Raw genomic sequence first — 55341 nt, 5'->3', positions numbered from 1 at the left:
CCAAGGCAAAGACGCTGCAGGCGAAGGACAAGGAAAAAGACGACAAGGCAGCGGACGCGCCGGAGAAGGACTCCCAGGACGCGCCCTCGCCGTTGCTCGATCTGTCCGACGCGGCCGTGAAGAAGATGATCAAGCAGGCCAAGAAGCGCGGCTTCGTGACCTTCGATCAGCTCAACGAAGTTTTGCCGTCCGACCAGACCTCGCCCGAGCAGATCGAGGACATCATGTCCATGCTCTCGGACATGGGCATCAACGTCACCGAAGCCGACGATAGCGAAGGCGAGGAAGACAAGGACGAGAGCGGCGAGGACGAGACCGACAACGAGCTGGTCGAAGTCACCCAGAAGGCCGTCACCGAGGTCAAGAAGAGCGAGCCGGGCGAGCGCACCGACGATCCCGTGCGCATGTATCTGCGCGAGATGGGCACCGTCGAGCTGCTGTCGCGCGAAGGCGAAATCGCGATTGCGAAGCGCATCGAGGCCGGCCGCGAGGCGATGATCGCAGGGCTGTGCGAGAGCCCGCTGACCTTCCAGGCCATCATCATCTGGCGCGACGAGCTCAACGAAGGAAAGATCTTCCTTCGTGACATCATCGATCTCGAAGCCACCTATGCCGGGCCCGACGCCAAGGCCGGCATGAACAATGCGATGATCGCGGGTCCCAACGGTGAGACCGGTGAAGCGCCGGCCGAAGGCGGCCAGGTCACCGGCGCCGCGCCCGCGCATGTCGCGCCGCCCGCCGCACCGCCGTCGCCGACCCCGTTCCGCGCCGCGCCTGTGCCCGGCAATGCCGGCGAAGCCGCGAAGGATCCGGCGGAGTCCGCCGCCGAAGCCGACATGGACGAGGACGACGAGTTCGAGAACCAGATGTCGCTTGCGGCGATCGAGGCCGAGCTCAAACCGAAGGTCGTCGAGATCTTCGACAAGATCGCCGACAGCTACAAGAAGCTGCGCAAGCTGCAAGAGCAGGACATCCAGAACCAGCTCGAGAGCACCTCGCACGGCCCCTCGCTGTCGCCGCACCAGGAGCGCAAGTACCGCAAGCTCAAGGACGAGATCATCGTCGAGGTGAAGTCGCTGCGCCTCAACCAGGCGCGTATCGACTCACTGGTCGAGCAGCTCTACGACATCAACAAGCGCCTCGTCTCGCATGAGGGCCGCCTGATGCGCCTCGCCGACAGCCACGGCGTCGCGCGCGAGGACTTCCTGCGCAACTACACCGGCTCGGAGCTCGATCCGCGGTGGCTCAACCGTGTCTCGAAGCTGTCGGCCAAGGGCTGGAAGAACTTCGTCCATCACGAGAAGGACCGCATCAAGGACCTTCGCCACGAGGTGCATCAGCTCGCGGCCCTGACCGGCTTGGAGATCATCGAGTTCCGCAAGATCGTGCACTCGGTGCAGAAGGGCGAGCGCGAAGCCCGCCAGGCCAAGAAGGAGATGGTGGAAGCCAACCTCCGTCTCGTGATCTCGATCGCCAAGAAATACACCAACCGCGGCCTGCAGTTCCTCGACCTGATCCAGGAAGGCAACATCGGCCTGATGAAGGCGGTCGACAAGTTCGAGTACCGCCGCGGCTACAAGTTCTCGACCTACGCCACGTGGTGGATCCGGCAGGCGATCACCCGATCGATCGCCGACCAGGCGCGCACCATCCGCATTCCCGTGCACATGATCGAGACGATCAACAAGATCGTGCGCACCTCGCGCCAGATGCTCAACGAGATCGGCCGCGAGCCGACTCCTGAGGAATTGGCCGAAAAGCTCGGCATGCCGCTGGAGAAAGTGCGAAAAGTCCTCAAGATCGCCAAGGAGCCGTTGTCGCTGGAGACGCCCGTCGGTGACGAGGAGGATTCACACCTCGGCGATTTCATCGAGGACAAAAACGCGATCCTGCCGATCGACGCCGCGATCCAGTCGAACCTGCGCGAGACCACCACGCGCGTGCTGGCCTCGCTCACCCCCCGCGAAGAGCGCGTGCTGCGCATGCGCTTCGGCATCGGCATGAACACCGACCACACGCTGGAAGAAGTCGGCCAGCAGTTCAGCGTGACCCGCGAGCGTATTCGTCAGATCGAGGCGAAGGCGCTGCGGAAGTTGAAGCATCCGTCGCGGTCGCGGAAGCTGCGGAGCTTCTTGGATAACTAGTTCAAGCGCCGCGACTTGGCGGTTGTTGAGACAATAACGGCGGGCGAAAGCCCGCCGTTTTCGTTCGCGCCTACTTCGACCGCGTTCAGCCAAAGAGCCTCATCAGCTTTCTATCGGATTATACTTCCGATGAGAAAGGTGCATCGATCTTGCAATGCCGAATGGATGGCTCCTGCCTCGACGTGGCGCAGATCGACATTTATGCTTCGATGATGCCGGCTCACCTCACCGTCTGGTACAACACCCGCTGCCCTGTCTGCGATGCCGGCATCGACTGGCAGCGCAACAAGCTGCTCGCGTTGGTGCGCGCGGGCACGATCGAATTCAGGGATATCAACGAGCAGCCCGATGCGCTGGCGCACTTTGGCGCCACGCTCGACGATATCAGGCGCCGCCTGCATGCGACCGATGAGGCCGGCCGACTTATCGTCGGCGCGGATGTCGCGATTGCGCTGTGGAGGCTGACGCCGGGAGAGGGGTGGCTTGCGGGGTTGTTCGGCAATCGCGTGGCGCTGCCGTTCACCCGGTTCTTCTATGACCGGTTTGCCGATCTGCTGTTTGCCTGGAACAGGCGGGCCGGGCGCTGGTGAGCGCCTGCCTGGATCGGCCTATTTCTTCTTCGCGCCGACCCGCTCGAGGTTCTTGATCTCCAGCGCCGGGCGGCCGGATTTTTCGGCGATCTCGCGGTCCTGCTCCATGATGAAGGCGCGGGCCGGCTCGTCGCCGTCGAGGCCGCCGAGCAATTCGGCGGGCACGCGCCGGTTGGAGCGTTGGGAGCCGTCTTCATAGAAGACGTTGAAAAAGGCGAATTCGCCCTTGGGATTGGTTCCGGGTTTTTTGGCCATGGCCGGCTTTTCGTCGATCAGGGGGCCATAGTCAAATGACTTTGGCAGGTTTCCGGAGGCCGGCTGCGGACGCTGCTGCGGCAGAACTGGCTGGGCGATCGATCGACGAACCCGTTTGCGCGGCGCTTGGATGTCGGGTGGAAGCGTCCAGCGCTTCGTAAAACCCGATGCGCTCCTTCGAGGAGACCCTTACCTTCAGCCTTGCCTCACCCTTGCCGCAACAAACGGCGGGCCGCGAAGCCCGCCGTTTATTTTGGTCTTCAGCGTCGCCCGGGGCTGGCAGGGCGACAACCTAGAATAGAATGTTATAACCGGCGCCATGCCATGGCAAGGCAAATCGTTGGCGCTGCGATGTCGCAGCGAGCGCATGAGATATGCAGTGGTCGCGACATCGCGTTTCGATCAGCATCAAAGCAATTGCTTGGACGGCTAAAGCACTTTGTTCATATTTCCTGCTCTCGCAACGCAACGCAACGCAGCGAGCGCTGCGCGCCTTGTCAGAACGCGCGTTTGCCTGCACGTATTCCCGCGTGCGTGCAGAAGTCGCGCTGACAAACATATGTTAATCCGTTTTCGCCCTTCACGCTGTTCCCATCACGTTACGAGTGCCGCATGCACCGTTCTCACGGCGCCACCAGCTCCACGCGCCGGTTGAGCGCACGGCCTGCGTCCGTTGCATTCGGGCCGACCGGCGCCAGCAATCCAACACCGGCAGTGCGCAACCGCGCCTGCGCGATGCGAAAGTTCTTCACCAGCTCGGCTGCGATGGCTTCGGCGCGGCGCTTCGACAGGTCGAGATTGTATTCATAGGCGCCCTGGCTGTCGGTGTGGCCGACGATGAAGACGTTGAGCTGCGGCTGGCTCGTCAGCAGCTTTGCGATCTGCTCCAGCGTCGGGCGGCTTTCCGGTTTGAGCACGGCCTTGTCGGTGTCGAAATAGATGCCATAGAGCGCGATGTGGCCGGTCTCGCCAAGCCCCTTCGCCATCGCGGCGGCGTCCACCATCTTGTTCGCGATGGCGCCGAGCTCGGCGACGGTGACCTGCGCGGTGATGTCCTGGTTGTTCTGGCTGACGAGGACGCTGGCGAAGGTCTCGCGCCCGCCCTCGGTCTTGCGGCCGGCGTAGTAACGGTAGTTGAAACCATCGACCCACATCTGCGGGACCGGCAACGTGTCGATGGCTTCGGTAAAGGGAATGGCGCCGCAGGCATCGGTGTCGCAGGTGAGCAGGGTCTCGAAACCGGCTTTGGTCAACTGCGTCTCGAAATTGCGCGACACTTCCAGGATCGAGGGGCCGGGATTGGTGCGATAGGCGATGCGAAAGACGCGGCCCTCGAGCCGCCGCGCATCGGCGGGCTGACCGTCCCTGAAGGGAGCCGCTTGCATCCGCGCCGCGTCAAAATCCTTCATCACATAGCCGGTGATGACGCTGCCGGCGAACCGGCCGATGCCGGGATAGTCGCGGCCACCGGCCACATCGCGCGTCTGCGCGGAAGCGGCCGTCAGGGTGAGGGAGAGCGATGCGAGGACGCCGAGCATGCGGCGCGACATGGACATAGACATGGTCATCTCGATCGGTTGGGGAGGGGGCGAGCGCATTTGATTTGTCGCAGACAGGATGCGATCGGTTCTGGCGGGGATTTGCCGCTTTGACGCGAATCCGGTTCCCGGGCATGATCGCGCGCTGCCTTCCCCGCCCATTCCCTGTAGGATTCATCCGAATGTCGAAATACGCCTTGGCCATCGCCTTCATCGCCTGTCTGGCCGGCGGATCGGCGCAGGCCGCGCGCTGCGGCGGCGACTTCAACAGCTTTGTCGCCAGCATGACCTCGGAAGCGCAAGCCGCCGGCGTCTCGGCGAGCGTGACCAGCGCGGCGCTCAGCGGTGTGCAGCAGGACGGCGCGGTGCTCGCCTTCGACCGGCGCCAGCGCTACACCTTCAACAAGAGCTTCGAGCAGTATGTCTCGACCCGTGTCGGCCCTGGCCGCATCAATGGCGGCAAGGCACTGCTGCAGCGCCACGCCGCACTGCTGTCGCGCATCGAACAGCAGTTCGGCGTGCCCCGTTATATCCTAGTTGCGATCTGGGGGCTGGAGAGCGATTTCGGCAAGGGCGACATCGGCAAGCTGCCGGTGATCCGCACCCTGGCGACGCTCGCGCATGACTGCCGCCGCACCGAGCTGTTCCAGGGCGAGCTGCTTGCGGCGTTGAAGATCGTGCAGCGCGGCGACCTGCCGCTGCGCGACCTGATCGGCGCCTATGCCGGCGAGATCGGCCAGACCCAGTTCCTGCCGTCGTCGTACGTCAAGTACGGCGTCGATTTCGACGGCGACGGCCATGTCGATCTCCGCCACAGCGTCCCCGACGTGCTCGCCTCGACCGCGAACCTGCTCCACACCAGCGGCTTCAAGATGGGCCAGCCTTACGGCGAAGGCACCGCCAATTTCGAAGCCATGCGCGAATGGAACAGGGCGGTGATCTATCGCAGGACGATCGGGTATTTTGCCGATCGGCTGGCGGGGCAGTGAGGGCGTGACGTCTCTCCGCCGTCGTCCTGGCGAAAGCCAGGACCCATTACCCCAGGCGGGACTCGTTACAACGACTGGCAGTCACGTACCTGGTAACTGGCAGTCTTCGCCAAACTGAATTCGGTGGCTATGGGTCCTGGCTTTCGCCAGGACGACGGCCGCGGGTGAATGATGCCATTCGCCTCATGCCTCACTTCGTCCCCTTCGCCATTCTCTCCAGCTTGCGCTGTAACGGCGCCCAGTACGTTCCCGGGCGGAAGCGCTGCAGGAGATCCATGAAGCGCGCGTCGTTACCGATCAGGATGCGTGGCTCGTTTCTTTCGATGCCCCTGATGATGCGCAGCGCGGCGTCTTGCGGCGTGGTCTTGGCTGCGTTCTCGAACCGCTCGATCGATTGCGACCGGCGCGCATTGTCGGTGACGCCGACCCCGGTGTGCGAATTGCGGGCGATAGCGGTGGCGACGCCGCCGGGATGCACCACCGACAGCCTCACGGCGCTGCCCGCCATCGCAAGCTCGTGCCGCACGCTCTCGGAAAAGCCGCGCACCGCGAATTTCGCCGCGGCATAGGCCGACTGTCCCGGTGGGGCGATGATGCCGAAGATCGAGGACAGGTTGACGATGTGCGCCTCGCCCATCGTCTTCAGATGCGGCAGGAAGGCGCGCGTGCCGTGCACCACGCCCCAGAAATTGATGTCGAACAGCCAGTCCATCTGCGCCTGGTCGATCTCCTCGAACGAGCCCATCAGCGCCACGCCGGCATTGTTGACGACGATGCCGAGCGCGGGATGCGCGACGGTCGCCTCACGCGCGAACTGCGCGATGTCGTCGGGTTCGCTGACGTCGAGGCGATGCAGGCTGACCTTGCATGCAGCTCCGATCTCGGCCGCGAGCGTCTTCAGCCCGGCCTCCTCGCGATCGGCGAGCGCGAGATCGCAGCCGCGCCGCGCAAGCTCGATCGCCAGCGCGCGGCCGATGCCGCTTGCCGCTCCGGTGACGGCGGCGGCGCCGCGGATCGCAGTCATGATGATCCCCCGTCGAGCCTCTCGAGCGGAACTATGATTTACATTTTTTCATATTGGAACCGAACCGCATCGCGGTTCCCACCTTAACCTACGTTACTTGATGAAGACAGGCAGCATTGGGAGCCGCCGATGGGACAAGCACAGCCATTTCGCGCCACCGCACTGATCGTGGAAGACGACCTCATGCAGAGGGAGATGCTCAGTCTTCTTCTCGAAGAAAGCGGCTACGACGTCATTCAGTGCGAGAGCGCCGAGGCGGCCGAGCTGGTGCTCGACAAAAGCGCGGGCGTGCTCTGCCTGATGATGACCGACGTCCAGCTTGCCGGCCGCATGAACGGGGTCGAGCTCGCGCACGTCGCCAAGGACCGCAACCCCAGGCTCGACATCGTCGTCACTTCCGGCCGCCCCTTGATGCAGGCCTTGCCCGACGGCGCAAAGTTCTGGGCCAAGCCCTGGGCGCCGCTCGACGTGCTCCGAGAGGCCGAGATCGCACAGCTGTCCTGACGGTCGGTCCGGCTGGCCGGCTTTCGTGGTCCCGGGCGCGGTGATAAGGTCGGTCCATGACCTTGTCCTTCCTGCTCACTTCGCTGATCGTCGTCGCCTCGCCCGGCACCGGCGTGCTCTACACGCTGGCCGCCGCGCTGACCCGCGGCTCGCGCGCGAGCATCGCGGCCGCCTTTGGCTGCACCCTTGGAATCGTGCCGCACATGACGGCCGCGATGCTGGGGCTCGCCGCCGTGCTCCACACCAGCGCGCTCGCCTTCGCCGCACTGAAGTGGTGCGGCGTCGCCTATCTGCTCTACATGTCCTGGCAGGCGCTGCGCGAGACCGGGGCGCTGGCAGTCGACGGCGAGATCCGCGAGCGTTCGGTCGGCCGGGTGATCGTGACTGGCTTCCTGATCAACATCCTCAATCCAAAGCTGTCGATCTTCTTTTTGGCCTTCCTGCCGCAGTTCATCGCCGCGGACGAAGCCCATGTGTTGGCGCGGATGCTGGAATTGAGCGGCGCCTTCATGGCGATGACATTTGCGGTGTTCGTGGTCTACGGCCTCTGTGCGGCCTCGGTGCGCGAGCGCGTCATCTCCCGCCCGCGCGTCATGGCCTGGCTGCGCCGGAGTTTTGCTGCCGGCTTCGCCGCGCTCGGCGCCAAGCTGGCGTTCGCGGAGCGGTAGTTTCTCCAGCCAATAAAAAAGCGGGCCTTGCGCCCGCCACCTTCGATCTCTCGACCTACCCGAAGCCCGGGCGGAGCGAACTCCACCCGGGCAAAAGAATAAGAAGCCTCGTTACTTCTTCTTCGCTGCCTTCTTGGCCTTCTTCTTCGTCGCCTTCTTCGCCTTCTTCGCTTTCTTAGCCATAGGATCCTCTTAAGGGTTAATGGTGAAACGCGACACGAGGGATGCTCGGCGGAGGGCCAGCCTCGCAACATCCTCGATGACAAGCTCAGCAGATTCGCGCGCTTCTGCCCCGCGCTGTCACATCCGTGTCATCGCGTTATCCACAGCTCAGATGCGTTTTCTGGCGATTTTGGCCCGCGAATCCGCATCGCCGGCCATGCCTAACGATCCGACAATGCGCCAGCCGTTCATGAATCCAAAACCAAAGGCACGTTTTCGCGGATCGCAGTGAGACTCCGTTAAGCGCGACGGCCGCATTGTCCTCCGCAAGAAAACGGGGACGGGTCATGAACGGACAGCTGGCAGGGACAGAGGGCGCGACGCTGCGCGTGTGGCGCGCGCCATGCTGAACGTGCCGACGCTCTGGACCGTGTTCGTCGTCAACTTCCTGGCGCTCGGCCTGATCTGGGCCTACGTGACGCGCTCCTATCCGAAATTCGCGGCCGCGCGGTTCTGGATGGCATCGTGCTTCGTCGGCGCGACCGGCACGATGGCGGCCCTGATCCGCCTTTTCGTCGTTTCGCCTGTCCCGCTTCTGCTCGGAGCCGCCGGTGTCATCGCGGCGAGCTGCCTTGCCGCCATGGGCATTCAGCGCTTCTACGGTCGGCCGGTGTCCTGGCGCCTCATGACCGCGACGGGAATTCTCAGCCTCGGCGGCGTCGTGTTCTTCATGGTCGCATACGATCACATGCAGCTGCGTATGCTCAGCTACTCGCTCGGCCAGGCGCTGCCGCTGGCGCTGTCGCTGCGTTTGCTGCTTTCGCCGTCGGAAGGCCGTGCCAGCCCGGGAGCCCGGCTCTCCGGCATCGTGATCATCACCATCATCGCGATCTTCGCGGCTCGTGCGATCGGCAATCTGCTCGGCGGCGATTTCTCGTCGGTCTCCGGGGGGCAGTCTCATGCCGTGATGGTGCTGGGCCTCCTGTTCCTGTCGATGACGCTCAATTTCGGCTTCCTGCTGATGGCGATGGACCGCCTGCGCAACGAAGTTGCCGACCTCGCGCTGCTCGACGATCTCACCGGTGTCGCCAACCGGCGGCACCTGTTGCAGCGGCTGGGTGAAGAATGCGCCCGCTCGGAGCGCAGCAGCGAGCCGTTCTCGCTGCTGGTGATCGATCTCGACGGCTTCAAGGCCGTCAACGACACCCATGGCCATGCCGCGGGCGATGCCTGCCTGCAGCACTTCACCCTGATGGCGCAGACGCGCTTGAGGCCCGGCGACATGCTTGCCCGCACCGGCGGCGACGAATTCTGCGTCGTGCTGCCGTCGTCGACCTTGCGCGAGGCGGCTGTGATCGCCCGCCGCGTGCTCGAGGTCTGCCGCCAGGATGCCGTCAACTGCACCGGCATCGACATCCCGATCGCGATCTCGATCGGGGTGGCGCAGTGGGACCGCGGCGTCGGCCAGTTTCCGGACCGCCTGATCGCGCATGCCGACCACGCCCTCTATGCCGCCAAGAAGAACGGCAAGAACGACTTTGCGGTCCACGATCCGGCGCCGCCGCTCATGCCTGACCCGATCGGTCCAGGCGAGGCCTTGCGCAAATTCGCGTAAGGGCGTGCTAATCTCTGGTCCGCATTGGACCCGCATGATGATCTCTCGCCTGCTCGCGGCCGTTCTCGCCGCTCTCATTCTGATCACACCCGCCGCCGCGACCGACGCCGAGCTCGCAAAGCTCGCGCGCGCCTCCGGCACGCCCGACATTCCCGGCCTGAAGATGGTGTGGCTGGCGCCATGGGGCGATGTCGGCAACGCAAAACCCTGGCGCAACATCATCGTGCACCAGACCGAGGGACCGGCAGGCTCGGCGCGCGGCGGCGCGCAGGTGCAGGCTAAGAATCCCACGCGTCGCGGCGTCACATTGTGGGTCGAGACCGACGGCACCGTCTATTGGGCGGTCGCGGAAAACCTGGTGCCGACCCACGGCGACGGTGCCAACCGCAACGACAATAAGTACATCGACAACAAGCCGACCTATCGCCAGGTGGTGCGCGACAATTCGATCGGCGTCGAGTTCGCCGGCAATTATCCCGACGTCACCACGGGCCCGACCGCGGCGCAGGTCGCGGCGTGGAAGATCCTCGTCCAAATCCTGCGCGCGCGCTACGGCATCCCGCTCGACCACGTCTATGCGCACAACTGGATCGACTACAAGGACGCCCGCTATTGCGAAGGCTGCTGGCTCGCGACGCTGGCGCGGGTTTGGGGGGAGTAGGTTAGGGAGGCGCTGGTGGTGCGCTCTTCCCTTCTCCCCTTGCCGGAGAACGTGGCGCAAAGCGCCGGATGAGGGGTATCTCTCCGCGAATGACCATGTGAGAGGCGTGCTCGCGGAGGCAACCCCTCACCCGTCTCGCTCCGCGAGCCACCCTCTCCCGCAAGGGGAGAGGGGAAAAGCAGCTACACCGGCTCCGACATCCAGCCGAACAACCGCCGGATCAATCCCGGCCGCCGCGGCACTTCCGGCGGGCCGTCCGCTGCCAGCACGCGTTTGAAGAAGTAGTCCAGGAACACCATGTCGTTCGGCTCGGTGACGGTGAATGTCTCGTCGCCGAAATAGACGCTGTAATTGAAGAAGAACGGACCCATCAGCGGGATCGTCGCGGTCGAGGCATAGTCCTTCGAGATCACGAACTCCGAGGGCTCGAGCCCGTGCTCGCGCATCGCCTGCTCGACCAGCGGCAGCTTGCGCATGAACTGGGCGGAGAAGCCGCCGACGGTGGATTGCAGGATGATCGACACGGTGCGTGTCCGTTCTCTTGATGCTGTCGGCCCGATGCTTTTGGTCGGTCGACCGGCAGCGCGGGTTCAAGATGCCTGGTCCGCGTCCTCGCGAACATGCCGCGCCTCACACGCAAACAAAAAAGCCGGCGTTGCCGCCGGCTTTCTGTCTCTTGTCGATCCGCCAATCTCTGGCGCTAGAAACTCGCGCTTAGAGCGCGGCTTCCAGCGCGGCCTGTTCGGCCTTTGCAATCGTGCCCTTGACCGCGGACTGCACCTTCTCGAAGGCGCGGACCTCGATCTGGCGGACGCGCTCGCGCGACACACCGAACTCGGCGGCAAGGTCTTCCAGCGTCATCGGCTCATCGGCGAGGCGACGGGCCTCGAAGATGCGGCGTTCGCGCGGGTTGAGCACACCCATGGCGCCGTTCAAGGCGTCGCGGCGGTGATCATACTCTTCGTGCTCGGCCAGCATGGCTTCCTGGTTGGGCGAATTGTCGACCAGCCAGTCCTGCCATTCGCCGGCTTCGCCGTCGTCGCGGATCGGAGCGTTGAGCGACGCGTCGCCACCGAGGCGGCGGTTCATGTCGACCACGTCCTGGGCCGTGACGCCGAGACGCTTGGCAATGATGGCCACCTGGTCGGGGCGGAGATCGCCTTCGTCCAGCGCGGAAATCTTGCTCTTCGCCTTGCGCAGGTTGAAGAACAGCTTCTTCTGGTTCGCGGTGGTGCCCATCTTCACGAGCGACCACGAACGCAGGATGTACTCTTGAATCGACGCCTTGATCCACCACATCGCGTAGGTAGCGAGACGGAAGCCCTTCTCGGGCTCGAACCGCTTCACCGCCTGCATCAGGCCGACATTGCCTTCCGAGACGACCTCGGAGATCGGCAGGCCGTAGCCGCGATAGCCCATGGCGATCTTGGCCACGAGACGGAGATGGCTGGTGACGAGTTGGTGCGCGGCGTCACGATCATCGTGCTCGCGCCAACGCTTGGCGAGCATGTATTCCTGCTGGGGTTCCAGCATCGGAAACTTGCGGATTTCGCCGAGGTAACGGGAAAGGCCGGATTCGCCATTAAGGACCGGCAAGGTAGCTGTACGGGCCATAGTGCGCCCTCCAAACAGGTTCAGGCCCCCGATAGCGGCGGGCCAGGCAGACGACCGCTTGGTTAAAGCCGATCGGTGCTGCGATGTTCCGCGTTGGTCTTCAACGCAAGCGCAATATACTCCATCGCGAGGCAAAAAGGGAAGGATTGCTGACGTCACGTCCCCGTGTGGCAGCTATAACTTTTTGTAATGTAAAGCATTTCTGAAGCGGCCTGCGTCATAGCGCCGCTTTCAGGGCCCCCTGGAGGAGAAGCAAATCCTCCGGCAGAGGCGCTTCCCAGTGGAGTAATTCTCCAGTCCTCGGGTGCTCCAATACCAGCAGGTAAGCGTGCAGGGCCTGCCGCCCCAACGCGGCCAGGACGGCCTGCGACTCCGGGCCCAGCTGGTTTGCCTTGGTCTTGAAATGCGGGCCGTAGACGGCATCCCCCATCAGGGGGTGGCCGATATGGGCGAGGTGGACGCGGATCTGGTGGGTGCGCCCGGTCTCGAGCTCGCAGGCAAGCAGCGCCGCGATCGGCTTGCCGTCGCGCCCGTTAAAACTCTCCAGAAGCTCCCAATGCGTCACAGCCTCGCGGCCGCCCTGGCGCACCGCCATCTTCTCGCGCGCATGCGGGTGGCGGTCGATCGGCGCGTCCACGGTGCCGCGATGGCGGCCCGGCAGCCCCCAGGCGAAGGCCATGTAGCCGCGCCGCATCGGCCCGGTGCGGCCGTGGTCGGCGAACTGCGCGGTGAGCGAGGCATGCGCGAGGTCGTTCTTGGCGACCACCATCAGCCCGGTGGTGTCCTTGTCCAGCCGGTGCACGATGCCGGGCCGGCGCACCCCGCCGATGCCCGACAGCGATGAGCCGCAATGGGCGATCAGCGCATTGACCAGCGTGCCGGTCTCGTGGCCGGCCGCGGGATGCACCACCAGCCCTTTCGGCTTGTTGAGGACGACGATGTCGTCGTCCTCGAACACGATATCGAGGGCGATATCCTCGCCTTTCGGCTCCGGCGCGGCCGCTTCCGGCACGTCGATTGTGATCGTATCGCCGGAGGCGACGTGATAAGCGGGGTCCCGGATCGCGGCGTCCCTGAGGCTCACCGCGCCCGCCAGAATCAGGGCTTTCAGCCTCGATCGCGACAGTTCGGCAAGGTGCACAGCCAGCACGCGGTCGAGCCGGGTCGAGCCCTCGGAGCCCTCGACGACAATCTCCAACCTTTGCGCAGAGCCAGAATTTTCCATGACGACGTCTGATACCGTTGTTCCCGAACCGAGCCCCGAGCAGGCCGCGCTGTTCGCCCGGGTGCGGCGGATGATGCTGATCGCGGGGTTGACCACGGCGCTGGCAATCTGCGCCGTGCTGATCGCGGTGGGCTACCGCCTTTTCAAGTCCGAGGGAAGGGCGCCCGAGCCAGCAGGCGACGTGACCGCCACCCTGCCCAAGGGCGCCAGAATCGTCTCGACCGGTGTGGCCGGCGACCGGCTCGTGATCACGCTTGATGTCGGCGGCGTCACCGAAATCCGCACCTTCGACGCCCATACCTTGAGGCCGGCCGGAAAGCTGAAATTCGCGAACGAGCCGTGAGTCTGGCCCCGGAACTCGCCGCCATCGTCGCGCTTGCGTGAACGAGAACGTCGTTCCGCTTTGCCTTAACCATCCGCATCCGGGCTGATGCGGTTCGGCTTTCGTCGGGACGACGCCAAGCAGACGTCCAAAACCCCTCGATCCCCGCTTGCCGCCGGCAAAATTCGAGGCTATGTCCTCTCCCTCACGCTCCCTTCGTCTAGCGGTTAGGACGCGGCCCTCTCAAGGCTGAAACAGGGGTTCGATTCCCCTAGGGAGCGCCATTTCTCCTGCCAGACCGGGCACTTCGAAAACCGGCCATTTCCGCTTGTAGCCCCCACCGGCGTGCGCAGTTCGCACGGCTCGGCGCGGGCGCTCTCCTAAGCGATCGTGCCGTCGATCGAGCGGCGGATCACCCGCTGTACTTCTGCATTCGACAGAAACAGATCGTGGTTGATGATGCCCCAGCCCTCCTGCGAAGCATCGACCACGCGCACACCGAGCTGCGCGATGACGGCTTTCTCGGCGGCGCCGACCCTGGTCATTCCACCTGCAATCTGTCCCGACAGCGCCAGGGCGCGATCGTTCGTGGAGGCGATCACGGTGATCTTGCCGGCAAGCGGACCGATGCGGTGGATCGCAGACGAGAACACGTCCATGTCGATATCGGGCGCGGCAAACACCACCGCGCCGATCTTGCTCGTCACTGTGTCGCCGTATCGCGCATAGAGCTGACGCAGGCTTTCGAGCGACAGCATGGTTCCCATGCTGTGCGCAACGATGTTCACGCGGCCGGTGCCTGGCGCCGACACGAGTGCGGAGAGCACGCGCTCAAACTCGTCGCGGGACCACATCGCACTGTCGCGGTCATAGGCATAGTCGAACAGTCCTGCCTTGGAAGGCCAGGAGAACACCATGGTCCGGCCGCGGAACTTGATCCCGTCGGAGAGATGGGCGCCATCGAGCACCGCCGTCTCGAACGTCTGCTTGAAGCCGTGCACATAGATCAGCACGTCTCCTCCGCCGGCCTGCGCGACGAGATCGCCGGCGTCGGCCGACACCGGTTCGACCCGGTCAAGGCGCCAATCGCCAATTCCAACCGAGGCGAGAGAAAGACGGCTCTCATCCGGCGCCCCCAGCTTCGCCCGCGCGACTGTCATGGTCGTCGCGCGCTCCGGGCCGAACCAGGGCTTCGTGCGACCGCCGTTCACCGGCTTGCGCGTGGTGGTGACGAGCAATGTGGGGTCAAGGGATAGCGATGACGCGTCGAAACGCGCGCCGGTCGCACCCAAGCCGGCGCATCCGCCGAGCGCGAGGGCGGTCCCTGCCGACATAAATCCGCCGAGGAGAGCGCGGCGCGAAATAGAATGACAGGGGTCGCGTTGCAGAAGAGGCCGAGCGATCACACGAAACCTTTGGGAACTTTTGTCCACCGTAGCGCCCCGCTACATCCCTGAATGACAATGGGGGCGAGAAGACGGCGGAGCTGCTTCGCGGTCCATTGCTTGGTCTTGGGTCAATCACCTCCGCGGGGCGGGCTAGAGTTAAGGTGACGGTGCACAGAACTCGTGCCGCCTTGTAAGCCGCGATCTTCTTGATCTGTGCTGCCTGTCGGGCAACACAGCCGAAGTCCGTCAACCCCTCCTCACAAAAATATTCCACTTTACCGAAATTCGGAAATATCGTATGTGTCGGCCATCCCAGCCCACAAAAGGGGCGGTCGTACGTCGTCACGAACGCGGGTTGGGAGTTGCGGTGGACGCGGGCGGCGTTAAAGGCGGGTGAGTGGCGTGCAGGGCGAGATGAACCTCGTGAGCATGTCACGAACCGCATCGACGGACGGCGCCGAAGCCCTGCGAAGCCTCTTGGCGAAGCAGGGTCAGCTCGCGTACGGCGAAACCGTGTGGTCCTGGCCGTCGTTGCTACGGTCAAGCCTTTGCGAAGGCGTCAGCGCGTCAACCGGCGCGGTGCCGTGCATTTCGCGGAGGTGACGGAGGCAAGAAGGAACTCGTCTCCGGGGAGAGCGCGGCATAGGCCGTCAAACCATCGCGCAGGGAAGGCCTGGTCTCGGCTGCCCTGTGTCTCCCCTGTGCATTGCGTGTGCAATCAGTTCGCATGGGGGTTTTTATGGGTGCCAGCCGGCGCCCGGTCTTCCCTGCGCCCTTTCTTGGAGGGCGTGAAGCGAGAAGCATAGCTCGGGCAAACCTGCCGCGAGACTGCGAGCGCGTGTCCGCGCCCCGCATGCAAATTGCACCCCCCCCTTTCGAGCCTTCCTTGCGAGCATGATGCGTCGGCATCGGTGGAGGTGGTCGTCCCTCCCGGAATCTGCCTTGATGCGAAATCAGCGTGAGGGAGCGACAATATGAGCGGCTTGGTGATCTCTGGCGGTCGGGTGGTGGATCCCGCCAGCGGAATGGACGCGGTTGGCGATGTGGCGGTGGTGGACGGCAGGATCGCCGCGGTCGGCGCCTCGCTCGGCAGCGCGGAGCGGGTGATCGACGCGACCGGCCTCGTGGTCGCGCCCGGCTTCATCGACCTTCATGCGCATGGCCAGTCGCTCCCCGCCGATCGCATGCAGGCATTCGACGGCGTCACGACGACGCTCGATCTCGAAGCGGGTGTGCTGCCGGTCGGCTCCTGGTATGAGCGCCAGGCGCGGAAGGGGCGCGTGCTGAACTACGGCGCCGCCACCAACTGGGCTTTTGCGCGCATCGGTGCAATGACGGGCTCCAATGCGGAGAGCTCGCTGGAGGCGTTCGGCAACGCCATGCGCGATCGCCGCTGGATGGACAACGTCGCGAGCGATGCGGAGGTATCGGGCATTCTGGAGCGCCTTTCGCGCGGTCTGAACGAGGGCGGCATCGGCATCGGCATCTTGAACGCGTATGCGCCGGGCGCCGGCGTGCAGGAGCTGACCGCGGTCTGCCAGCTCGCGGCCGCGCAGGACGTGCCGACCTTCACCCATGTCGCCTACATGTCGCGCGTTGATCCCGAGAGCGCGGCGGAAGCCTATATCCGCCTGATCGGTTATGCCGGCGCCACCGGTGCGCACATGCACATCTGCCATTTCAACTCGTCGAGCAAGACCGACGTCGAGCGCTGCCGCGTGCTGATCGCGAAAGCGCAGGCGCAGGGCCTGCCCATCACCGTCGAGGCCTATCCCTACGGCACCGGCTCGACCGTGCTGGCCGCTGCCTTCTTCAGCGACCCCGAATTCGTCGAGCGCAACGGCACCGGCTACGATTCCGTGCAGCGGGTCACCGACGGCCATCGCTTCAGCGATCGCGAGGAGCTCTTGAAGGCGCAGGCCGAAGAGCCATCGTCGCTGGTGCTGTGGCACATCCTCGACACCGAGAACAATGCGCATCACCGCGACCTGCTCGACATGTCGGTGCTCTATCCCGGCGGCGCGATCGCCTCCGACGCGATGCCGTGGACGACGTCGGACGGCAAGACATACACCGGCGATGCCTGGCCGCTGCCGGATGACGCCACCTCGCATCCGCGCTCGGCCGGCTGCTTCACGAAATTCATCCGCGAATGGGTACGCGAGCGCAAGACCGTGTCGTTGCTCGAAGGCGTGCGCAAATGCGCGCTGATCCCGGCGGAAATCCTGTCGCAGAGCACGCCCGCGATGCGCGCCAAGGGAAGGCTCGCGAAGGACGCCGATGCCGACATCGTCGTGTTCGACTACGAGAAGCTCTCGGACCGCGCGACCTTCACGGCGATGAACCGCCCGTCCGAAGGCGTGCGGCACCTCGTGGTCAGCGGCCAACCACTGATCACAGATGGTGTGCTGGATGTGGCGGCGCGGCCCGGCCGTCCGGTGCGCCGCCCTGTCGTCGGGGGCTGAGACATGCCGGTTCCCATTCTCCTGGTGACGGGCTTTCTGGGGGCCGGCAAGACCACTGTCGTCAACCATCTGCTGGCGCATGCGGAGGGGCGGCGAATCGCCGCTGTGGTCAACGATTTCGGCGCGATCAACATCGATGCCGAGCTGATCGCGGGCGCGAGCGACGGCGTGGTCAGCCTCGCCAATGGCTGCATCTGCTGCTCGCTCGAAGGCGACCTGCTGCACACGCTCGCGACGCTGCTGCGGCGTGATCCGAAGCCGGAATACATCGTCATCGAGACCAGCGGCGTCGCCGATCCCGCCGACATCGTCCGTAACCTGATGGATCCCGTGATCGTGCGCGAGGCGCCGCTGGAAACGGTGCTCTGCGTGATGGACGCGGCGACACCGCCGGCTGCCCTGGACGATGCGCTGCACCGTTCGCAATTGCGCGTCGCCGATATCGTGGCTCTGAGCAAGCTGGATCTGGCCGACGAGGGCGCGGGCTCCCGCATGCGCGAGGCCATCCGCGCGCAACGCGTTCCTGCCGTGGTGGTCGATGCGCCGCACGGCGAGATTCCTTCCGCGCTGCTGTTTCCCGCAACTGTCGATCGCGCGCCGCCGCTACGCGAGCCCGGACCGAAACGTCCCGCAGAGCAACGCTTCGAAACCCTGAGCTGGACCTCGGACCGCCCGATCTCGCTGCCCCGCCTGCAGCAGGCGATCGGCCGGCTTGCGCCAAAACTCGCGCGGGCAAAAGGCCTGTTCGAGACCGTCGAGCAGCCCGGGCGCCAGATGGTGTTTCAATTCGCCGCCGGCCGCGCCACGCTCGCCCCTGGCGAAGTGCCGATGTCGGGCGCGCCGCGTGCGCGGATCGTCTTCATCGCCGAGCTCGGCGTGCTCTCAAAGGCGGAGCTCGACGGGATCATGGAGACCTGTGTTGCCGATCGGTGAAGCTATCACCTCAAGCGAATTGCGCGAGGCGAGCACGGTGATCTGGCAGGACCGCTAAGGTGTCAGCAGAACGCGAGCGCGTTGACGGCCCTCGTCGTCGCAATCCCGTTCTCGTTGCCGACGAACTGGCAGACGGCGGATTCGAGCTCACCCGGCTGGTTGCCTCGTGCCACCGCCAGCAGTCGCATCAATTCCGTTTCGTCCTGCGACAGGCGCCGGCACGACGGCGGCATGAAGCACAATTGGCAGGGCCGGCCGCTGCGCAGAATTCTGACCAGCGCGGCAACGCGTGCGACCAGCAGCGGGCTGTCGGCGATGCCAGGCGCCTCGTCGGCAAAGCGATAGGCCGCCTCCCAGCAATCGGACGCGCCGGTCGCATAGGCGGCAGCGATGAACCGCAACAGCGAAAGCGTGACGCGGCCAAAATCATCGTAGCTCTCGACATTAGGCCGCGTCGCAAGCGCGGCCTGGAGCGGACAGAGCCGCGCCTGGCCGGCTTCCGTGACGGGCACAAAGCCGCAACTATCATGCATCATGCGCGATCCCGGTCAGTGCAAGGTGGGGCTTCCGACCAGCCAGCTCTTCATCGCCATCGTCCGGTCATGGTCGAAAGACGGAACGTGCCGGTCGGGCAGGATGAGACCCGCCATGCGGAAGATCGTTGCAAGCCCCCGCACCGGCGCGAGAGCCCAATCGGCGCCGACCGGCGGCAGCCAGCATTCGAACTGCTCGCGCGCGATATCGTCGCGCTCTTTCTGCGCGGCGGCGATCGCCCGCAACATGCCGTGCTCGCTGTCGGACATGCGCGGGCAGGTCGGGCAGTGCACCGCGATGGCCGTATGCGCCGTGCAGGCAAAGATCTCGATGATGCATTCCAGCGAAGGCACGGCGTCGCCCACGCGAAAGTGGTCGTAGACTTGGTGGATATCGGCCGCGGTCGGAACAGCGCTTCCGCTGCGCGCCTTGGCCCGAAACCCCCAGATGAAGAGCCGCTCCGCCGCGCTCAGCGCCGGAAGCTCGAGGGACCCTGTCGATGTCGATTGATGCATTGAACCTCTGGCCTCTGGCTGCGCCTACGCCCCGACCGGCGCTGATGATCTGCACCGATCGTTCCGTCAGAGCCCCCTGCAAGTCAACGCTCGGAGGGGCGATGTCGAGGTCTTCTAGTTTTGAAGAGTTCGCATCTCGGATGCAGCCAGCCTCGCGAGCTTGCGAGGCCGTCCGCAGCATGCCGGTAGGATCCTACGGAGTTTTGCGGGTGGTGGGGAACCCGAATGCTTAAAGCTTTGCTAAGGGGCGCGGGATAAACTGGCATATCAGCCCTTCCAATTCTTGCGAGCTCCGATGTTTTTCTCCCGCATCAGTTTCAAGCTGGTCCTGATTGTCGGCATCAGCCTCCTTGGCATGATCGCGCTGGCGCCGATCGCGCTATCGACCCTGCGCGCGCAGATGATCGCGGACCGTGAGGCCAAGACGCAGCACATGGTCGACGTCGGCTACGGCATCCTGGCGCACTACCAGAAGCTCGAGAGCGAAGGAAAACTCCCACGCGAGCAGGCCCAGGCCGGCGCGATCGCGGAGATCAAGAGCCTGCGCTACGACAAGGTCGAGTATTTCTGGCTCAATGACATGACCCCCAAGATGGTCATGCACCCGATCAAGCCCGAGCTCGACGGCAAGGATCTCTCCGGGATGAAGGATCCATCCGGCAACGCGCTGTTCGTCGGCTTCGTTGACGTCGTCAAAAAGCAGGGCGCGGGCTTCTACAGCTACCTCTGGCCGAAGCCCGGCTTCGACCAGCCGGTCGGGAAAATCTCCTATGTGAAGGGCTTCGCGCCCTGGGGCTGGATCATCGGCACCGGTATCTATCTCGACGACGTCGACGCCGTCTTCCGCCAGAATGCGATGACCTTCGCCCTGGTGTGCCTGGCCGTGTTCGTGCTCGTGCTCGGCGCCTCCTTCGTGATCGGCCGCAGCGTGACCCGGCCGCTGGCGAAGATCACCGCGCTCACCGAGCGCCTCGCCTCCGGCGACAGCGCGTTCGACGTGCCCCATACCGACCGTCGCGACGAGATCGGCGGGCTCGCCAAGGCGCTCGCCGTGTTCAAGGACAATGCGTCGGCGGTCGGCCGGATGCACGCCGAACAGCAGGAGACGAAGCAGAAGGCCGACGAGGAGAAGCGCAAGACGATGACCGACCTCGCCGGTAAGTTCGAGGCGAACGTTCAGGCCGTCGTCCGCGACGTCTTCAACGAGGCGCGCGCGATGCAGCAGGCCGCGCAGGGTATGTCCGAGATCGCCGACAAGGCGACCGACCGTGCTAGCTTCGTCGCCACCGCCTGTCAGCAGGCTTCGAGCAACGTGCAGACGGTGGCCTCCGCCGCTGCGCAGCTGTCGTCCTCGATCACCGAGATCAGCCAGCGCGTCGCGCAGGCTGCAAGCGTGGCCGACAAGGCCGCCGCCGACGGCCAGCGCACCAACGACACCGTGCAGGGACTGGCCGCCGCCGCGCACAAGATCGGTGAGGTCATCGACCTCATCAACCAGATCGCCTCGCAGACCAATTTGCTCGCGCTTAACGCCACCATCGAGGCAGCGCGCGCCGGCGAGGCCGGCAAGGGGTTTGCGGTGGTGGCAAGCGAAGTGAAGTCGCTGGCGAGCCAGACCGCGAAGGCGACCGACGAGATCGGCGCGCAGATCACCGCGATCCAGGCCGAGACCAACCAGGTCGTCGGCAACATCGACAGCATCCGCAAGACCATCTTGGAGGTCAACGAGATTTCCTCGTCGATCGCCGCAGCCGTCGAGGAGCAGGGCGCCGCGACCGCGGCGATCGCCCACAGCGTACGCGAGGCTGCCTCCGGCACCGACCAGGTTTCGCAGAACATCTCGGGTGTGACCGACGCGACGGCGGAGACCGGCCAGGCCGCCGGCCTCGTGCTGCAATCGAGTGGCCGGCTGTCGCAGAAGCTGCAATCGCTGGAAGACGAGGTCAGTGCTTTCGTTGCGGGGGTGCGGGCGGCCTAGTATAGCAGGGGATGAATCAGAGTTCTGATCGGCGCGCGCGCATTCTCCTGATCAATCCGAACAGTTCCGTGGCGACCACTGAGATGATGGTCGCCATCGCGAGGTCGACCGTCGTCGACGGCTTCGACATCGACGGCGCGACCGCAACGCGCGCGCCGCAAATGATCGTGACGCCGGATGCGCTGGATGCAGCTTCCGCCGAAGTTCTGGAGATATCGCAGTCGAACCGGCATGCATGCGACGGTATCATCGTCGCGGCGTTCGGCGATCCCGGATTGGCCGGCATCAAGGCCGCGATGAAACTGCCCGCGGTCGGCATCGGTGAGTCCTCGATGGTGGCAGCCGCCGAGAACGGCCGCCGCTTCGGCGTGGCGACCACGACGCCGCTGTTGGAAGCGAAGATCGACGCTCGGCCGGAAGCGCTGGGTCTGCGATCGTATTACACCGGCGTCCGCTTCGCGGAGGGCGATCCGCAGGAGCTGATGCGCGATCCGGCGCGGCTGCGAACAGCGCTCGCGGGCGCGGTCGAGGCCTGCATCGCGCAGGATGGCGCGGAGGCGGTCATCATCGGCGGCGGGCCGCTGGGCGAAGTCGCGCGCGAGCTTCAGCCGATCTTCACCGTGCCGGTCATCGCGCCGATCCCGTCTGCCGTGGCGCGGATTATTCGCCTCATCACGGCACGCGCGACCGACTGAAATTCCGGCCGGCGGGAACGGTCGTCGGGACCGGCGTTCTTGCCCTTGACGGCCTCGGTTAAAGTGACGAAGCAGAACAATCGGACCGGCCGACCCGCGCTTGGGCACGCGGGCATGGAGACGCTGCATGTCGTTCAAGAAGCTCCTGATCGCCAATCGCGGCGAGATCGCCATCCGCATCGCGCGCGCCGCAGCCGATTCCGGCCTCGCGACGGTCGCGATCCATCCCGCGGACGATGCGCTGTCGCTGCATGTGCGCCTTGCCGATGAGGCGGTCGAAATCCCCGGCCGCGGCGCGCGGGCCTATCTCGACATTGAGGCCGTGGTGAAGGCGGCGAGGAGCGCAGGCTGCGACGCCGTGCACCCCGGCTACGGCTTCCTCAGCGAGAACGCTGCGTTCGCGAAGGCCTGCGTCGATGCAGGCATCGCCTTCGTCGGGCCGAAGCCGGCGGCGCTCGAACTGTTCGGCGACAAGGTTGCGGCACGGCAACTGGCAAAGCGCTGCGGCGTGCCAATCATCGCCGGCACCAGCGGGCCCTCCTCGCTGGAGGACATCACGGCGTTCTTCACCTCGCTCGGCAGCAAGCCGGCGATCGTGATCAAGGCGATGGCCGGCGGCGGCGGGCGCGGCATGCGCGTGGTCGAGCGCGCTGCCGATCTCGCGGAGGCCTATGCGCGTTGCCAGTCCGAGGCCAAGGCCGCGTTCGGCTTCGACGGCGTCTATGCCGAGCGGTTGATCCGGCAGGCGCGCCATATCGAGGTGCAGATCATCGGCGATCGCCACGGCGCGATCTCCCACCTCTGGGAACGCGAATGCACCATTCAGCGCCGGCACCAGAAGCTGATCGAGGTGGCGCCGAGCCCGTCGCTCAGCGACGGCTTGCGTGGCCGTATCAGCGAGGCGGCGAAGCAACTCGCCGTGGCCGCGTCTTACGACAATCTCGGCACGTTCGAGTTCTTGGTCGACGGCACTGCCGACGACAGTTTTGCCTTCATCGAGGCCAACCCGCGGCTCCAGGTCGAGCACACCGTAACGGAAGAGGTGCTCGGCCTCGATCTCGTCCGCGCCCAGCTCGCGGTCGCCGCCGGTGCCTCGCTTGCGTCGCTCGGCCTGGCGCAAGGCTCGATCCCGAAACCGCGCGGCTATGCCATGCAGTTGCGTGTCAACATGGAGACGCTGGACGAGCTGGGGGCGACGCACCCGACCGGCGGCGTGCTTGCCGTGTTCGAGCCGCCGTCGGGCCCCGGCGTCCGCGTCGATAGTTTCGGTTACGCCGGCTACAAGACCAGTGCCGCCTTCGACTCGCTGCTGGCAAAGGTCATCGTTCATACGCCGGGTGAAGCCTGGCACGACGTTGTCTCCAAAGCCGCGCGCGCCTTGCGCGAGTTTCGAATTGACGGCGTCGTCACCAACATCGCTTTCCTCCAGGCCGTGCTGGCGCATCCCGATTTCAGGGCTAACCGCATCGCGACAGACTTCATCGATCGCAACATCGGCAAGCTCGTCGAAGCCGCCGATGGCGCGGCCAAACCACTCTATTTTGCGGCGACGGAGCGAAGCGGCGGTCCCGGCATCGAGGCGCATACCGCACAGATCGTGCCCGAAGGCACGGTGATGGTCGCAGCACCCTTGCAGGGAACCATCGTCACCATCCAGGTGAAGGAAGGCGAGATCGTGCGTCCGGGCCAGCAGCTCGCCGTGATCGAATCCATGAAAATGGAACATCTGGTCATGGCCGAGCAGGGCGGCCGTGTCATGAAGCTACTCGCCGGCGACGGTGTCACGTTGATGCATGGCGAGCCGATCATGTATCTGCAGCCGCTCGAGGTTGCGGCTGATGCGTCTGCAACGGAAACCGATATCGATCTCGACCACATCCGTCCCGATCTCGCCGAACTGATCGCGCGCCAGGCCAACACGCTCGACGAAAATCGCCCTGCTTCGGTCGAGCGCCGCCGCAACACCAATCAGCGCACCGCGCGCGAGAATGTCGCGCAGCTCGTCGACGACGGCTCGTTCATGGAGTATGGCAGCCTTGCGATCGCGGCGCAGCGGCGCCGGCGCAAGCTCGACGATCTCGTCAAGAACACGCCGGCCGACGGCCTCGTCATGGGCGTCGCGACCGTCAACGCCGAGAAGTTCGGGCCCGAGGGCGGGCGCTGCATCGTCGTGGCCTACGACTACACCGTGCTCGCGGGCACGCAGGGCCACATGAACCACAAGAAGATCGACCGCATGCTGACGCTCGCGGAAGACTGGCGCGTGCCCCTGGTGTTCTATGCCGAAGGCGGCGGCGGCCGGCCTGGCGATACCGACCGGCTCGGCATGACCGGGCTCGATGGTCCGTCCTTCGTGCAGTTCGCCAGACTCTCGGGTCTTGTGCCGGTCATCGGCGTGGTCTCCGGCTATTGCTTCGCCGGCAATGCCGCGATGCTCGGCTGCTGCGATGTCATCATCGCCGCCAAAAATGCCTCGATCGGCATGGGTGGCCCCGCGATGATCGAGGGCGGCGGGCTCGGCGTCTATCACCCGGCCGAGGTCGGTCCTGTTACGTTCCAGTCGCCGAACGGCGTCATCGACATCCTCGTCGAGGACGAAGAGGAGGCGACATCCGTTGCGCAAAAATACCTGTCCTATTTCCAGGGCGAGGTGACGGACTGGCAGGCCGCCGACCAGCGGCTGCTGCGCCGCGCGATCCCCGAGAACCGCCTGCGCGTCTACGACATCCGCAGCGTGATCGACCTCGTCGCGGACAAGGACAGCGTGCTGGAGCTGCGCCGCGACTACGGCGTCGGCATGATCACCGCGTTGATCCGCATCGAGGGGAAGCCGTTCGGCCTGATCGCCAACAATCCGCGCCATCTCGGCGGTGCGATCGACGCCGATGCCGGCGACAAGGCCGCGCGCTTCCTCCAGCTCTGCGACGCCTTCGATCTGCCGATCGTCTCGCTGTGCGACACGCCCGGCTTCATGGTCGGCCCGGAAGCCGAGAAGACGGCGATCGTGCGCCACGTCTCGCGCATGTTCGTGACAGGCGCGAGCCTGACAGTGCCGCTGTTCGGCATCGTCCTGCGCAAGGGCTATGGGCTCGGGGCGCAGTCGATGATCGGCGGCGGCTTCCACGCCTCGTTCTTCACCGCGGCCTGGCCGACCGGCGAGTTCGGTGGCATGGGCCTGGAGGGATACGTCCGCCTCGGCTTCCGCAAGGAAATGGAGGCGATCGCCGACCCCGTCGAGCGTGAGACCTATTATCGCAACAAGGTCGCCGAGCTCTACGCCAACGGCAAGGCGGTCTCGATCGCCTCCGTGTTCGAGATCGACAACGTCATCGATCCCGCCGAGACGCGGCGGTGGATCATGGCAGGCCTGCGGTCGGTGCCGAAGCCGCCGACGCGGACGGCGAAGAAGCGACCCTGCATCGATACGTGGTGAGGGCGGTGCAGCAATTATGATTGCGCTTCGCCGCGTTCCCGGTTCCCGATTGACATCCCCGCCTGCGCTGCCAGACTTTGCACAATAATACAGGGTGGAGACGTCCGCGATGGCCAGCCTTTCGGCCTCGAACCATGTCGCCCGTGTCTTGTCCGTCGCCAATCAGGTTGCAGACCGCTTGGCCGACGTCGATGCCTCTTCGCGCATTGCCAATTCCTGGCGGCGCTGCCTGGTCAGCCACAAGCTCGATCCCGCCCGCCAAGGCCCGCCGCAGACGCTGACCGAAGCCGAGATCCGGCATGTCGCCGAGCCGATGGAAGAGACGATCCGGCTTGCAACACCGGAGCTCGACGATCTCGCCCGGGTACTCCGCGATGCCGGTTATTGCGTCAACCTGGCGGACGTGAACGCAACCATGCTGTTCAGCCGCCTGCCCGGCGAGGCCGACGCAAGACTGTTCATGGACTGGAAGATCTACACCGGCTCGAATTTTTCCGAGGCCTTTGAAGGCACCAATGGGCTCGGCACCGCGCTTGCCGAGCAAAAGCCGATCCTGGTGCATCGCGACGAGCACTTTCGCGCGCAGTGGCACATGTTTTCCTGCGCCGTGACGCCGCTGTTCGACCAGGCCGGACGGCTCGCAGGCGCCGTGAACATCACCTCCTGCCGCGAGGACCTCGAACGCACCGCGCATCAGCTCGCGCTGGCGGTGACGATGGAGGCAACGCGGCGCATGGAGGGCGCGATCTTCCGCGGTCATTTCCGCAACGCCTGGATCGCGACCGTGCCGGGCGATGGCGGCAGCGGCCTGCTCGCCTATGACGACGATCGCCGCATCGTCGGCGCCTGCCGTTCGGCGCGCGCACTGCTGGGTCTCACCGACGGCTTGATCGCCTCCGGCATCGATCTGTCGCGCTATGTCAAATTCGACCATCCCGCCGCGCGCGACGCGGACGATCTCGTCGAGCTGCGCCGGGGCGATGGCAGTCCGTTGGGGCATGGCCATGTCGCGCCGCCGCTGCGGCCACGGGCGTCCACGCAGCGTCGTGACGTTCCTGTGGACCCCTTCGATGCGCTGCAGCGCCTCGCTGGCCGCGATCCAGGACTGATCAAGAGTGTAAAGCGGCTCAGACGCATCGGCGATCACAATCTGCCGGTGCTGCTGCATGGCGAGACCGGCGTCGGCAAGGATGTGTTCGCCCGTGCCATCCACGCGGCCGGCAATCGCGCGCGCCACAACTATGTCGCGCTGAACTGCGCTGCGATGCCGGACAGCCTGATCGATGCCGAGCTGTTCGGTTACGAGGCCGGCGCCTTCACCGGCGCGCGCCGCGACGGCTCGAAAGGCCTGATCGTGCAGGCCGACGGCGGCACGCTGTTCCTCGACGAGATCGGCGACATGCCGATTGCGCTGCAGACGCGGCTGCTACGGGTGCTGGAGAACCGCGAAGTCTGGCCGCTCGGCGCGCTGAAGCCCGTGCCGGTCGACATTCGCCTGATCAGCGCCACGCATCGCGATCTCGGCCGCATGGCCGAGGAGGGCGCCTTCCGCACCGACCTCTATTTTCGTCTCCGCGGCATGGAGGTGCGGCTGCCGGCCTTGCGCGAGCGCGCCGACCGCGACGACGTCATCCGCCAGATTGCGCGCGAGGAAGCGCCGAACTGTTCCCTCTCGGACGAGGCCTGGGCGCAGCTCTCGGCCTATCCCTATCCCGGCAACATGCGCCAGCTCCGGCACGTGCTGCGGCTCGCCGGCTGCACGGCGGAAGACGGTGTCATCACCGATGCCGACCTCGATTTGCCGCCGTTTGGTGGAAGGGCGGAGCCGGATCTCGCGGCGGCGGAGCGCGCCACGATCGTGGAGGCGTTGCGCGAGCATGGTGGTCGTGTGATCGAAGCGGCGCGCGCGCTGAAGCTCAGCCGCGCGACGCTCTATCGCAAGATCAAGCAGTTGAAGATAGAGACAGCGCAGTAGCACTCAGCTGCATGCGGCGAGCTTTCTTCCCCTCTCCCCCTGCGGGAGAGGGTGGCTCGCCGCGACAGCGGCGAGACGGGTGAGGGGTCTCTCTCCGCACCTGATTCTCTGGCTTCTGGATTCGCGGAGAGATACCCCTCATCCGGCGTTTCGCGCCACCTTCTCCCGCAAGGGGAGAAGGGAAGAGCGCACCATCAACGCCGCCGCTGCCTTACGAAAAATCGCTCCAGCTCAGATGTCGCGAGTCGAGGTCGCCGACGGTTACGGTGCCGCGGATTTCGCGCGGGGCGTGGAAGCTGCTGCGCAGATACACGAGCGGCGCCGCGCCGTCGGAATGCGATGCGCCGCGCACCTCGCCGACGAAGATCGAATGCGTCTTGGTCTCGAATTCCTGCGCCAGCACGCAGTCGAACGCGGCGACCGCATCCGTCAGCACCGGCGCGCCGGTCACCCCGCGCGTCCATTCCCCGAACGCAAAGCGGTCGTCGCCATTGACGCCCTTCTGGCCGCTGAAGGTCAGCGCCAGTGCCGCATGGTCCTCGTGCAGGAAGTTGATCGCGAACGCGCCTTCCTCGCGGATACGCGCGTGCGCACTGGCGTTGCGGTTGACACACACGATCAGGGATGGCGGCGAGTCCGACAGTGAGCAGGCCGAGGTCACAGTCAACCCCGTGCGCTTGCCGTGCTCGGCGCCGACCGTCACCAGCGCGACGGCGCCGGCGCACTGGCGCATCGCCTGCTTGAAATCCTTGGCGTCGAAAGCACTGGCGTCCACGCTCACGCGGAAATCTCCGAAATGGATGCGGATGCGGCACGATCGCGCCGCACCCGCGTCGGGTCAAGCCGCCTTCTGCGCGGAGCCGAGATGCTTCAGGCGCGGCATCACCTCGTTCCTCAGCAGCGACAGCGAGTGATGCCAGGCTTCAGCCTTGTGCTTGTAGTCGAAGCCGAACACCAGCAGCACGCCGAAGCCGCCGACCTCCTCGTAGATCTTCTCGATTTTCTCGGCGACGGTCGCGGGCGAGCCGACGATCCAGTTCCGCTTGGCGCAATATTCGACGGTGACGTCGCTATCGGGCACGTCGGGCGCGTGCTTCAAATAGTCCTTGAAGCCGAAATGCCCGAGCAGCGGCAGGAAGTACTCGCCCATCATCCGGCCCATCATGTCGCCGGTCGAGAGCCTCCACGCTTCCTCGTCGGTATCAGCGACGAACACCTCGCGCACCAGCCGCCAATCCGCGCGGTCCGGCTTGCGTCCGGTCTTGGCGGCACCGGCTACGACCGAATCCCAATGACTGCCGACATAGGCCGGGTTCAGGTTGAGGCTCATCGGGATGAAGCCGCGCTCGCCGGCGAGCTTCAGCGTGTCCGAATTCTTCGAGAGCCCGGCGACGCCGATCGGCGGATGCGGTGTCTGCAACGGCTTGATGTGCGGCTTGAGGAAGTCGAACATGGTGTCCGGCTTGGTCACCGTCCAGAACTTGCCCTTGTAGGTCCAGGGCGCGGGATCGCTCCACATCTTCAGAATGATCTCCAGCGCCTCGCGGGTCATGTCGCGGTTCTGTCCGCTCATGCCGTCGACGTTGAACATCGCCCAGTCGCTCGGCAGGCCGCTAGCTGCGACGCCGAAATTGAGTCGCCCCCCGGAGAGGTGATCGAGCATGGCGACGCGGTTGGCGAGCTCGGCCGGGTGGTGATAGGGCAGCAGGAAGCCGCCTGGTCCGATGCGAATATTCTTGGTCTGCATCAGCGCCTGTGCGATCAGAAGGTCTGGCGTCGGATTGGGTTCCCAGGGCGCGGTATGGTGCTCGCCGACCCAGGCCTCCTGATAGCCGAGCTCGTCGAGCCAGCGCATGACCTGCAGGTCCCAGTCGTTCCCTTCCTTCAGGCCGCACTCCGGCGGGTGCGAAGGCATCGTGAAATAACCGATCTCCATGGGTTTCCTCTCCACAATTGACGCGTCTTGTTGCGCGGTTCACGGATGTGAGCGGAAACGCTTTAGCAAGCGGTGTGCCAGCTCTTCGCGAGTGGTGGGCCAGCGCGAACGGCGCCTCAGACCTGCGAGAAAAGGCTGGTTTGCGGCGGCAATAGCCGATATCCCGGGACAGATTTACGGGGGCCTCGTCTCACTGTCGCGAGACGGCGTCTCGGCGGTGAGACGAGGATACGAATCGAGATGACTGAACCTGCCTATGTCGCGGTAGACTGGGGCACCAGCAGCTTTCGACTCTGGCTGATCGACCGCGCCGGCGAGGTGCTGGCCGAGCGCCGCAGCGATGAGGGCATGCTGGCCGCCGCGAAGGCCGGCTTTCCCGCCGTGCTGCAATCGCATCTCGCGGCAGTCGAGGCTCCCGATCATCTGCCCGTCCTCGTCTGCGGCATGGCCGGCGCGCGTACCGGCTGGGTCGAGGCCGGTTATGTCGACACGCCGGCACCACTCTCCGCTGTTCTGAAGCAGGCCGCGCACGTGCCCGGCGAAGCGCGCGACATTCGCATCCTGCCGGGTATCGCGCAGCGCGATGCAAAAGCGCCGGACGTGATGCGCGGCGAGGAAACGCAGCTGCTCGGCGCGCTCGGGCTCGATACCGCTGGCGAAGCGCTAGTCTGCATGCCCGGCACGCATTCGAAATGGGTGCGCGTGAAGGACGGCACGGTCGCGCATTTCTCCACCTTCATGACCGGCGAGCTCTTCAGCGTCGTGTCGCGCGAGACGATTTTGTCGCTTGCAGTCGCCGGGGCCGAAGACGCCGAGGATTTCGCGAGCTTCAAGGCGGCGGTGAAGGCCGCGTACGAAGCACCGGCCTTCGCGGCTAATTTTCTGTTCGGCGCACGCTCGCGTCAGCTCCTGTTCGGGAGCACACCGGCTGCGGCGCGCGAAACGCTGTCGGGCACGTTGATCGGCGTCGAGCTGGCGGCGGGGCTTTCCGGCGCGATGTCGAAAGCTGGCATCACGCTGATTGCCTCGGGGCGGCTCGCGATGCTGTATAGGCTGGCTTTCGACGCGCTGTCGGTCGCCGTGAACCAAGTCGATGCCGATGAAGCGGTCCGCCGCGGTCTGTCGATGGCGGCTGCCGCGATCTGGACGCAATGAGAGGACTGTCGAGATGAGCGTTCCCTTTCCGGCGATGAAGCGGCCACTGGTCGCGATCCTGCGCGGCGTGAAGCCCGAGGAAACGCAGGCTATCGTCGGCGTGCTGATCGAAGCCGGCATGACCGCAATCGAGATTCCGCTGAACTCGCCGGACCCGTTCCGCTCCATCGCAACGGCCGTGAAACAGGCGCCGGCCGGCGTGCTGATCGGCGCCGGCACGGTGCTGACCACTTCGGATGTCGACCGTCTCAACGATGTCGGCGGCAAGCTGATGGTCTCGCCGAATGTCGATACGCAGGTGCTCACGCGTGCGCACCAATACGCCATGGTCACGTTGCCGGGCGTGTTTTCGCCGACCGAGGCGCTGCTGGCCGCGCGCTCCGGCGCCTCTGGCCTGAAGTTCTTTCCGGCAAGCGTGCTCGGCGCGTCCGGTATTGCCGCGATCCGCGCCGTGCTGCCTGCCGGGGCGATGATCGCCGCCGTCGGCGGCGTCTCCGACCAGAATTTCGCGGAGTACATCAAGGGCGGCGTCACTGCGTTCGGGCTCGGCTCCAGCCTCTACAAGTCCGGCATGACGGCAACGGACGTTGCCGCTCGCGCAAAGGAGACGATTGCGGCCTACGATCGGGCGATTGCGAAAGAGTGAGATCGCAATAAACAAGCCGTGATCCCGTCACGGTCGCGCGTTATCCTATCTTGCTGGACCAGCGGGATCAGGAGACCGACATGGCGATCAACAACGTGGCCGATCTGTTCGTGGCAACGCTCGAACAGGCCGGCGTCAAGCGCATCTACGGCATCGTCGGCGACAGCCTGAATGCGCTGACCGAAGCGCTGCGGCGGCGCGGAACGATCGAGTGGATCCATGTCCGGCATGAAGAGGTTGCGGCCTTTGCCGCGGCCGGCGAAGCGGAGATGACGGGCAGTCTTGCGGTGTGCGCGGGCTCGTGCGGTCCCGGCAATCTGCATCTGATCAACGGCCTGTTCGATGCCCATCGCAGTCGCGTTCCCGTGCTGGCGATCGCCGCACAGATCCCGACCGCCGAGATCGGCAGCGGCTATTTCCAGGAGACCCATCCGCAAAACCTGTTCCGCGAGTGCAGCCATTATTGCGAGCTGGTCTCCGATCCGAGTCAGCTGCCCTACGTGCTGGAAAACGCCATCCGTGCGGCTGTCGGCATGCGCGGCGTTGCCGTCGTCGCCATGCCGGGCGACGTCGCCTTCCGCAGCCCACCGAAGCGCGCGCTGTCGACGGCGCGTGGCCTTGCGCTGTCGGCGCCGAAGGTCGTGCCGCAGGCCGATGAGCTGAAGGCGCTCGCGGACCTCTTGAACGGCGCCGAACGCATCACCCTGTTCTGCGGCCGCGGCTGCGCTGGCGCGCATGCGCCGCTGATGCAGCTTGCGGAAGCCTTGAAGAGCCCGATCGTGCATGCGCTGGGCGGCAAAGAACATGTCGAATACGACAATCCCTACGACGTCGGCATGACCGGCTTCATCGGCTTCTCCTCCGGCTATGCCGCCATGCACGCCTGCGACGCGCTCGTGATGCTCGGCACTGATTTTCCCTACAAGCAGTTCTTCCCGACCGATGCGAAGATCGCGCAGATCGACATCCGTCCGGAAAATCTCGGGCGGCGCTGCAAGATCGATCTCGGCCTCGTCGGCGACGTCAAGCTCACCATCGAGGCGCTGTTGCCGCTGCTCGAGGCCAAGACGCAGCGCAGGCATCTCGACGATGCCATCGTGCATTACAAGAAGGCACGCGAGGGCCTGGATTCGCTTGCGAAGGGCACGCCCGGAGCAAAGCCGATCCATCCGCAATATCTCGCAAAGGTCATCAGCGACCATGCGAGCGATGATGCAGTGTTCACCGCCGATGTCGGCACGCCGACGGTGTGGGCCGCGCGCTATCTCGAGATGAACGGCCGCCGCCGGCTGATCGGCTCGTTCGTGCACGGCTCGATGGCCAATGCTATGCCGCAGGCGATCGGCGCGCAGGCCGCGCAGCCCGGCCGCCAGGTGATCTCGCTCTCGGGCGATGGCGGCTTCACCATGCTGATGGGCGATCTGATCACGCTGACGCAGATGAAGCTGCCGGTGAAGGTGGTCATCTTCAACAACGGCGTGCTCGGCTTCGTGGCACTGGAGATGAAGGCGGCCGGCTTCGTCGACACCAATGTCGATCTGGAGAATCCGGACTTCGCAGCGATGGCGCGCGCGATGGGTATCTTCGCAAGGCGCGTCGAGGATCCCGGCGAGCTCCCGGGAGCGGTGAAGGACATGCTGGCCCACAACGGGCCGGCGCTGCTCGATGTCGTCACCGCCAAGCAGGAGCTGTCGATGCCGCCGACCATCACGCCCGAACAGATCAAGGGTTTCAGCCTCTGGGTCTTGCGCGCCGTGATGAACGGCCGCGGCGACGAGGTCGTCGATCTCGCCAAGACCAATTTGCTGCCGCGTTAACCGCGCTTGACCGACGGCAGGGGCAGCCGCTCATGGCGGCGCTGGAAGCGTTGCCAGTGCAGGACGATGCCGATCAGGAGCGCCGGCACGAAGCCGAGCGCAATCAGGAAATGCGGCAGCTGCGCCGGTGAGATGAACGCGATGGCGATGTCGGAGATCAGCCAGAGCGCGGCGAACATCACCGCGAAATCGGTGCGCGGGCAGCGCAGATAGTAGAACACGGCGGTGATGACGACGGCGGGTCCAATGGCGATGCCGATCATCACCGTCGTCAGCTCCTTCGGCGTCAGCGCGTCGAGCACCATCGCTGCCAGCAGCCAGAGCGCGGCGAACATGGCGACGATGTCGAGCGGATGCCGCAACCCAATACCTCTCGCAGAAAACGCACTATCGTTGTGGCCCGGACCTGGGCCGTCAAGGGAAAATGCGCCTATTCCTCGTCGTTTCCGGGCGTCGGCCGCAGCATGAAATGGCCGAAGGCGGTGGCGATCGGCTTGTTCGCATCGTCCTGCCAGGCTCGCGCCTCGAAGGCGACGATGCGCCGGCCCTGCTTCACGATCGAGACGTTGGCGAAGGTGTCGAGCGCGCGGCCGGAGCGCAGATAGTTGACGGTCAGTCCGATCGGCTTGGGCAGTGCGGCGGCGCCGAGCTCGCGCGCCACTCCGAAGATCGCGGTGGTCTCGAGGAAGGCGCCGGTCATGCCGCCATGGATCGCGGGCAGGATCGGGTTGCCGATGATCTTTGGCGAGAACGGCATCGTCAGGGTGTCGTCGTCGTTGACGCGAATGCCGAGGCAGCGCGCGAACGGGCTGTTGGCGAACGGACCGTCCGGATCGTCCGGCGCCTCCAGCGACGGGATGCTGGGCAAATCCATCCTGCGGTCCACGAGCATGTTGGTGCGGTTGGCGCCGATCATGAAACAGGCGGTCGCGGTCGCGACCGGATCGTCCTCGGACTCCTGATAGGCGGTCGATCGCACGAAGGCTATCGACCGCGTGGTGCGGTAGCAGACCGAATGCGCCTTGATGTCGAGCCCGGGCGTTGCCGGCTTCTGATAGTCGATGCGCAAATCAAGCGTCGCGATCGCGCTTGTGCCGTCGAGCGCGAGTTGCACCGCCATGCCGCAGCTCTCGTCCAGCATCGCGGTGACGACGCCGCCATGCAGGACGCCGGTCTCCGTGTCGCCGACGAAGACGGGCCGGTAGGGCAGGCTGGACCAGGCCTCGCGAGGTGCGAAGCGGTCGAGCTGGAGTCCGCTGATCTGGCCGTAATCGGAGCGGCGGCCCTTGATCGCCTCGGCGAGGTCCTCGAACGAAAGTGTGGTCGGTGAGCTGGACATGAGGACGTTCTAAACCAGCGGCGGGCGCGGTGCAAAACCCCGGATGGGCGTCCCGCGGCAGGAGTTCCGAGGCCGGTTTGGCCTCGACAGGGCCGGCCGAAGCAACGATGGTGGGCGCCTCGTTCGTTCGACCAGCCGCAAGGAGTGCCCATGGCCGATCCCGAAATGCCCGCCACCAGCCAGGGGCCCGTCATCATTTCGACCTCGAGCTCGGAGCGGGCGCCGATCATCTATTTCGACGGTGCGTCCTGCTTCGGCCACCACAACGGCGCTATCCAGATCGAGCTTGCTGCGAACCTTCTGATGCCGGTCGGCGCCGCCGTCAGGGTCGACGTGGTCCAGACCGCGCATCTGCGCTGCAGCGTGGCCGCCGCGCTGGCCCTGCGCGAAGCGCTCGACAAGGCATTGGCGATGTACCAGCAGGGTCAGCAGGAGCCCCGGCCGGAGGAAATTCCGACGGTGAAGAACTGAGGCAAGCGGCGGATCGCAAGTTAATGCGATCAACTCGCTCAGCTCACATGCACCTTCGGCTTCCTGCCATCGTTCCACTTGCCGTCGAGCGCGCGCTCGATCTGGGCGGCGAGTTGCAGCAGCAGGCCGTCATTGGCCTGTTTCGCAATCGCCTGGATGCCGAGCGGCAGGCCGTGGTCCTGCGTGGCCATCGGCATCGAGATCGCCGGCATGCCGCAGAGATTGGCGAGCGGCGTGAAGGCGAAGAAGCGCCAGAGATTGCCGAACCAGTCGAGCACGTCAGGATTGTCGGAGATGGTGAGATATTCCCGGGTGCCGACCTTCGGCGTCGGCAGCGCGGTGATCGGCGTCAGGATCACGTCCCACTGCTCGAAGAAGGCGCCGAAGGCGCGTGAGGTCGTGTTGAACACGCCTTGCATCTTCGCCCGCTCGGCGAAGCTCGTATGCCGGCCGGCTTCCCAGATCCGGATGTTCATGGGCTCGATGAGGTCTTCCGGGGGCCGCTCCAGCCCGCGCGCGGCGAGCATGTTGGAGATTACCACGGCAAAATTCGAGATATAGCAGGTGGTCTGCGCCTCGAACGCGGCGCGGAAGTCGAGCTCGGGCAGGCCGTAGTCGACGTGATGGCCGAGGCCTTCGAGGAAGCGGCCGGCCTTTGCCAGCTCGGCCGCGATCTCTGACGTCGCGGTGTAGTCGCCCCAGCTGTGCGACAGCGCGATGCGAAGTTTTGACGGATCGCGTTTGATCATCTCGGAGTATGGTTGCGCCGTGGTCCAGAACGGCATGAACTCGCCCGGCGCCGCTCCCCTGGCATGATCGACGAAGGCGGCGGTGTCGCGCACCGAGCGCGACTGGCAGCCCTGGATCGAGACGAGGCCGGTGAGATCGGACATGTGCGGTGCGAGCGAGAACACGCCGCGCGAGACTTTCAGGCCGATATTGCCGTTGACCCCGGCGGGAATGCGGATCGAGCCGCCGCCGTCGGTCGCATGTGCGATCGGCACCACGCCGGCCGCCACCATTGCGGCGCTGCCGGCCGACGAGCCGCAGGTGGTGTAGTCGGTATCCCAGGGATTGCGCGTGACATAGACGGCGGGATTGTCGGCCGAGCTGCATACGCCGAATTCCGGCGTCGTGGTGCGTCCGATCAGGTTCAGCCCGGCCTGGCGGAATTTGCCGGTCAGGAACGTGTCGGCGCCAGCGCGATTGCCGCGCATCAGTAGCGAGCCCATCTCCTGGAGCCGGCCCTTCATGGTCGGGCCGAGGTCCTTCATCAGGAAGGGCAGGCCTGCGAACGGGCCGGCGAGATTGGCGCCGTCCTTGGCCGGATCGGCGATCACGTCATCGAACAGCTCGACGACGCCCGACAGTGCCGGATTGACCTTGGCAACGCCCGCAGCGGCCTGGCGCGCCAACTCCTTTGCCGTGAGCTCGCCTTTGCGGACGCGCGCGGCCAGTCCCACGCCATCGTGCTGCGCCCATTCGTTCCAGCTCATCGGGAAAGTCATGCGATCCAAACCTCTTCGTGCGGCGCCACCTTAGTTTCGCACGGGAACATTTTAATCAACTGAGGCGGCGCGAAGGGCAGGGTTGCGCGGGATGGAGAGGTAATCCTCCATTGCATGCGCACGCATCAATCCGAGAGCTTTGCGATCACCGCGACCGGCCCGCCGCCAGCGGGGCCCTGGTGCTCGGCGCCGCCGGAGACGTAGACCGCCCCGGTGCCGGCGAGGCCGGCAATCAGGCCGCCGACGGCAGCCCGGGCGTGGCGCGTCGAGCTGATATCGGTATCTTCCAGCATGGTGTGGCGGAAGCCGCGCACGCTGCCATCAGGCGAGGCCTCGGCCTTGGCGAAGATGTTGACGAGCTCGCGGCCGGTCGTCGTCTGCGGCGCGGCACAGAGCCCAACGCTCTCCAGCGCCGCGAGCACGGCGGCAGCGTCGATCGCATCGCTCATCACGGCATGCCCGATCTCGAATTCGCTCGTCGAGGACATCGAATTGCCGAGCACGATGACGACGTTGTGCGTCAGCTCGATTCCGGACGAGGTCGAGGCGACGTTCGAAAACAGATCGTAGCGCCGCAGCACGTCGTCGTCTCGTAGGTCGGTTGCGATCTCGCCGAGCGCGACTGCAACCCCGAGCGCGGAGGCGCCGCGCGAATAGGCCATCGAACTGTAGGCGCTGGTCGTCGCCGTCTTGTGGCCGCGCGCATTCGCCGCTTCGACGCGCTCGCTGGTGAGCAGCGGGCATTTGATCTGCACGAAATGGACGTCGGCGGGATCGGCGATCCCGGCATCCGCCATCGCGGCCTTCACGGCCTTGGCTGTCTCCGTGATCTGAGCGGAGCGGCCGAGCTCTTCAGGGAGAAAATCCCGCGTGTGCGCCATGCCGATGCTCAGGCGCTTGCCGGAGATGCCTGCCGGGCGCTGCAGAACGTCTCGGCGCGTGAACACCGTGATGTGCGGGCTCAGCACGCCCTCGGTGCCGCCGGACATCACGAAAGCGATGCGCTGCTCGACCTCCTGCGGCGACAGGCCGAGCTGCGGCGCCAGCGCCGTGCACAGCGCGGCAACGGCATATTCCCGGGTAAAGTCGTTGACGCCGCCATTGCCTTCGGTCTTGCCGAGGATGGCCAGGATGGATGCCGGATCAATCGCGCCGGAGCCGATCATGGCCATCAATCCGGAGACGTCGCCGGGGCCTTTGGTGGCGACCTTGAAGACGCCGACCGATGTCGTCCGCATGATAGTCCTCACATGGGGTTCAGGAGCCCGGCCGACAAAACAGCCGCTGAACCGGGGCGCCTGTCAAGGTGTCGAGGCAATCCCATCGTCGTCCTGGCGAGCGCCAGGACGCATGACCCAGGGGGCATTTGGCGAAGTCTCGTCGTTCGGTACGCCTACCGCCTACAATCGATGAATCACGCGCTATGGGTCCTGGCCTTCGCCAGGACGACGATGGAGTATGTGCGTCGTCCTCGCCGCCCCTCACGATTGTGGCGAGATCGCATCGGTTCGACAAAAAATCCCTTGTCGACGATCGTCCGCCGCACCTTGATGAATCAACCCCGATTGGTCCATAAGCGGCGTCCCGCAGCCGGTGGTTCGCCTCCGCGATGCGTGCTTGGATAGAGGGGTTCTCGCGTGGCAAATATCAACCAGAAAATTGCGCAGGAGCTTGGGGTTCGGGCGGAGCAGGTCGAGGCGACAGTGGCGCTGCTCGACGGCGGCGCCACGGTTCCCTTCATCGCCCGCTACCGCAAGGAAGCGACCGGTGCGCTCGACGATGCGCAATTGCGCACGCTGGAGGAGCGCCTGGGTTACCTGCGCGAGCTCGAGGACCGCCGCAAGGCCATCCTCGAATCGGTCCGCGAGCAGGGCAAGCTCGATGCCGCGCTGGAAGCCTCCATTCTCGCCGCCGACAGCAAGGCGCGCCTCGAAGACATCTATCTGCCGTTCAAGCCGAAGCGCCGCACCAAGGCGGAGATCGCCAAGGAAGCCGGCCTCGAGCCGCTCGCCAATCAGCTCATGGCCGACCCCACCAACGATCCGAAGGTCGTCGCTGAGGCCTTCGTCAATGCCGAGAAGGGTGTTGCTGATGCCGCTGCGGCGCTCGACGGCGCCCGCGCCATCCTCGTCGAGCGTTTCGACGAAGACGCCGACCTGATCGGCGCGCTTCGCGAAGAGGTGTGGACCAATGCGCGCATGGCCTCCAAGGTGCGCGACGGCAAGAAGACGGAGGGCGAAAAGTTTGCCGATTATTTCGAGTTCTCCGAGCCGCTGACGAAGCTGCCCTCGCACCGCATCCTCGCGATGTTCCGCGGCGAGAAGGAAGAGATCCTCGATCTCCAGATCCAGGCCGAGGCCGAAGCATCGCCGCCGGGCGTGCCGAGCGTCTATGAGCTGAAGATCATGAAGCGGTTCGGCATCGCCGACCTCAAGCGCGCCGGCGACCGCTGGATGATCGACACCGTGCGCTGGGCCTGGCGCACCAAGATCCAGGTGCATCTCAACATCGACCTGCGCATGCGGCTGTGGAATGCGGCCGAGACCGAGGCCGTGCGCGTGTTCGCCTCGAACCTGCGCGACCTCCTGCTGGCCGCGCCGGCCGGCACCCGCGTCACCATGGGACTCGATCCCGGCTTCCGCACCGGCGTCAAGGTTGCCGTCACCGATGCGACCGGCAAGGTGGTGGATACTGCCGTGATCTATCCGCACGAGCCGCAGCGACAGTGGAACGAGGCGCTTGCGATCCTCGGCAAGCTCGCATTGAAGCATCGCGTCGAGCTGATCGCGATCGGCAACGGCACCGCCTCGCGCGAGACCGACAAGCTCGCGGCCGACCTCGTCAAGGGCCTGCCCGACTTGAAGATGACCAAGATCGTGGTGTCGGAAGCTGGCGCGTCGGTCTATTCGGCCTCGGCTTTCGCCTCGGAGGAGTTGCCGGGCCTCGATGTCACCCTGCGCGGTGCGGTGTCGATCGCGCGGCGGCTTCAGGATCCGCTCGCCGAGCTCGTCAAGATCGAACCCAAGGCGATCGGCGTCGGCCAGTACCAGCACGACCTCGGCCAGGCCAAGCTCGCGAAATCGCTCGACGCCGTGGTCGAAGACTGCGTGAATGCGGTCGGCGTCGACGTCAACACCGCGTCCGCACCACTGCTCGCGCGCGTGTCGGGCGTCGGTTCCGGCCTTGCCTCGAGCATCGTGGCACACCGCGACGCCAACGGTCCGTTCAAGTCGCGGAAGGCGCTGAAGGACGTGCCGCGGCTCGGCCCCAAGGCGTTCGAGCAGTGCGCGGGCTTCCTGCGCATCCTCGGCGGCGAGGACCCGCTCGACGCCTCCGGCGTGCATCCGGAAGCGTATCCGGTGGTGCGCCGGATTCTCAGCGCCACCAAAAGCGACATCAAGGCGCTGATCGGCAGCAGCGACATCGTTCGCACGCTGAAGCCGAAAGACTTTGTGGACGAGACGTTTGGTCTGCCGACCGTCACCGACATCCTGCGCGAGCTCGAGAAGCCCGGCCGCGACCCGCGTCCGGCGTTCAAGGCCGCGGTGTTCATGGACGGCGTCGAGGAGATCAAGCACCTCAAGAAGGGCATGATCCTCGAAGGTACCGTGACCAACGTCGCCGCGTTCGGCGCCTTCGTCGACATCGGCGTGCACCAGGACGGCCTCGTGCACATCTCGGCGATGTCCAGGACCTACATCAAGGATCCGCGCGAGGTGGTGAAGCCCGGCGACATCGTCAAGGTCAAGGTGCTGGACTTCGAAGTCGCGCGCAAGCGCATCTCGCTGACATTGCGCCTCGACGACGAAGTCGGCGCCAAGAAGGACGCGCCGGGCATGCAGCGGGACAACAGCTCGCGCAATCCGTCCCGTATGACCTCGTCGGCCCCGCGCCAGCAGGAATCTTCCGGCGGCGGCGCCCTCGCGGAAGCGCTGCGCCGCGCGGCCGAGAAAAACGGCGGCAAGCGGGCGTAGCTTCTAACCTCTCCCCGCTCTTCTGCTGGGAGGTGTCGGATCGCTGCTCGATATATCGAGAGTTCTATCCGCGTCGTCATTGCGAGCGCAGCGAAGCAATCCAGAATCTTTCCGCGGCGGGACTCTGGATTGCTTCGTCGCAAGGGCTCCTCGCAATGACGAGGAGAGAGCGCGGGTCCGTCTCCCTAACTTCCGCGTCAGAATCTGGCGCGTTTGTAAGTTGAAGGTGCCGGTCTCTTCCTCTCATCTGATCCTTCTCGCGCGGCAGAAATATCGCCGCGCAGTACGGAGGATGCTTCGATGGACAACAGGCTTTTCAAAGGCCTCACTGCGGTGACGATCGCAGCGGTGATGGCGCTCGCTTCACCGGTGCTCGCCCGTGGCGGCGGTGGAGGCGGCGGCCACGGCGGTGGTGGTTTTGGCGGCGGAGGTCATGGCGGCTTTGGCGGTGGCGGGCATTTCGGTGGCGGCGGCATGCACGCGGGAGGCTTTGGGGGTGGCATGCACGCCGGTGGCTTCGGCGGCATGCACGTTGGCGGCATGGGTGGCGCCCGTTTCGCCCATGTCGGCGGACCGGGCTTCGGCGGCGCCCGCTTCGCGCATGCGGCGATCGGGCCGCGCTTCGCTGGCTCCGGCTGGCACGGCAGGCCCTTCATCGGCCGCCACGCCTTCTTCCGGCACCACCATCGCTTCTTCTTCGGAGCACCTTTCATCTATGCCGGCTACAATGACGGCTGCTGGCGCAGGAGCTGGACGCCCTATGGGTGGCAATGGGTCAATGTGTGCGGAGACTCTTGGTACTAGCATCGCCGTACCGCACCATTGTCGCGATCGTCATCGGACGGTTCCGCTCAGCCCCGGAACGGGATAGTCTGGTGGCGATCGTCGCGCGGAGTTTGTCATGTCCGGAGGTCACCGCCGCATTCTGGTCGTCGAGGACGATGCCGAAACCGCAGGCCAGCTCGTCGAGGAGCTGACGATTTCCGGCTACGACGTCGATCTCGCCGCCACCGGGCGCGAGGCCCTCAGCCACGGCGCCGCGCGCGACTATGCCGTGATCACCATCGACCGCATGCTGCCCGACATCGACGGCATCAGCGTGATGCGCCAGTTGCGCGACGACGGCATCGCCGCGCCGTTCCTGATCATCTCCGCACTTGGCGAAGTCGACGACCGCGTGCGCGGCTTGCGGGCCGGCGGCGACGACTATCTGGTCAAGCCGTTCTCCTTCACCGAATTGCTGGCGCGGCTGGAGGCGCTCGGCCGGCGCAGCGACACCGTTGCCAAGGAGACGATCCTGCGGGTCGGCGATCTCGCCATCGACCTGATCGCACGTAGCGCGAGCCGCCGCGGCCGGAAGATTCCGCTGTTGCCGCGGGAATTCCAACTGCTCGAATATCTCGTCCGCAACGAGGGCCGCGTCGTCTCGCGTGCGATGCTGCTCCAGCATGTCTGGGATCTGCATTTCGATCCCTCCACCAACATCATCGACGTCTATGTCGGGCGCGTCCGTCGCAAGGTCGATGATGCCCAGGCCTATCCGCTGATCCACACCATCCGCGGCATCGGATATTGTCTCCGTGCTCCTGGCTAAAACGCTCCGCTCCTCGACCTTCCGCCTTGCGCTGATCGCGATCGCAGCATTTGGGCTGATCGTCGCGGCGATCATGGCCTATGTCTATTTCGGCACGATCGCCTATGTGCAGAACCGTGTCGGCGATGCCGGCGATCACAGCGGCTTCACCGCGATGATCGAACTCGCAATGGCCGCTGTCGCGGTGCTGATGCTGGTGCTCGCCGGGCTCGCCGCGGTGCTGGTGACGCGCCGCACGGTCGGGCGAATCGAGGAGATCAACGCCACCAGCCGCGCCATCATGATGTCGGGCCTCGACCAGCGCATTCCCTTGCGCGGCAGTCACGACGAGTGGGACCGCGTCGCCGAAAACCTCAACCAGATGCTCGACCGCATCGAGACACTGATGGGCGAGGTCAAGCAGGTCAGCGACAACGTCGCCCATGATTTGCGTACGCCGCTGACGCGCATGCGGGGCCGGCTGGAGAAGGCCTATCACGCCCCTCGCAACGGCGAGGCCGACGCGGCTCTGATTGGTGACACCATCGCCGATCTCGACGCGGTGCTCGGCATGTTTGCCTCGATCACCCGCATCTCGGAGATCGAGACCCGCGCCCGCCGCAGCGCGTTTCGCACGCTTGATCTCACCGAAATCGCCGGCGAGGTAGTCGAGCTCTACGATGCCGCCGCCGAACAGGTTGCGACGCGGCTCAGCCTCGGCGGCGATCGCGAGGTGGCGATCACAGGCGATCGCGACCTCCTGTTCGACGCCATCGCCAATCTCGTCGACAACGCGATCAAGCACGGCTGCGAAGGCGGGCAGGTGATCGTCACCTGCCGCCGCACCGACGGCGGTGCGACGATCGCGATCGCCGACGATGGTCCCGGCATTCCCACTGATGAGCGCGATCATGTGTTCAAGCGCTTCTACCGGCTCGAACAGAGTCGCTACACCCCCGGTAACGGCCTCGGCTTAAGCCTGGTCGCCGCGGTCGCCCGCCTCCATGGCGCCGAGATTGCCCTGCACGACAACGCGCCGGGCCTCACGGTTCAGCTCAGCTTCCCGCCGCACCCGCTCTAGAGTTCGATCACGCCGCGGCGGGCCGCATGTGCCACCGCATCGGTGCGGCCGGTGGCGTCGAGCTTGTCGAGCAGCGAGCCGACATGGAATTTGACCGTGTGGACGGAAATGCCGAGCTGACGCGCGATCATCTTGTTGGAGCCACCTTCCGCCATCAACGCCAGCACATCGAGCTCGCGCTGTGTCAGCGCGATGTCCTCAGGCATGATGCGCGGATCGCGGGTGACAATCGTCGCGGCCGCCTTCTCGCCGGGTTCGGCGAGGCGAAGTCCGGCGATATGGCCGAGCAGAGCCGCCAGGCGATCGGCGAGAGCGGGATCGTCGATCTCCAAGGCCAGAACGATCTCGGGGGCGATATCCTCGCTCACGCCGCCGGCCTCTCGCCGATCGTGACCTTGAAGCTGACCGGTTCGCCGCCGCGGCGCGCCGCGATATCAACCACCGCTCCGACGCTAGCCGGACCCAGCGTCCGCGACAGCGCGCGTACGCCGGACAGCTTCTGGTCGTTGACGGCGACGATGACGTCGCCCTGGCGGATGCCGGCGGCCGCCGAAGGGCCGGCCTTGTCGACATTCATCACCATCGCGCCGACGCCGTCGTCGAGCCGGACCGGCTGCAGCCCGAGGCCGAGATATCCGCGTGCGATGCGGCCGCGCGCCTCTAACTGGGCCGCGACCCGCTCGATTGTCGCTGTCGGGATCACCAGCACACGCCTCGGGCCGAGCACGGCCATGCCGAAGGCTTCGCCCGATGCATCGAGCGCGAGGCCGCCCTGCTGGCTAGAGCGCAAGCGGACGTCGAGCTCGATCCGCGCGTCGATGTCGCCGCCGCGCAAGGAGCGCCAGCTCTTGCCGGACAGCGACACCATGCCGAGCGCGGCGCTCGGCGCATCGCGGTTGGTGGCGACAACAACCGACAACGCGCCGAGGGGCGGCACAATTGTGGCCAGCTTGACCGGGGCAATCGCGCTATCGACGCGCAGCAGTGCGACATCCGTCGTATGGTCGCGGCCTGCGATCGTGGCGGCCGCGGTGCTGCCGTCGGGGAGGCCGATCTCGACGTCGCCCTCGTCGGCCAGCGCCTCGTCGGCGGTGACGATCAGGCCGGGTTTCCAGACGAAGCCGGTGGCGCGGGAGCGATGCGAATGCACGGCGACGACGGAGGGCGCGGTGCGCGCCACGACGTCAGCGAGCGCCGACGATAGCGAGGTCAGGGGAGTTGAGTCGGTCATGGGGGGCTCCTGTAAGCTGCGCCCAATCTGGGATGTCGCGGCCGATTGTGAAACTGGCCGGATGGCCAGGAAATGAGCAGGGAAAGCTGGTCCGTAAGACCACGGCCGACGAACATGTGATTGGGAGCCGCTCACGGCAACGTGTAGCAATCGAGAAATTGCGCCGCACGGCCCTAAACCTTTCAGCGAGCCCTGACCGATGACCATCGACCTCACCCGCCGCACCCTGCTTCAACTCGCCGGCGCCACCTCGCTTGCAATGGCGGCGGCGGGCGCGGCGCGCGCCGAGGGCGCACCACAGGGCGGTGGGCCGACCTACGCCAGCCGCACCCCGATGCGGGTCGGCATGGTGACGCTCCGGGTGAAGAGTCTCGACAAGGTTGCGGACTACTATCGCGACGTCATCGGACTCACCGTGATGGAGCGCTCGGCAACTGCTGCAAGGCTCGGCACGGCCGGTATCACCCTGCTGGTGCTGGAGGCCCGTCCTGATGCCGAGATCGAGCCACGCAGCGCCGCCGGCCTTTACCACACTGCGTTCCTGATGCCGACCCGCAAGGACTTGGCGCGCTGGTTGGTCGCAGCGGCCTCGCATCGTGTGCCGCTGTCGGGCTTTGCCGATCACCTCGTTAGCGAATCCGTCTATCTCGACGACCCCGAAGGCAACGGCATCGAGGTCTATGCCGACCGCGATCCCTCGCAATGGCAGTGGAGCGAGGGCAGCGTGAAGATGGCGGCCGACGAGCTCAACATTCCCGACCTGCTGTCGCTGACCAATACGCGCGTGCCTGATTATGCCAAGGCGCCCGACGGAATGCGCATCGGCCACATGCATCTGCGCGTCGGCGACCTCACGCAGGCTGAGCGCTTCTATCACGGTGCCATCGGCCTGGACCCGACCCGCAGCCGCAACGGTGCCGCGTTCCTGTCGTCGGGGCACTATCATCATCACCTTGGCATGAACGTCTGGCAGAGCCAGGGTGCCGGCCAACGCGACGATCAGGCAACGGGGCTCGCCTGGTTTTCGCTGGTGACGGAGAAGCCGGACCTGCTTGCCGCCCAAGACGAGCGCCTGCGCAAGGGCGGCGCGAAAGTCACGGCGCTGGCGAATGGCGTGGAGGCGATCGATCCCTGGGGCACGCGGGTGCGGCTGATCAGGGTTTGATCGCGGGCGCGAGCGTTGGTAAGACCGGTCAGGCGCAAGCCAGTTTCCGGGATTTACAGCTGACATGTCCGATTTTCGCGGCGTCTTCCCCTATCTCGTCTCGCCCGTCGCTGCCGACGGCGCAGTGCGGACGAACGTGCTCGCAAGGCTCTGCGACGATCTGATAAGCGCTGGCGTCCACGGTCTGACCCCGCTCGGCTCGACCGGCGAGTTCGCCTATCTTAATGCCGCCCAACGTACCGCGGTCGTGCAGACCACGATCGAGGCGGCCAAGGGGCGTGTGCCTGTCGTCGCGGGCGTCGCCTCCACCTCGACGGCGGACGCGGTGGCGCAGGCGAAGGCATATCAGAAGCTCGGTGCCGACGGCATTCTGGCGATCCTGGAAGCGTATTTCCCCCTCGCCGATGCCCAAATCGAATCCTATTTTCGCGCCATCGCGGATGCCGTGAACATCCCCGTCGTGATCTACACCAATCCGCAATTCCAGCGCTCCGATCTCACCCTCGACACCATCGCGCGCCTCGCCGAGCATCCGCGCATCGGCTACATCAAGGACGCCTCGACCAACACCGGCCGGCTGCTCTCGATCATGAACCGCTGCGGCGATGCCTTGCGGGTGTTCTCGGCCTCCGCCCACATTCCGGCCGCAGTGATGCTGATCGGCGGGCTCGGCTGGATGGCGGGCCCCGCCTGTATCATCCCACGCCAGAGCGTCGCGCTCTACGATCTCTGCAAGGCTGGCCGCTGGGACGAGGCGATGGCGCTCCAACGCAAGCTGTGGCGCATCAACGAGGCTTTTGCCCGCTTCAACCTGGCGGCTTGCATCAAGGCCGGCTTGGCCATCCAGGGCTACGACGTCGGCGATCCCGTCCCGCCGCAGACCGCTCTCACCGCCGATGCGCGCAAGGTCGTGGAAGCGGCCTTGCGGGAGTTGGCGTAGCCATCCCCTCTCGTCATGGCCGGGCATAGCCGTCCGAAGGACGGCGTCGCTTTCGCTCGCCTATGTCCCGGCTATCCACGCGCTTCCACACGAAAAGTACGTGGATGCCCGGGACAAGCCCGGGCATGACGAAATCGCGGATATACCGCCTAAAAGCGCGGCTGGTATGCCCTTGATCGATCCGCTAAAAGGCGGCCCGCAGTTTCGAAAAGACCCTGAGGACCCCACGGAATGAACATTCTTCCCGGCAATTTGCGTTTCGGAGCGGGGCAGCCCGTCAAGCGTTTGGAAGACCAGCGACTGCTCACCGGGAAGGGACAGTTCATCGACGACAAGCCGGAAGATGGCGCGCTGTGGTTGTACCTGTTGCGCTCGCCGCATGCCCACGCGAAGATCGTCTCGATCGACACGGCCGCCGCCACGGCGATGCCTGGCGTGACCGCGGTCTACACCGGCGCCGACCTCGTCAAGGACGACATCGGAATCATCCCGACCTTGAGTATCTTCAAGCGCCCCGACGGCAAGCCGATGACGGTGCCGCCACGCCGCCTGCTGGCGCACGAAATCGTGCGCTATGCGGGCGAGGCCGTGGCCGCCGTGGTGGCCTCCTCGCGTGCCGACGCGCAGAGCGCGGCCGAAGCGATCGTGGTCGAATATGACGTGCAGCCGGCCGTGGTCGATCCCGTCGAGGCGGTCAAGCCCGGTGCGCCATTGGTGTGGCCGGAGGCGCCCGACAACATCGTGGGCGCGATGAGCTACGGCGATGCCGCCAAGGTGGACGAGGCTTTTGCCAAGGCGGCGCATACCGTCGAGCTCGATCTCGTCAGCCAGCGCCTGGTGCCGTCGGCCATGGAGCCGCGCTCGACCATTGCCGAGATCGACAAGACGTCCGGCCGCCTTCTGCTGCATGTGCAGTCGCAGACGCCCGCCTCGACCCGCGACGTGCTGGCCGAGGCCGTGCTGAAGCGGCCGAAGGACAGCGTGCGCGTCCTGGTCGGCGATATCGGCGGCGGCTTTGGCCAGAAGACCAACCTCTATCCCGAGGACGGCATCGTTGCTTACGCCGCAACCAAGCTGAACAAAAAAATCCGCTGGCGCGGCGATCGCACCGACGAGTTCGTCGGCGGCACCCATGGCCGCGATCTGACCTCGACCGCTTCCTTCGCACTCGACGAGAAAGGCAAGGTGCTGGCCTATCGCGTCAGCTCGATCGGCTGTACCGGCGCGTATTCCTCGGGCGCGGCCAACATCATTCCGCTGGTGCTCGGCCCGTTCGTGCAGACCGGCGTCTACGATTTGCCGCTGGTGCATTTCGAGGTGAAGTCGGTGATGACCCACACCGCGCCGGTCGGTGCCTATCGTGGTGCGGGCCGGCCCGAGGCCGTGTTCATCGTCGAACGCCTGTTCGACGCGGCCGCGCGGAAAATCGGCATGGACCCGCGCGCGATCCGGAAAGCCAACTACATCAAGCCGGCGCAACTGCCCTACACCAATGCTGCGGGGCAGGTTTACGACTCCGGCGCCTTCGCGCACATGCTCGATCGCGCCGTGAAGCTTGCGGACTGGGACGGCTTTGCCGCGCGCAAGAAGGCCGCGAAGAAGAAGGGCCTGCTCTACGGCCGTGGGCTCACCTCCTATATCGAATGGACCGGCGGTCGTGCCCACACCGAGAAGGTAAGCCTGCACGCGACCGCGCAGGGCCGTGTCGTCCTGCATTCCGGCACCATGGCGATGGGGCAGGGGCTGCAGACCACCTACACCCAGATGATCTCCGACACGCTCGGCATTGCCATGGACAAGATCGACGTGGTCCAGGGCGATACTGATCTGGCGACGGGCTTCGGCAGCGTCGGCTCGCGTTCGCTGTTCGTCGGCGGCACGGCGGTCGCGGTCTCCTCCAACGATCTGATCCAGAAGGCGCGCGAGAAGGCGGCGAACGTGCTGGAGACCTCGATCGAGGACATCGAATACCAGGGCGGCATGCTCACCGTGGTCGGCACCGACCGCCGCATCAGCCTGTTCGACATTGCCGAGAAAGAAGGCGGCGCGAAACTCAGCGTCGATTCCGAAGGCGAGGTCGACGGTCCGAGCTGGCCGAACGGCACCCATATCTGCGAGGTCGAGATCGACCCCGAGACCGGCGTGTCCAAGGTCGTGCGCTACACCACCGTCGACGACGTCGGTGTCGCCGTGAACCCGATGCTAGTGAGCGGCCAGATCCACGGCGGCGTCGCACAGGGCATCGGTCAGGCGCTGTATGAGGGCGTGTCCTATGATGCCGACGGCCAGCTGCTCACCGCGAGCTATCAGGACTATTGCATCCCGCGCGCCGACGACGTTCCGCCGATCGTTGTGACGCTGGACGATTCCGCGCCCTGCCGCACCAATCCGCTCGGCGCCAAGGGCTGCGGCGAATCCGGCGCCATCGGCGGTCCGCCCTGCGTCACCAACGGTGTGATGGATGCGCTCGCCGAACTCGGCATCACCCAGCTGAATACGCCGCTGACGCCGCAGAAGATCTGGCAGGCGATCCGGGATGCGAAGGTGGGCGGTTAGCGGCCATTGTCGTGCTGGCTGTCGCCACAAATCCAACTCGTCGTCCCGGCCTTCGCCGGGACGACACCGAGGGTGAGGAAAAAGTTCGCGCTAAATCCCCAGCATCATCTTCGCAATAATATCGCGCTGGATCTCCGAGGTGCCGCCGAAGATCGTGTAGGCGCGGCCGTTGAGATATTCCGGTACCACCGTCAGCATCTCCTCCGGCATCGGCGGCTCATGGTTGAGCCTGTAGAGCGGGCGCATCGGCTCGACCGCGAGGGCGTCATGGCCGATCACGTCGGCGCCAAGCCGGGTCACGGCCTGCCGGATCTCGCTGTTGCGCAGCTTCAGGATCGACGACACCGCACCGGGATTCTGTCCGGTCTGCAGCGCCGATAGCACGCGCAGCTCGGTCATCTCCAGCGCGTCGATGTCGACCTCGACCTCGGAGATGCGCGTCGCGATGTCGGGACTGTCGATGGCGCGCCCCGTCAGGTCGGACTCGGCAAGCTCCGCGACCGCCTTCAGCCCCTCGCGCAATTTTGCCGAGGCGATGCCGGAGCCGCGCTCGAACTCGAGCAGATACTTGCCGTAGGTCCAGCCCTTGCCTTCCTCGCCGACGCGGTTCGCCACGGGAACGCGCACGTCGTCGAAGAACACCTGGTTGACCTCGTGGTCGCCGCCGATGGTGAGGATCGGGCGCGTCGTGATGCCCGGCGTCTTCATGTCGATCAGGATGAAGCTGATGCCGTCCTGCTGCCGCGGGCCGTCGCTGGTGCGCACCAGCGCGAACATGCGGTTGGCGTGGTGGGCATGCGTGGTCCAGATCTTGGTGCCGTTGATGATGTAGTCGTCACCGTCGCGCACCGCGCGCGTCTTCAGCGAAGAGAGATCGGAGCCGGAGCCCGGCTCGGAATAGCCCTGGCACCAATAGTCTTCGCCGGAGAGAATGCGCGGCAGGTAGAAGTTCTTCTGCTCCGCCGAGCCGAAACCGATGATGACGGGGCCGACCATCTTCACGCCCATCACGTTGACATTGGGCACCCCGGCCCGCGCACTTTCCGTCTCGAAAATCCAGCGCTGCGCCGGCGTCCAATCCGGCCCGCCATGCTCGAACGGCCAGCCCGGCGCGCCCCAGCCTTGCTTGTGCAGCGTGCGCTGCCAAGCCATGCCGATATCGGGGTCGGAGAACACCGACGGCGTCAGCGCGGTCGCGCGCTTCATCTCCTCGGTGAGATTTTTCGCAATGAAGCCGCGCACCTCGTCCTGGAAGGCGCGCTCCTCGGCATTGAACGACAGGTCCATGATGCGCTCCTTGTGTCAGGCTGGCACGGTGGTGCGGCCAAGCCGGGCGTGGCGGCCATAATGGTGGGCGCTGCCGCCGAACAGCGTGTCGAACGCGACCAGCCGCTTGAAATAAGCGCCGACCTCGAGCTCCTCGGTGACGCCCATGCCGCCGTGAAGCTGGATCGACTGCTCGCCGACGAAGCGCGCGGATTTGCCGATCTTCGCCTTCGCGCCCGACGCGGCCCGCGTGCGCTCGACCGGATCGGCGTCGACCTTCAGCGCGGCGCGCAACGCTATCGAGCGCGCTTCGTCAACCTGCACCGCCATGTCGGCGAGGCGGTGGCGGATCACCTGGTTGGCCGAGAGCGGCCGGCCGAATTGCTTTCGGATTTTTGTGTACTCCAGCGTGGTGTCCAGCAGCACCTGCATGATGCCGACGGCCTCGGCGCCAAGCGCGGCCATGGCGCGGTCAACAGCCCATTCGATGGCCGGCAGCGCGTCATGCCCGTTGCCGAGCAAGGCATCCTCCGGCAGTTGCACGTCCGACAGCGCGATGTTGCAAGCTCGCCCGCCGCCGAGGCGCTCGTAGTCGGAGATGGCAACATTCGGCGTCGTCGCCGGCACCAGGAAAAGGCCGATGCGGCCCGACGGTCCCTGATGATCATGGATATGCGCGGAGACGATGATCTCGTCGGCGGCATGACCGTCGAGCACGGCAATCTTGCTGCCGGCAAGGCGCCAGCCTTGCGCCGTCTTGTGGGCGGTGGTTGCAACCTTGGCAAGATCGAACCGCGCCGCGCGCTCGGAATGCGCGAACGCGAGCTTCAACGATCCATCCGCGATCTTCGGCAGGATGGCCTGCTTTTGCGCCGTGCTGCCGCACCGCTCGATCAACGCAGCGCCAAGCACGACCGTTGCGATATACGGCTCCGACACCAGCCCGCGGCCGAAGGCGTCCATCAAAATGCCGATCTCGACCACGCCGCCGCCAAGCCCGCCAAATTCCTCCGCGATCGGTAATGCCAGCCAGCCGAGTTCGGCGAATTGCGTCCACATCGCCGGGCTGAAGCCGAGCGGGTCGTTCGCCATCTTGCGGCGGTGATCGGCATCGTAGCTTTCGGCCACGAAGCGCTCCGCGCTTTCGCGCAGCAGCCGTTGCTCGTCGGTGAGATTGAGATCCATCCTGTCTACTCCGCGGCTGCCGGCGGCTTGCGCACGGAGGGGTGCAGGCCGGATGGATCGACCACCATGCCGAATTCCTGAAGATTATGCGCGTGGCAGAGCTGATGCAGCGCAAAGGCCTGGTCGATCGCGGCCGGCTGGCCCATCACGTCAACCGAGCGGTTCACGGCTTCCTTGGTCAGCTTCAGCGCAAAGGACGGTTTTGACGCGATTTTGCGCGCCAGCTCCAGCACGACGGATGAAAGCTCTGCGCGCGGCACGACCCGGTTGACCATGCCGAGCTGGTGCGCCTCCTGCGCGCTCCACGCGTCGGCCGTGAATAGAAATTCCTTGGCCTTGCGCGGGCCGAGCTCCCAGGGGTGCACGAACCATTCGACGCCGCAGACACCCATGGTGACCACGGGATCGCAGAACTGCGCATCGTCGCTGGCGACGATCAGATCGCAGGCCCAGGCCAGCATCAGGCCGCCGGCGATGCACTTGCCGTGCACCTCGGCAATGGTCGGCTTGGCGAGGTTGCGCCAGCGCCGCGTGATCTGGAGATAGATTTCCTGCTCGCGCGCGAAGCGGCCATGAGCGTTTGCTTCGGCGAAACCGCCCCAATTCCCGATCGGCGGAAAATCCACGCCGGCTTCATTCTTGCTGCCGGGCCGCAAATCATGGCCCGAGGAGAAGTGCGGACCGTTGCCGGCGAGAATGATCACCTTGACCGAATCGTCCTGCACCGCCTCATCGAAAGCGGCGTTGAGATCGTAGGTCATTTGCAGGTTCTGCGCGTTGCGCGCGTCGGGCCGGTTCATCACGATCCGGGCAATCGCCGGCTCCGGCCTCTCCACGAGGATGGTCTCGAACGAACTCATCGCGTTCCCCTGGCGTTCCCGACCCGGTATTATTGTTCCCTCAAGTTGACTATTACAGCCGGGATTAAGCAAGAGGCTTGCGTACATCGGCTGCATTTCGCGGCCTCGGCCCGGACAAGATGTCTGGCATCTCGCGCGCGCAATCTGGTAGCTTGCACCCGATTCCACCGGGAGAAATTTGATGCGCAAGATCCTGACCGTACTGGCGGCGCTGGCCTCGTTGAGCCTCACCAATTGCGGCTACAACGCGATCCAGAGCGAGGACGAGCAGATCAAGGCCAACTGGTCCGAGGTCGTGAACCAGTATCAGCGCCGCGCCGATCTCGTGCCCAATCTCGTCAACTCGGTGAAGGGTTTTGCGCAGCAGGAGAAGGACGTGCTGCTCGGCGTCACCAATGCCCGCGCCAAGGTCGGCAGCATCCAGGCGACGCCCGAGGTGCTGAACGATCCCGCCGCATTCCAGAAATTCCAGGCCGCCCAGGGCGAGCTCTCCGGCGCGCTGTCGCGGCTGCTCGTGGTCACCGAGAACTACCCGCAGCTCAAGTCGGATGCGCTGTTCAAGGATTTGATGTCGCAGCTCGAGGGCACCGAGAACCGCATCACGGTGGCGCGCAACCGCTACATCAAGGCGGTCCAGGACTACAACGTCACCATCCGGTCGTTCCCGAGCAACGTCACCGCGATGATGTTCGGCTACAAGGAGAAGCCGAACTTCACGGTCGGGAACGAGAAGGAAATCTCGACCGCACCGAAGGTCGATTTCAATCCGGCGCCCGCGCCGTCGAAGTAAGTGCGCACTGTTTTGCGAACGCGCTTCGCCCCACCCACTACTGTCATTCCCCGCCAAAGCGGGGAATCCAGTACGCCGCGGCTTCGCCGTATCCCGCCGGCGTCTCTGGAATACTGGATCGCCCGGTCAAGCCGGGCGATGACAGCCCATGTGTGGCGAGCGATAGTCGCTGTCGCATTCTCATTCTTCCTCACCTTTGCGCTTCCCGCCTCGGCCGATGTCGCCATACCCCAACTCACCGGCCGCGTGGTCGATCAGACCGGCACGCTCTCCAGCGGTGACATCGCCGCGTTGTCGCAAAAGCTGCAGGACTTCGAGACGCGCAAGGGCAGCCAGGTCGCCGTCCTGATCGTGCCGACGACGGATCCGGAGACGATCGAGCAATTCGCGATCCGCGTTGCGGAGGCCTGGAAGATCGGGCGCAAGAAGGTCGATGACGGCGCCATCCTCGTCGTGGCCAAGAACGACCGGCATTTGCGCATCGAGGTCGGTTACGGCCTCGAGGGCGCGCTCACCGACGTCACGTCGCGGCGCATCATCGATGAAGCCATCACGCCGAAATTCAGGAGCGGTGATTTCGCCGGCGGCATCACGGCAGGCGTCGATCGCATGATCCGCGTCATCGACGGCGAGCCGCTGCCGACGCCCTCGCGCAGCGTGAATTTCGGCGATTGGAACGACGTCGAGCCGCTTTTTTACTTCCTGCTGTTCGGCCCGCTGGTGATCGGCGGCATCCTGCGCTCCATATTCGGGCGGCTGTTCGGTTCGGGAATAACGGGAGCGATCGTTGGTGTCCTCGCCTGGTTCGTGATCGGCTCCGCGGTCGTTGGACTGGGCGTCGGTGTGCTCGGCGCTGTCCTGACGTTTATCGCCGATCTGTTTGGGGCGGGATCGGGCACGGGGTCGTCGCGTCGCGGCTCGTGGTCGAGCGGCCCGTCATCCGGCGGCTGGAGCAGCGGGTCGTCGTCGAGTGGCGGCTTCAGTGGCGGTGGCGGCAGTTTTGGCGGCGGCGGCGCCTCGGGGAGCTGGTAGGTCATGAGCATCAAGCGCATCACCCGGCATCTGCTCCAGCATCATTGGCGTGCCAAGCAGGTGTTTCCTAAGGGCGTGCTCGACCGCATCGAGCAGGCGATCAAGCGCGGCGAAGCCAGCCATTCCGGTCAGGTCCGGTTCGTGGTCGAAGGCGCGCTCGACGGCGGTCCGCTGTTTCGCAACCAGCCGGCGCGCGAGCGCGCGCTCGACGTGTTCTCGCAACTGCGCATCTGGGACACCGCGCACAACAACGGCGTCCTGATCTATCTCCTGCTCGCCGACCGCGATGTCGAGATCATCGCCGACCGCGGTATCGATGCGAAGGTTGGCGCCGAGGGCTGGGAGAGCATCTGCCGCGCGATGGAGGCGGAGTTCAGATTAGGGCAATTCGAACGCGGCGTGATCGACGGCATCGAGGCGGTGTCCCGCGAGCTGGCAAGGCATTTCCCGCCGCAGGGCCCGCATGCGAACGAGCTGCCGGATGCGCCGGTGGTGATGTAGTCCCGGCTGATAGCCCACACTCCGTCATTGCGAGCGCAGCGAAGCAATCCAGATTGTCTCCGCGGTGGGACTCTGAGCCTCCCCTAAATCGGTGGACACCTATAGCTTAGACAGCAAGAGGTGTCAGATGACGAAACGGCAGCGACGTTCTTATTCGGACGAGTACAAGCGGCAGGCAGTTGATCTGGTTTTGTCGAGCGGCCGCTCGGCGAAGTCGGTATCGAAGGAGCTCGGGCTTGACGGCTCCGTGCTGAGCCGATGGGTGGCGGAGCAGGGCACGGCGAGAGCCGGCGGCAGCGCCGTGGCGCCCACATCGCAAGCGGCGGTGCCGTCGGCGGACCAAGCTGACGTGATTGCGCGGTTGCAGCGGGAAAACGAACAGCTGCGCTTGGAGCGCGACATTTTAAAAAAGTCGATCGCGATCTTTGCTGGACCCCGGACATGAGGTTCCGTTTTATCGAGGATCGCCGCACGGACTATCCGGTCAAGGTCATGTGCCGTGTGCTCGGCGTCTCGCCCGCGGGCTACTATGCCTGGCGGTCGCGCCCGGAAAGCCTCCGGGCCTTGGCTAATCGAGCGCTGCTGGAAGGCATCCAGCGGGTTCATCGCGATAGCCATGGCCGCTATGGCAGCCCGCGCATTCATGTCGAACTCAAAGCCCAGGGACATCATGCAAGCCGTGGCCGGATCGAGCGGCAGATGCGCCATCATGGCATTCGAGCCATCTCGGCCGGGCCGCGACGATGCCGCACCACCGACAGCGGGCATGGCTTCCCGATCGCGCCGAACCTGCTCGGCCGGAACTTCTCGGCCGCCATGCGCAATCAGGTCTGGCTCGCTGACATCACCTTTGTCTGGACCGACCAGGGCTGGTTGTATCTGGCGGCCGTCATGGATCTGTACAGCCGCCGTATCGTGGGCTGGGCCATGGACGACCATCTGCGCGCAGAACTGCCGCTCGCCGCATTACGAATGGCGATCAAGGCGCAAAGCCAGGTCCCGGGCTGATCCATCATTCCGATCGCGGCACACAAGGCGGATTCAAACGGTCGTCGCAACACCAGGAGTTTGGAGGTTGCGATGAACGT

The 55341-nt window shown here is 65.4% G+C and carries 50 protein-coding genes and 1 tRNA gene (1 of these 51 cut by a window edge); 31 read left to right on the top strand and 20 right to left on the bottom strand.

Annotated elements, in window-relative coordinates; translation table 11 throughout:
- A protein-coding gene (gene rpoD, locus BRA1253DRAFT_RS18030) for an RNA polymerase sigma factor RpoD (RefSeq protein ID WP_007596618.1) crosses the window boundary here: on the top strand, positions 1-2144 show its 3' portion. It extends 7 nt beyond the left edge of the window; the window shows 2144 of its 2151 coding nt (coding positions 8-2151); its start codon lies beyond the left edge, outside the window; the stop codon is at positions 2142-2144.
- 209 nt (positions 2145-2353) lie between these two features.
- Positions 2354-2734: a thiol-disulfide oxidoreductase DCC family protein gene (locus BRA1253DRAFT_RS18025; protein ID WP_371261371.1), complete on the top strand. Its 381-nt coding sequence runs from the start codon at positions 2354-2356 to the stop codon at positions 2732-2734.
- An 18-nt stretch (positions 2735-2752) separates the two neighbouring features.
- Here the strand turns inward: BRA1253DRAFT_RS18025 and BRA1253DRAFT_RS18020 are convergent, their stop codons facing one another.
- Both BRA1253DRAFT_RS18020 and BRA1253DRAFT_RS18015 read right to left on the bottom strand, forming a co-directional pair.
- The gene (locus BRA1253DRAFT_RS18020; protein WP_007596614.1) at positions 2753-2989 is read right to left on the bottom strand and encodes a hypothetical protein; all 237 of its coding nucleotides are present in this window, start codon (positions 2987-2989) and stop codon (positions 2753-2755) included.
- A 623-nt stretch (positions 2990-3612) separates the two neighbouring features.
- Positions 3613-4551 carry an OmpA family protein gene (locus tag BRA1253DRAFT_RS18015; RefSeq protein ID WP_007596612.1) on the bottom strand — a complete coding sequence of 313 codons (939 nt, stop codon included), beginning with the start codon at positions 4549-4551 and terminating at the stop codon, positions 3613-3615.
- Positions 4552-4709: 158 nt separating this feature from the next.
- Here BRA1253DRAFT_RS18015 and BRA1253DRAFT_RS18010 point away from each other — a divergent pair, with 158 nt between their 5' ends.
- Positions 4710-5516: a lytic murein transglycosylase gene (locus BRA1253DRAFT_RS18010; protein ID WP_007596610.1), complete on the top strand. Its 807-nt coding sequence runs from the start codon at positions 4710-4712 to the stop codon at positions 5514-5516.
- A 190-nt stretch (positions 5517-5706) separates the two neighbouring features.
- Here the strand turns inward: BRA1253DRAFT_RS18010 and BRA1253DRAFT_RS18005 are convergent, their stop codons facing one another.
- Positions 5707-6540: an SDR family oxidoreductase gene (locus BRA1253DRAFT_RS18005; RefSeq protein WP_007596608.1), complete on the bottom strand. Its 834-nt coding sequence runs from the start codon at positions 6538-6540 to the stop codon at positions 5707-5709.
- A 129-nt stretch (positions 6541-6669) separates the two neighbouring features.
- Between BRA1253DRAFT_RS18005 and BRA1253DRAFT_RS18000 the strand changes: the two genes are divergently transcribed.
- The 4 genes from BRA1253DRAFT_RS18000 (at position 6670) to BRA1253DRAFT_RS17985 (ending at position 10150) form a co-directional block, all read left to right on the top strand.
- Positions 6670-7044, top strand: a complete 375-nt coding sequence (locus tag BRA1253DRAFT_RS18000; protein ID WP_007596606.1) for a response regulator — start codon at positions 6670-6672, stop codon at positions 7042-7044.
- A 56-nt stretch (positions 7045-7100) separates the two neighbouring features.
- The gene (locus BRA1253DRAFT_RS17995; protein WP_007596605.1) at positions 7101-7712 is read left to right on the top strand and encodes a LysE family translocator; all 612 of its coding nucleotides are present in this window, start codon (positions 7101-7103) and stop codon (positions 7710-7712) included.
- A gap of 565 nt (positions 7713-8277) precedes the next feature.
- Positions 8278-9489 (top strand): GGDEF domain-containing protein, encoded by a 1212-nt coding sequence (locus BRA1253DRAFT_RS17990; protein ID WP_007596603.1) that lies wholly within the window; start codon positions 8278-8280, stop codon positions 9487-9489.
- Between the two features lie 34 nt (positions 9490-9523).
- A complete protein-coding gene (locus BRA1253DRAFT_RS17985) occupies positions 9524-10150 on the top strand; it encodes an N-acetylmuramoyl-L-alanine amidase (RefSeq protein ID WP_007596601.1) in 627 nt (208 codons plus the stop codon).
- Between the two features lie 182 nt (positions 10151-10332).
- On the opposite strand, the gene BRA1253DRAFT_RS17980 is transcribed toward BRA1253DRAFT_RS17985, so the two are convergent.
- The 3 genes from BRA1253DRAFT_RS17980 to BRA1253DRAFT_RS17970 form a co-directional block, all read right to left on the bottom strand.
- Entirely contained in the window at positions 10333-10674 is a 342-nt protein-coding gene (locus BRA1253DRAFT_RS17980) for a hypothetical protein (RefSeq protein ID WP_007596600.1), read from the bottom strand.
- Positions 10675-10864: 190 nt separating this feature from the next.
- A complete protein-coding gene (rpoH, locus tag BRA1253DRAFT_RS17975) occupies positions 10865-11764 on the bottom strand; it encodes an RNA polymerase sigma factor RpoH (protein WP_007596598.1) in 900 nt (299 codons plus the stop codon).
- A 217-nt stretch (positions 11765-11981) separates the two neighbouring features.
- Entirely contained in the window at positions 11982-12989 is a 1008-nt protein-coding gene (locus BRA1253DRAFT_RS17970; protein WP_007596597.1) for an RluA family pseudouridine synthase, read from the bottom strand.
- Here BRA1253DRAFT_RS17970 and BRA1253DRAFT_RS17965 point away from each other — a divergent pair.
- Together BRA1253DRAFT_RS17965 and BRA1253DRAFT_RS17960 are read left to right on the top strand one after the other, a co-directional pair.
- Positions 12988-13332, top strand: a complete 345-nt coding sequence (locus tag BRA1253DRAFT_RS17965) for a hypothetical protein (RefSeq protein WP_007596596.1) — start codon at positions 12988-12990, stop codon at positions 13330-13332. The genes BRA1253DRAFT_RS17970 and BRA1253DRAFT_RS17965 overlap by 2 nt on opposite strands.
- Positions 13333-13520: 188 nt before the next feature.
- A tRNA-Glu gene (locus tag BRA1253DRAFT_RS17960) sits at positions 13521-13595 on the top strand.
- Positions 13596-13691: 96 nt separating this feature from the next.
- On the opposite strand, the gene BRA1253DRAFT_RS17955 is transcribed toward BRA1253DRAFT_RS17960, so the two are convergent.
- The gene (locus BRA1253DRAFT_RS17955; RefSeq protein WP_007596595.1) at positions 13692-14645 is read right to left on the bottom strand and encodes an alpha/beta hydrolase; all 954 of its coding nucleotides are present in this window, start codon (positions 14643-14645) and stop codon (positions 13692-13694) included.
- 1028 nt (positions 14646-15673) lie between these two features.
- On the opposite strand from BRA1253DRAFT_RS17955, the gene BRA1253DRAFT_RS17945 reads away from it, so the two are divergent.
- Both BRA1253DRAFT_RS17945 and BRA1253DRAFT_RS17940 read left to right on the top strand, forming a co-directional pair.
- Entirely contained in the window at positions 15674-17164 is a 1491-nt protein-coding gene (locus tag BRA1253DRAFT_RS17945) for an amidohydrolase family protein (RefSeq protein ID WP_007596594.1), read from the top strand.
- Positions 17165-17167: 3 nt separating this feature from the next.
- Entirely contained in the window at positions 17168-18097 is a 930-nt protein-coding gene (locus BRA1253DRAFT_RS17940) for a GTP-binding protein (RefSeq protein ID WP_007596592.1), read from the top strand.
- A 62-nt stretch (positions 18098-18159) separates the two neighbouring features.
- Here BRA1253DRAFT_RS17940 and BRA1253DRAFT_RS17935 read toward each other — a convergent pair whose 3' ends face one another.
- Both BRA1253DRAFT_RS17935 and BRA1253DRAFT_RS17930 read right to left on the bottom strand, forming a co-directional pair.
- Positions 18160-18633: a hypothetical protein gene (locus BRA1253DRAFT_RS17935; protein WP_007596590.1), complete on the bottom strand. Its 474-nt coding sequence runs from the start codon at positions 18631-18633 to the stop codon at positions 18160-18162.
- 12 nt (positions 18634-18645) lie between these two features.
- Positions 18646-19146 carry a hypothetical protein gene (locus tag BRA1253DRAFT_RS17930; protein ID WP_007596585.1) on the bottom strand — a complete coding sequence of 167 codons (501 nt, stop codon included), beginning with the start codon at positions 19144-19146 and terminating at the stop codon, positions 18646-18648.
- Positions 19147-19441: 295 nt separating this feature from the next.
- Between BRA1253DRAFT_RS17930 and BRA1253DRAFT_RS17925 the strand changes: the two genes are divergently transcribed.
- From BRA1253DRAFT_RS17925 to BRA1253DRAFT_RS17910, 4 genes are all read left to right on the top strand, one after another.
- Positions 19442-21124, top strand: coding sequence for a methyl-accepting chemotaxis protein (locus tag BRA1253DRAFT_RS17925; protein ID WP_007596584.1), 1683 nt, complete (start codon positions 19442-19444; stop codon positions 21122-21124).
- Positions 21125-21135: 11 nt separating this feature from the next.
- Entirely contained in the window at positions 21136-21819 is a 684-nt protein-coding gene (locus BRA1253DRAFT_RS17920) for an aspartate/glutamate racemase family protein (protein WP_007596583.1), read from the top strand.
- Between the two features lie 127 nt (positions 21820-21946).
- The gene (locus BRA1253DRAFT_RS17915) at positions 21947-25252 is read left to right on the top strand and encodes a carboxyl transferase domain-containing protein (RefSeq protein WP_007596577.1); all 3306 of its coding nucleotides are present in this window, start codon (positions 21947-21949) and stop codon (positions 25250-25252) included.
- Between the two features lie 109 nt (positions 25253-25361).
- Complete coding sequence (locus tag BRA1253DRAFT_RS17910) at positions 25362-27227, top strand: sigma-54-dependent Fis family transcriptional regulator (RefSeq protein ID WP_007596575.1); 1866 nt, start codon at positions 25362-25364, stop codon at positions 27225-27227.
- Between the two features lie 211 nt (positions 27228-27438).
- Here BRA1253DRAFT_RS17910 and BRA1253DRAFT_RS17905 read toward each other — a convergent pair whose 3' ends face one another.
- Positions 27439-28008: a flavin reductase family protein gene (locus BRA1253DRAFT_RS17905; RefSeq protein ID WP_007596573.1), complete on the bottom strand. Its 570-nt coding sequence runs from the start codon at positions 28006-28008 to the stop codon at positions 27439-27441.
- A 57-nt stretch (positions 28009-28065) separates the two neighbouring features.
- Positions 28066-29163 (bottom strand): LLM class flavin-dependent oxidoreductase, encoded by a 1098-nt coding sequence (locus BRA1253DRAFT_RS17900; RefSeq protein ID WP_007596571.1) that lies wholly within the window; start codon positions 29161-29163, stop codon positions 28066-28068.
- Between the two features lie 240 nt (positions 29164-29403).
- Here BRA1253DRAFT_RS17900 and BRA1253DRAFT_RS17895 point away from each other — a divergent pair, with 240 nt between their 5' ends.
- The 3 genes from BRA1253DRAFT_RS17895 (at position 29404) to poxB (ending at position 32781) form a co-directional block, all read left to right on the top strand.
- Positions 29404-30318 (top strand): 2-dehydro-3-deoxygalactonokinase, encoded by a 915-nt coding sequence (locus BRA1253DRAFT_RS17895; RefSeq protein ID WP_007596568.1) that lies wholly within the window; start codon positions 29404-29406, stop codon positions 30316-30318.
- A gap of 13 nt (positions 30319-30331) precedes the next feature.
- Positions 30332-30964 (top strand): 2-dehydro-3-deoxy-6-phosphogalactonate aldolase, encoded by a 633-nt coding sequence (locus tag BRA1253DRAFT_RS17890; protein ID WP_007596567.1) that lies wholly within the window; start codon positions 30332-30334, stop codon positions 30962-30964.
- A gap of 80 nt (positions 30965-31044) precedes the next feature.
- Complete coding sequence (gene poxB / locus BRA1253DRAFT_RS17885) at positions 31045-32781, top strand: ubiquinone-dependent pyruvate dehydrogenase (RefSeq protein ID WP_007596566.1); 1737 nt, start codon at positions 31045-31047, stop codon at positions 32779-32781.
- Here the strand turns inward: poxB and BRA1253DRAFT_RS17880 are convergent.
- Positions 32778-33143, bottom strand: coding sequence for a hypothetical protein (locus BRA1253DRAFT_RS17880; protein WP_007596565.1), 366 nt, complete (start codon positions 33141-33143; stop codon positions 32778-32780). The two genes, poxB and BRA1253DRAFT_RS17880, sit on opposite strands and share 4 nt — an antisense overlap.
- 68 nt (positions 33144-33211) lie before the next feature.
- Complete coding sequence (locus BRA1253DRAFT_RS17875) at positions 33212-34120, bottom strand: PaaI family thioesterase (RefSeq protein WP_007596564.1); 909 nt, start codon at positions 34118-34120, stop codon at positions 33212-33214.
- 150 nt (positions 34121-34270) lie between these two features.
- Here BRA1253DRAFT_RS17875 and BRA1253DRAFT_RS17870 point away from each other — a divergent pair, with 150 nt between their 5' ends.
- Positions 34271-34591 carry a hypothetical protein gene (locus BRA1253DRAFT_RS17870; protein ID WP_007596563.1) on the top strand — a complete coding sequence of 107 codons (321 nt, stop codon included), beginning with the start codon at positions 34271-34273 and terminating at the stop codon, positions 34589-34591.
- Between the two features lie 38 nt (positions 34592-34629).
- Here BRA1253DRAFT_RS17870 and BRA1253DRAFT_RS17865 read toward each other — a convergent pair whose 3' ends face one another.
- Positions 34630-36099, bottom strand: a complete 1470-nt coding sequence (locus BRA1253DRAFT_RS17865; protein WP_007596561.1) for an amidase — start codon at positions 36097-36099, stop codon at positions 34630-34632.
- A gap of 125 nt (positions 36100-36224) precedes the next feature.
- Positions 36225-37337, bottom strand: coding sequence for a ring-opening amidohydrolase (locus tag BRA1253DRAFT_RS17860; protein WP_007596559.1), 1113 nt, complete (start codon positions 37335-37337; stop codon positions 36225-36227).
- Between the two features lie 399 nt (positions 37338-37736).
- Here BRA1253DRAFT_RS17860 and BRA1253DRAFT_RS17855 point away from each other — a divergent pair, with 399 nt between their 5' ends.
- From BRA1253DRAFT_RS17855 to BRA1253DRAFT_RS17840, 4 genes are all read left to right on the top strand, one after another.
- A complete protein-coding gene (locus BRA1253DRAFT_RS17855) occupies positions 37737-40073 on the top strand; it encodes a Tex family protein (RefSeq protein ID WP_007596557.1) in 2337 nt (778 codons plus the stop codon).
- Between the two features lie 300 nt (positions 40074-40373).
- Entirely contained in the window at positions 40374-40877 is a 504-nt protein-coding gene (locus BRA1253DRAFT_RS41630; RefSeq protein WP_007596555.1) for a hypothetical protein, read from the top strand.
- Positions 40878-40974: 97 nt separating this feature from the next.
- Complete coding sequence (locus BRA1253DRAFT_RS17845; protein WP_007596553.1) at positions 40975-41667, top strand: response regulator transcription factor; 693 nt, start codon at positions 40975-40977, stop codon at positions 41665-41667.
- A complete protein-coding gene (locus tag BRA1253DRAFT_RS17840) occupies positions 41654-42727 on the top strand; it encodes a HAMP domain-containing sensor histidine kinase (RefSeq protein ID WP_007596551.1) in 1074 nt (357 codons plus the stop codon). The genes BRA1253DRAFT_RS17845 and BRA1253DRAFT_RS17840 overlap by 14 nt, the downstream gene beginning before the upstream one ends.
- On the opposite strand, the gene BRA1253DRAFT_RS17835 is transcribed toward BRA1253DRAFT_RS17840, so the two are convergent.
- Positions 42724-43095: a response regulator transcription factor gene (locus BRA1253DRAFT_RS17835; RefSeq protein ID WP_007596549.1), complete on the bottom strand. Its 372-nt coding sequence runs from the start codon at positions 43093-43095 to the stop codon at positions 42724-42726. The two genes, BRA1253DRAFT_RS17840 and BRA1253DRAFT_RS17835, sit on opposite strands and share 4 nt — an antisense overlap.
- On the bottom strand, positions 43092-43958 hold the full coding sequence (locus BRA1253DRAFT_RS17830; RefSeq protein WP_007596547.1) for a S1C family serine protease: 867 nt from the start codon (positions 43956-43958) through the stop codon (positions 43092-43094). The genes BRA1253DRAFT_RS17835 and BRA1253DRAFT_RS17830 overlap by 4 nt, the downstream gene beginning before the upstream one ends.
- Positions 43959-44157: 199 nt before the next feature.
- On the opposite strand from BRA1253DRAFT_RS17830, the gene BRA1253DRAFT_RS17825 reads away from it, so the two are divergent.
- The 3 genes from BRA1253DRAFT_RS17825 to BRA1253DRAFT_RS17815 all read left to right on the top strand — a co-directional run bounded on the left by BRA1253DRAFT_RS17825 (position 44158) and on the right by BRA1253DRAFT_RS17815 (position 48619).
- A complete protein-coding gene (locus tag BRA1253DRAFT_RS17825; RefSeq protein WP_007596546.1) occupies positions 44158-45123 on the top strand; it encodes a VOC family protein in 966 nt (321 codons plus the stop codon).
- Between the two features lie 64 nt (positions 45124-45187).
- Positions 45188-46063 (top strand): dihydrodipicolinate synthase family protein, encoded by an 876-nt coding sequence (locus BRA1253DRAFT_RS17820; protein WP_007596544.1) that lies wholly within the window; start codon positions 45188-45190, stop codon positions 46061-46063.
- 231 nt (positions 46064-46294) lie between these two features.
- Positions 46295-48619 (top strand): xanthine dehydrogenase family protein molybdopterin-binding subunit, encoded by a 2325-nt coding sequence (locus BRA1253DRAFT_RS17815; protein ID WP_007596542.1) that lies wholly within the window; start codon positions 46295-46297, stop codon positions 48617-48619.
- Positions 48620-48709: 90 nt separating this feature from the next.
- Here the strand turns inward: BRA1253DRAFT_RS17815 and BRA1253DRAFT_RS17810 are convergent, their stop codons facing one another.
- From BRA1253DRAFT_RS17810 to BRA1253DRAFT_RS17800, 3 genes are read right to left on the bottom strand one after another with little or no spacing between them, the layout of a single operon-like run.
- Positions 48710-49906: an acyl-CoA dehydrogenase family protein gene (locus BRA1253DRAFT_RS17810; RefSeq protein WP_007596541.1), complete on the bottom strand. Its 1197-nt coding sequence runs from the start codon at positions 49904-49906 to the stop codon at positions 48710-48712.
- 15 nt (positions 49907-49921) lie between these two features.
- Complete coding sequence (locus BRA1253DRAFT_RS17805; protein ID WP_007596539.1) at positions 49922-51070, bottom strand: acyl-CoA dehydrogenase family protein; 1149 nt, start codon at positions 51068-51070, stop codon at positions 49922-49924.
- Positions 51071-51075: 5 nt separating this feature from the next.
- Positions 51076-51930, bottom strand: a complete 855-nt coding sequence (locus BRA1253DRAFT_RS17800; protein WP_007596537.1) for an enoyl-CoA hydratase — start codon at positions 51928-51930, stop codon at positions 51076-51078.
- Between the two features lie 181 nt (positions 51931-52111).
- Here BRA1253DRAFT_RS17800 and BRA1253DRAFT_RS17795 point away from each other — a divergent pair, with 181 nt between their 5' ends.
- The 5 genes from BRA1253DRAFT_RS17795 (at position 52112) to BRA1253DRAFT_RS17775 (ending at position 55261) form a co-directional block, all read left to right on the top strand.
- Positions 52112-52720: a LemA family protein gene (locus BRA1253DRAFT_RS17795; protein WP_007596535.1), complete on the top strand. Its 609-nt coding sequence runs from the start codon at positions 52112-52114 to the stop codon at positions 52718-52720.
- A gap of 138 nt (positions 52721-52858) precedes the next feature.
- A complete protein-coding gene (locus BRA1253DRAFT_RS17790; RefSeq protein WP_007596534.1) occupies positions 52859-53752 on the top strand; it encodes a YgcG family protein in 894 nt (297 codons plus the stop codon).
- A 3-nt stretch (positions 53753-53755) separates the two neighbouring features.
- Positions 53756-54253 (top strand): TPM domain-containing protein, encoded by a 498-nt coding sequence (locus tag BRA1253DRAFT_RS17785; protein ID WP_007596533.1) that lies wholly within the window; start codon positions 53756-53758, stop codon positions 54251-54253.
- Between the two features lie 127 nt (positions 54254-54380).
- Positions 54381-54698, top strand: a complete 318-nt coding sequence (locus BRA1253DRAFT_RS17780) for a transposase (RefSeq protein ID WP_007593706.1) — start codon at positions 54381-54383, stop codon at positions 54696-54698.
- Complete coding sequence (locus tag BRA1253DRAFT_RS17775; RefSeq protein ID WP_051058436.1) at positions 54695-55261, top strand: IS3 family transposase; 567 nt, start codon at positions 54695-54697, stop codon at positions 55259-55261. The genes BRA1253DRAFT_RS17780 and BRA1253DRAFT_RS17775 overlap by 4 nt, the downstream gene beginning before the upstream one ends.
- Positions 55262-55341: the final 80 nt, after the last annotated feature.

The sequence above is a fragment of the Bradyrhizobium sp. WSM1253 genome, from assembly GCF_000244935.1.
Taxonomy (GTDB): Bacteria; Pseudomonadota; Alphaproteobacteria; order Rhizobiales; family Xanthobacteraceae; genus Bradyrhizobium; species Bradyrhizobium canariense.
The sequence above is the reverse complement of the archived record's forward strand: the minus strand, read 5'-3'. Positions and strand labels throughout refer to the sequence as shown.

Coding starts and splice junctions, on each gene's coding strand:
- BRA1253DRAFT_RS17865 (WP_007596561.1), bottom strand. CDS start 36,099: ATGACTTTCCCGATGAGCTGGAACGAATGGGCGCAGCACGATGGCGTG.
- BRA1253DRAFT_RS17825 (WP_007596546.1), top strand. CDS start 44,158: ATGACCATCGACCTCACCCGCCGCACCCTGCTTCAACTCGCCGGCGCC.
- BRA1253DRAFT_RS18015 (WP_007596612.1), bottom strand. CDS start 4,551: ATGTCTATGTCCATGTCGCGCCGCATGCTCGGCGTCCTCGCATCGCTC.
- BRA1253DRAFT_RS17955 (WP_007596595.1), bottom strand. CDS start 14,645: ATGTCGGCAGGGACCGCCCTCGCGCTCGGCGGATGCGCCGGCTTGGGT.
- poxB (WP_007596566.1), top strand. CDS start 31,045: ATGGCGATCAACAACGTGGCCGATCTGTTCGTGGCAACGCTCGAACAG.
- BRA1253DRAFT_RS17800 (WP_007596537.1), bottom strand. CDS start 51,930: ATGAGTTCGTTCGAGACCATCCTCGTGGAGAGGCCGGAGCCGGCGATT.
- BRA1253DRAFT_RS17785 (WP_007596533.1), top strand. CDS start 53,756: ATGAGCATCAAGCGCATCACCCGGCATCTGCTCCAGCATCATTGGCGT.
- BRA1253DRAFT_RS17890 (WP_007596567.1), top strand. CDS start 30,332: ATGAGCGTTCCCTTTCCGGCGATGAAGCGGCCACTGGTCGCGATCCTG.
- BRA1253DRAFT_RS17820 (WP_007596544.1), top strand. CDS start 45,188: ATGTCCGATTTTCGCGGCGTCTTCCCCTATCTCGTCTCGCCCGTCGCT.
- BRA1253DRAFT_RS17990 (WP_007596603.1), top strand. CDS start 8,278: ATGCTGAACGTGCCGACGCTCTGGACCGTGTTCGTCGTCAACTTCCTG.
- rpoH (WP_007596598.1), bottom strand. CDS start 11,764: ATGGCCCGTACAGCTACCTTGCCGGTCCTTAATGGCGAATCCGGCCTT.
- BRA1253DRAFT_RS17790 (WP_007596534.1), top strand. CDS start 52,859: ATGACAGCCCATGTGTGGCGAGCGATAGTCGCTGTCGCATTCTCATTC.
- BRA1253DRAFT_RS18020 (WP_007596614.1), bottom strand. CDS start 2,989: ATGGCCAAAAAACCCGGAACCAATCCCAAGGGCGAATTCGCCTTTTTC.
- BRA1253DRAFT_RS17780 (WP_007593706.1), top strand. CDS start 54,381: ATGACGAAACGGCAGCGACGTTCTTATTCGGACGAGTACAAGCGGCAG.
- BRA1253DRAFT_RS17795 (WP_007596535.1), top strand. CDS start 52,112: ATGCGCAAGATCCTGACCGTACTGGCGGCGCTGGCCTCGTTGAGCCTC.
- BRA1253DRAFT_RS17860 (WP_007596559.1), bottom strand. CDS start 37,337: ATGCGGACGACATCGGTCGGCGTCTTCAAGGTCGCCACCAAAGGCCCC.
- BRA1253DRAFT_RS17830 (WP_007596547.1), bottom strand. CDS start 43,958: ATGACCGACTCAACTCCCCTGACCTCGCTATCGTCGGCGCTCGCTGAC.
- BRA1253DRAFT_RS17935 (WP_007596590.1), bottom strand. CDS start 18,633: ATGATGCATGATAGTTGCGGCTTTGTGCCCGTCACGGAAGCCGGCCAG.
- BRA1253DRAFT_RS17970 (WP_007596597.1), bottom strand. CDS start 12,989: ATGGAAAATTCTGGCTCTGCGCAAAGGTTGGAGATTGTCGTCGAGGGC.
- BRA1253DRAFT_RS17870 (WP_007596563.1), top strand. CDS start 34,271: ATGGCCGATCCCGAAATGCCCGCCACCAGCCAGGGGCCCGTCATCATT.
- BRA1253DRAFT_RS17925 (WP_007596584.1), top strand. CDS start 19,442: ATGTTTTTCTCCCGCATCAGTTTCAAGCTGGTCCTGATTGTCGGCATC.
- BRA1253DRAFT_RS17995 (WP_007596605.1), top strand. CDS start 7,101: ATGACCTTGTCCTTCCTGCTCACTTCGCTGATCGTCGTCGCCTCGCCC.
- BRA1253DRAFT_RS17940 (WP_007596592.1), top strand. CDS start 17,168: ATGCCGGTTCCCATTCTCCTGGTGACGGGCTTTCTGGGGGCCGGCAAG.
- BRA1253DRAFT_RS17845 (WP_007596553.1), top strand. CDS start 40,975: ATGTCCGGAGGTCACCGCCGCATTCTGGTCGTCGAGGACGATGCCGAA.
- BRA1253DRAFT_RS18005 (WP_007596608.1), bottom strand. CDS start 6,540: ATGACTGCGATCCGCGGCGCCGCCGCCGTCACCGGAGCGGCAAGCGGC.
- BRA1253DRAFT_RS18000 (WP_007596606.1), top strand. CDS start 6,670: ATGGGACAAGCACAGCCATTTCGCGCCACCGCACTGATCGTGGAAGAC.
- BRA1253DRAFT_RS17945 (WP_007596594.1), top strand. CDS start 15,674: ATGAGCGGCTTGGTGATCTCTGGCGGTCGGGTGGTGGATCCCGCCAGC.
- BRA1253DRAFT_RS17930 (WP_007596585.1), bottom strand. CDS start 19,146: ATGCATCAATCGACATCGACAGGGTCCCTCGAGCTTCCGGCGCTGAGC.
- BRA1253DRAFT_RS17920 (WP_007596583.1), top strand. CDS start 21,136: ATGAATCAGAGTTCTGATCGGCGCGCGCGCATTCTCCTGATCAATCCG.
- BRA1253DRAFT_RS17895 (WP_007596568.1), top strand. CDS start 29,404: ATGACTGAACCTGCCTATGTCGCGGTAGACTGGGGCACCAGCAGCTTT.
- BRA1253DRAFT_RS17805 (WP_007596539.1), bottom strand. CDS start 51,070: ATGGATCTCAATCTCACCGACGAGCAACGGCTGCTGCGCGAAAGCGCG.
- BRA1253DRAFT_RS18010 (WP_007596610.1), top strand. CDS start 4,710: ATGTCGAAATACGCCTTGGCCATCGCCTTCATCGCCTGTCTGGCCGGC.
- BRA1253DRAFT_RS17810 (WP_007596541.1), bottom strand. CDS start 49,906: ATGGACCTGTCGTTCAATGCCGAGGAGCGCGCCTTCCAGGACGAGGTG.
- BRA1253DRAFT_RS17775 (WP_051058436.1), top strand. CDS start 54,695: ATGAGGTTCCGTTTTATCGAGGATCGCCGCACGGACTATCCGGTCAAG.
- BRA1253DRAFT_RS17815 (WP_007596542.1), top strand. CDS start 46,295: ATGAACATTCTTCCCGGCAATTTGCGTTTCGGAGCGGGGCAGCCCGTC.
- BRA1253DRAFT_RS17915 (WP_007596577.1), top strand. CDS start 21,947: ATGTCGTTCAAGAAGCTCCTGATCGCCAATCGCGGCGAGATCGCCATC.
- BRA1253DRAFT_RS17900 (WP_007596571.1), bottom strand. CDS start 29,163: ATGGAGATCGGTTATTTCACGATGCCTTCGCACCCGCCGGAGTGCGGC.
- BRA1253DRAFT_RS17875 (WP_007596564.1), bottom strand. CDS start 34,120: ATGTCCAGCTCACCGACCACACTTTCGTTCGAGGACCTCGCCGAGGCG.
- BRA1253DRAFT_RS18025 (WP_371261371.1), top strand. CDS start 2,354: ATGATGCCGGCTCACCTCACCGTCTGGTACAACACCCGCTGCCCTGTC.
- BRA1253DRAFT_RS17985 (WP_007596601.1), top strand. CDS start 9,524: ATGATGATCTCTCGCCTGCTCGCGGCCGTTCTCGCCGCTCTCATTCTG.
- BRA1253DRAFT_RS41630 (WP_007596555.1), top strand. CDS start 40,374: ATGGACAACAGGCTTTTCAAAGGCCTCACTGCGGTGACGATCGCAGCG.
- BRA1253DRAFT_RS17910 (WP_007596575.1), top strand. CDS start 25,362: ATGGCCAGCCTTTCGGCCTCGAACCATGTCGCCCGTGTCTTGTCCGTC.
- BRA1253DRAFT_RS17965 (WP_007596596.1), top strand. CDS start 12,988: ATGACGACGTCTGATACCGTTGTTCCCGAACCGAGCCCCGAGCAGGCC.